Here is a 57102-nt window from a genome sequence, read left to right on the forward strand (position 1 = left end):
AAGATGACGAAGGGGCAGTCCGGAGCGAAGGCTCCGGACCGCAATCGTGGGCGCGCGCCACCCACCCGACCCCGGCGGCGAGCGTCCCACAAAGAGCCTCGCCAACCGCCACCACATCCCCTCACGCAGTTGCCAGAACGACCTACTTAGCCGCCCCAGCCGCCCCAGCCGCCCCAGCCGCCCCAGCCGCCCCAGCAGCCCCAGCAGCCCACCCTTTAGACAAATCCACCGCCTGCCTCCATCTCTCCATTCGCGCCTCCCGCACTGACTCCGGCCACCCCGGCTCGAACGTCCGTTCCGCCTGCCACTTCGAGGCAAACTCCTCCAACCCCGACCAGAATCCCACCGCCAGCCCTGCCAAGCCCGCTGCGCCAAGCGCCGTCGACTCCGGCACTCTGGGCCGCACCACCGGCACGCCCAGCAGGTCGGCCTGCATTTGCATCAGCAGATCGTTGCGGGCCGCGCCGCCGTCGACGCGCAGTTCCGTCAGCGCGATGCCGCTATCGCCGTTCATGCAAGTCAGCAGCTCTGCGCTTTGCAGTGCGATGGATTCCAGCGTCGCGCGGGCGATGTGGGCGCGGGTGGTGCCGCGGGTCAGGCCCACCAGCGTGCCGCGGGCGTAGGGGTCCCAATGCGGCGCGCCCAGGCCGGCGAAGGCCGGCACCATGAAAACATCGTCCGTATCCGCCACGCTGGCCGCCAGCGACTCAACTTCTTCCGAGCGCTGAATAATGCCCAGCCCGTCGCGCAGCCATTGCACCGCCGCGCCCGCCACGAACACGCCGCCTTCCAGCATATAGGTGGGCGTCCAGTTGTCGGCGCCGGACGCGGGCAAGCCCCAGCCCACCGTCGACAGCAGATGGTTTTTTGACTGCACGGGCTTGTCGCCCACGTTCATCAGCATGAAGCAGCCGGTGCCATAGGTATTTTTTGCCATGCCCGGCGTAAAGCAGGCCTGGCCGAAAGTGGCGGCCTGCTGGTCGCCGGCCACGCCCGCGATCGGGATCGAGCCGCCCAGCCATTCCGGCAACGCACTGCCCACCACCGCGCTGCTGGGCGCGATCCGCGGCAGCACGCTGCGCGGGATCTTCAGCAACGCCAGGATCTCATCGTTCCAGTCCTGCGTGTGCAAGTCGAACAGCATCGTGCGCGACGCGTTGCTCGGATCCGTGCTGTGCACCGCCCCGCCCGTCAGTTGCCAGATCAGCCAAGTGTCCACCGTGCCGAAGGCCAGTTCGCCGCGCTCGGCCATCCGGCGCGCGCCGGGCACGTGGTCCAGCAGCCAAGCCAGCTTGGTGCCCGAAAAATAGGCGTCCAGCACCAGACCCGTCCGCGATTGCAGGAAATCGGCATGACCGTCTCGGCGCAGTTGGTCGCACATCGGCGCGGTGCGCCGGTCCTGCCAGACGATGGCGCGGGCAAGCGGACGGCCGGTGGCGCGTTCCCAGATCAGCGTGGTTTCGCGCTGGTTGGTGATGCCGATGGCGGCTACGTCGGCCGCCGTCGCGGCGGCGTTGCGCAGCGCTTCGCGCGCCACGTCCAACTGGGTGTGCCAGATCTCGCTGGCGTCGTGCTCGACCCAGCCCGGGCGCGGGTAGTGTTGGCGGAATTCACGCTGGCCCACGCCGCGCACCACGCCGTCGCGGTCGAATACGATGGCCCGGGAGCTGGTCGTGCCCTGGTCCAGGGCTAGGACAAATTCATTCGTCGTCACTTTGTTTGGCGCCGTTCAGGTGTGCCCCGGCTTGTGGCTCAAGGCGTCTAAAGGAGAAGGTCGAGGCCATGCACATCAGGCCGATGACGATGAAGCCGGCGACGACATCGCTGACTGCAAGCGTCTCGGCGCCGCGCACGGCCATGCTGACGTTCAGCGTGACTGCGGCCACCCCCACGCCCAGACTGATACCCAGTTGCTGCGCCATCGCCGCGAAACTGCTGGCGCGGCTCATTTTGGCCGGGGGAATGTCGGCATAGGTTAGCGTATTTACCCCGGTGAACTGCAAGGATCGGAAGAAGCCGCCGACCAGCAGAATGGCGATCATCAGCCAGACCGGCGTGGTGGGGGTGAAGGCGCCGCACACCATGATGAACACACCGGTCAGCAGCGCGTTCACGGTCAACACGCGGCGGAAACCAAAGTGGCGGACGATGGGCGTGGCCACGAACTTCATCAGCAAGGCGCCCGCCGCGCTGGCGAACGTGATCAGGCCGGCGGAAAACGGCGATAGCCCGAAACCCACCTGCAACAGCATGGCCAGCAGGAATGGCGTGGCGCCCACGGCGAAACGGCACAGGTTGCCGCCCAGGGTGGAAATGGCGAATGTGGGGATCCGCATCAGCGACAGGTCGATGATGGGGTGTTCAATGCGCCGGGCGTGCCAGGCATATAGAAAGCCGCAGGCGGCGCCCACGGCGATCATGCCCAGCAGCATCGGCAGCGGCATCACGTCGCGGCCAATGGCCTCGAAGCCGCTGACCAGCGCGGCCAGGCAGACGGCGCTAAGCAGAAAGCCCAGCCAGTCCAGGCGCGGGGCGGTTTCTTCCTTGATTTCGGTGACATAGCGCAGCACCAGCGCGATCCCCAGGATGCCGATCGGGATGTTGATCAGGAAAATCCAGTGCCAGGACATATAGGTGACCATGAAACCGCCCAGCGGCGGCCCGATCACCGGCCCCAGCAGCGCCGGGATGGACAGAAAAGACATGGCCTTTAGCAAATCCTGCTTGGGCACGGTCCGCAGCAGGATAATCCGGCCCACCGGCACCATCATCGCGCCCGCCATCCCCTGGATGATTCGGGCCACGACCAACTGGGGCAGGTCCTGCGAGAGCGCGCAGGCGACGGAACTGAGCGTGAACAAGCCGATGGCGGCCACGAATACCCGGCGGGCGCCGTAGCGGTCGGCCGCCCAGCCGCTGACCGGCACGAACACGGCAACGGACAGCAGATAGGACGTAATGGCTACGTTCAGCCGAACGGGCGTGGATCCCAGGGCCCGGGCCATGGCCGGCAGGGCGGTGGCCACGACGGTGGCGTCCAGCATCTGCATGAACAGCGCACAGCCCACGATGAAGGGAATCATGCGCGCCGCGCGCAACGCGTCCGGGGTCGAGGGCGGAGCGGGGGGGGCGGCTGCTGCGGATTCTGCTGACATGGCGGGAGGGGGCGTTGGGTGCCTGACGATTGTAACGCCGGGGGTTCGCCCGGCGTGAAGTAAACTCCTGGGATCCGAAACCCACTGAAATTGGTGTCATGGCGACCAACTACGAATCCGAGATCACCCTTTTCCTGAAAGACTTCAAGCAGTCGCACCCTGGCACCGAAGAACGCCAGCGCGAAGGCCGCGCCCGTCTTTGGGATAAACCGCAGGACTCGGAACTGCTGGAAGGCTTCCGCGCGGCCCGCGTGCCGCAAAAACCCTACGTGTATTCGGCAGACTGATCCCGTTGCGGCAGACATGTCCCAAAACCCTTCCGTCCCGGGCGAGGCGCTGGCCAAGCTAGTGGAGCCGCCCGTGGACAGCACGCCCGATACCGTCGATAGTGTGGCGTTCGCGCGCCTGTACGGCGAACCGCTGTTCCAGATGCCGACGGATCTGTACATTCCGCCGGACGCGCTGGAAGTGTTCCTCGAGGCGTTCGAAGGGCCGCTGGACTTGTTGCTGTACCTGATCCGCAAGCAGAACTTCAATGTGCTGGACATCCCGATGGCGGATGTCACGCGGCAATATCTGTCGTATGTGGACCAGATCCGCATCACCAACCTGGAGCTGGCCGCCGAATATCTGCTGATGGCGGCCATGCTGATCGAGATCAAGTCGCGCATGCTGTTGCCGGTCAGGAAGACCGATACCGGCGAAGAACCCGAAGACCCGCGTGCCGAACTCGTCCGCCGTTTGCTCGAATACGAACAGATGAAGCTGGCCGCCCAGAAGCTGGACAAGCTGCCGCAGCTGGGCCGCGACTTCGTCAGCAGCCAGGCCGTGGCCGACCTTAGCGTCGAACGCATGATGCCGGAAGTCAGCGTTGACGACCTGCGCCAAGCCTGGGCCGACATCATGAAGCGGGCCAAGCTGAATCAGCATCACCACATCACGCGCGAACAACTGTCCGTGCGCGATCACATGACGCACATCCTGCGGCGCCTGAACGATGTGCGCTTTATGGAATTCGGCGACCTTTTCATGGAGCGCGTTCGCGAAGGCGCGCCTGCGGCGGTGGTCGTCGTGCATTTCATCGCCATGCTTGAGCTGGCCCGCGAATCCCTGCTGGAAATCACGCAGGCGGAGCCCTATGCTCCCATTTACGTGCGCCTGGCCTACACCAGCGTGGCGGCGGTCGCGGCCTGATCCTGACCGGGCTGCCCCCAACCCCGGAGAGTCCCCTTGAAAGTCGTACATACCATCCAGGAATTGCGCGATCACCTGCGCGGCCAGAATCGCGTGTCGTTCGTGCCCACGATGGGCAACCTGCATGAAGGCCACTTGTCCTTGATGAAGCTGGCGCGCCAGCACGGCGACCCCGTGGTGGCCAGCATCTTCGTGAACCGGCTGCAATTCGGCCCCAATGAAGACTTCGACCAGTATCCGCGCACGCTGGCGGCCGACATCGAAAAGCTGGAGCAGGCGCGCGACGTTTACGTGCTGTTCGCGCCAAATGAACGGGAAATGTACCCCGAACCTCAGAACTACCGCGTGCAGCCGCCCGACGATCTGGGCGACATCCTGGAAGGCGAGTTCCGGCCCGGTTTCTTCGAAGGCGTCAGCACGGTCGTGTTGAAGCTGTTCTCCTGCGTGCAGCCGCGCGTGGCCGTGTTTGGCAAGAAGGACTATCAACAGCTGATGGTGGTGCGCAACATGTGCCGCCAGTTCCAGCTGCCGGTGGAAGTGCTGGCGCACGAAACGGTGCGCGCCGATGACGGCTTGGCGCTGTCGTCGCGCAACCGCTACCTGACCGAAGGCGAGCGCGCCGAGGCGCCGGCGCTGTATGCCGAACTGCAGCGCATCGGCCAGCGGCTGGCCGAAGGCGAGCGCGACGCGCTGGCCCTGGAGCGCGATGCCGCCGACCGCCTTGCCCTGCGTGGCTGGAAGGTGGACTACGTGGCGTTGCGCCGTCAGCAAGACCTGAAGCGCCCCGAGGCCGCTGATTTGCAGGCGGGCGTTCCCGTGGTGGCGCTGGCCGCAGCCAAGCTGGGCGCCACCCGCTTGATCGACAACCTGGAACTGACCTACCAGGCCTGAACGTTCCGTGCAGGCAGGGGCGCGCGAATATTGCGTCGCCCCGACCCCTGACAGATTTGCCAGCTTTCGCCGCCTGCGGTTGCCGGGCAGACTTGATGTAATCCTACATTGCAAAAAGAGTCGCCCATGCAAGCTCCCCGTCCCGATTTCGAAGCGGTGCTTTCCGCACTAACGCCGCGCGAACGGCAAATTGTCGGTTATGTGGCGGCCGGTCGCCCCAACAAGGTCATTGCCATTGACCTGGGCATTTCGCTACGCACCGCCGAAGCCCATCGCGCCCGCATTTTCGAAAAACTCGATGCCCGCAATGCCATGCAGCTTGCCTGCCAGCTATGCGCGCACGGGCGCTCGGGGGCGTCTCCCATCCTTAATGCCGCGGCGGCCTGCGGCAAACCCTCAGCCCACGCCGGCCCGGCATGGACGCCCCGGCATGTGCTGCATGCCCCCGCGCCACCCGCCTACGGTCCCTGCCCGGCCGGCAAGCCGCCTGATTCGGATTCCGGATGAGGTTTCAACGACGTCGCCTCAACGACCTCCCCGCGACGGCGTTCCTCCAACGACGTCGCTTCAACGACGTCGGCCCTGGCGAACATCGTGTTCGCCAGGGCCGACGGGTATTGAATCGGTGTGGGTTTCAAGTTGGCCCGGGCGAACCCGGACGTCTTGAAAGGGCTTGAAGCCGGCCCCGGGGGCCGAGCCCCGCAGGCGGATTTCTAAACCGTCGAGGTCATCGAGGTCATCGACGCCCTCGAGGCCATCACGGGCACTGGGGCGCCGCGGCCTTGGCCAGCTCGTCAATCGGATCCAGGTCCGGCTGGCGGGTCAGGTTGTAGTTCAGGTTGGGCGTTTGGCCAGCGATGGAACGCACGCGCAGCACGTTGTTGGCGGCCACCACGAATTCCGCGCGGGCATTGCCCTTGCCGTCCATCAGGATGACGCGCGGCGGGCGCTCGTCGGTGGCGTCCCAGCAGCCCTGTTCCGTGACGGCGGGGCCCTTGTGAGGGTCGTTTTCCAGGTATGCCGTGCGGCCGCGCCAGCGGCCGTTGGGCGCCAGGGTCAGCGTGACGCGCTGTGCCGTGCATTGCATGGCGGGCGAAAAGCAGGGCAGGGTGCCCATATAGGTTTGCGGCTGCGGCACCAGGCTTTGCGCGGCGGCATTGGGCGCAGCGGGGGCAGCGGAGGCAGGCGCCGGCGCGGCGGACGACGATTGCGCGACGCGGTCGGCGCCTTCCGGCACGCTTTGGCCGTCTTCGGTGGTCTGGCCAGCCGGCGTGGCCTGCGAGGCTTGGTTCTGTGGCTTGCGGGCGTCGGGCTTCAGGGCGATCTGAACCTGCGACGGGGCGCGAATGACGCTACGGTAGCCGGCGCCCGAGCCCTGGTATTGGGCGTCGGTCACGGTGCTTTCGACTGGAGGGTCGTAATAGCCTTCGGTTTTTTGCTGGGCGCAGCCCGCGGCGCCTAGTGCCGTACCGGCCAGCAGCAGCCCCATGACACTGAGTTTGCGGGATCGGGTAACGATGTCGACGCGGGCGGTCATGGCAGCTTATCCGTGAATTGAGTCTGTCTCCGATTTTACGCACTTATGCGAAGATTCGATACGTTCCCTTAGCCACTCTTGGGTGTTGCCTGCACTTTATGCACAATTTACGACACGGCCTCCTTCGGGCCGTCCGCTTTTCGGTCATTCGCGGCGCAAGAGACGCGGACGAACGCACGCGTCGGACCGGCGAATGAGCGGCGTCCATCACGCCTTCGGCATGCCGTTGGGCGCGTTCATCGGACTGGCGGCGCTGGCGGGCCTATTCATCGGCAGTTGGTTGACCGTGCTGACCTATCGCTTGCCGCGCATGATGGAACGTGAATGGCAGGCCCAATGCCTGGACGCCGTGGGCCGTGCGCGTCCGGACGGCAGCGAAGGCTTGCTGCGCCCCGCATCGCATTGCCCCGCGTGCCATGCGCCCGTGGCCGGCTGGCGTCGGCTGCCGGTGCTGGGCTGGCTGTTGCTGCGCGGCCGTTGCGGCGCCTGCCATGCCCCCATCGGTTGGCGCTATCCCGCCATCGAAATCCTGACTGCCGCGTTGTTCGCCGCCTGCGCATGGCGCTACGGCGCAACACCCGTCGCGCTGTTTGCGATGGGTTTGTCCGCCATGTTGGTGGCGCTGGCCTGGATCGACTTCGAATCCACCCTGCTGCCTGATGCGCTGACGCAGCCGCTGGTGTGGGCGGGGTTGTTGGTCAACCTGTCCGGCGCGTTCACCACCTTGCCGCTGGCAGTGGTGGGCGCGGTGGCCGGCTACGTATTCCTGTGGGTTATCTTCCATGTGTTCCGCCTGCTGACCGGGCGCGAAGGCATGGGGTATGGCGATTTCAAGCTATTGGCGGCGTTGGGCGCGTGGTTCGGCGTCGAATCTCTGCCCATGGTGTTGTTGGCGGCCTCGCTGGTGGGCGTGCTGATCGGTGGCCTGCTTACGATGTCGGGCCGCGCCGGCCGCGGGCAGCCGCTGCCGTTCGGCCCTTATCTGGCCCTGGCCGGTATCGTGATGCTGCTGTTGGGCGGCGAGCAGGGCTTATGGCAATTCATGCGCTAGGCAAGAAAGGAAGGGCATCATGTTCAAGATCGGGCTGACAGGCGGCATCGGTTCGGGAAAATCCCGCGTGGCCGACATGCTGGGCGAATGGGGCGCGACGCTGGTCGACACCGACGAGATCGCCCGCGCGCTGACGGCGGCCAACGGTGCGGCCATGCCCGCCATCGAACGCGAATTCGGACCGCAGGCATTGACGCCGGACGGCGCGTTGAACCGCGAATGGATGCGTGAGCGCGCGTTCTCGGATCCGCAAGCGCGACTGCGGCTGGAAGCCGTGCTGCATCCCGCCATTACGGAAGAAACCCAGCGGCAGGCGGCGGCCGCGACCGGGCTGTATCTGGTCTTTGTGGTGCCCCTTCTGGTGGAGTCACTGGCGCGTTGGCGCACGCGCGTGGATCGTATCTGCGTGGTGGACTGCGATCCCGAAACGCAAGTGGCGCGCGTGCAGTCGCGCAGCGGGCTGACGGAGCCCGCCATCAGGCGTATTATGGCGGCACAGGCTGCGCGGGCAAGCCGGTTGGAGGTTGCGGACGACGTCATCGTGAACGACGGCGCGACATCGCCGGAACAATTGCGCGCGCAGGCGAAGACCCTGCATGACCGCTGGCTGACGCTGGCGACCACAACGGGCCGGTAAGCGAATAGCTTGGCCGGCACCCCTGAATCCCTCGGCTTGTCGGCCGACCACTGATGGGCCTGTAAAAAAGCGTGATTGTTTACGAATATCCCTTCAATGAGCGCATCCGCGCCTACCTGCGATTGGAATACCTGTTCGACAGGTTGTTCTTCTTTGCCCGCGAGGGGGATTCACGCCAGCATCAGGTTGCCGTTACTTCCCTTTTCGATCTGCTCGACGCGTGCGAACGCACCGACGTGAAAGGCGCGGTGCTGCAAGACCTGGAACGCCAGCGCATGGCGTTGGTGGGTTTGCGCGACCATCCCGGCGTGGCGCAAGACGCGCTGGAAGCGATGCTGCGCGAACTTGAAAAAGTGGCCAGCGCGCTGGCCGCGCCCGGCAAGACCGGCCAATCGCTGCGCGAAAACGAATGGTTGACCAGCCTGCGCGGCCGGCTGTCCGTGCCGGGCAGCGCCACGCAAGTGGACATGCCTTCCTATTTTGCCTGGCAGAACAAGACCGAAGCCGCCCGCTGCGCCGACCTGCAGGCCTGGGTGTCGCCTTTCCTGCCTTTGTACGATGGGCTGACGCTGGCCCTGCGCCTGCTGCGCGAGTCTGGCCGCAAGACCGATATCGTGGCCGAGCAGGGCGCATACCAGCAGATGCTGGGCGGCAAGCAATTTCAGTTGCTGCGCGTCTGGCTGGATCCGACCCAAGGCGTGTTTCCCGAGATCAGTGCCAATAAGTACATGATCTGGATACGATTTTCCACGCAAGACGGCGAATTCAAACCCCAGCAAGTCGCCCACGACGTCGCCTTCCAAATGACGCTGTGCAGCTCCTAAACCATCGACAGTTCGTAGGATGGGTGGAGCGCGAGAAAATGTGCCATAGAAAACGACCCTAAAGCGCGCGCAACCCATCAAGCAACGGCTGCGTTGTGGCAGGGCCAGCCCGGCAGACGCGGCGGTTGAGGGATTGTGACTGGGCCAGCCGCCCGGCAGACGCGGCGGTTGAGGGATTGTGACTGGGCCAGCCGCCCGGCATGCTCCGGCGTTTGAGGGATTATGACCGGGCCCGCCGCCCGGCATGCTTCGGCGGTTGAGCGTTGTGGCTTGGCCCCCCCCGGGCTCGGGCGCCGCTTGATGGGTTGCGCGCGTTGGAGTTTGTCTTCCTTGCGGCGGTCGTCTCGCGCTTCACCCATCCTACGTGCTTCTGGCTGGTGTTGGGGCAGGCGTTCTTGAGATCGATTCCTGTTGCGGCCAGTTTCAACTCTGACGCGCAATGGTAGAAAAGGCGACCGACTAGTAGACAATACGGCTTTCTCCGTCAGTGCCGGAACCGTTTCCATGTCCGATAGTCGTCCTGTTTCCCCCCCTTCTCGCTGGACCCGCCGCCGCATCGCCGGATTGGCGGTGTTGTTGCTTGTCGTGGCGGGCGTTGCCTGGCTGGCGCTGCGCCCGTCCGCCAAACCAGGCGCTGCTGGCGGCCCCGGCGCAAGGGCGGGCGGCGCACGGCCCCCGATGGCCGCGATGGCGAATCTGGCCGTGCCGGTGCGCATTGCCACCGCCGTCACGCAGGACATCGATATCTACCTGAAGTCCCTGGGCACCGTTACCGCCTACAACACGGTCACCGTGCGCAGCCGCGTCAGCGGCGAACTGGTGGACGTGGCGCTCCAGGAAGGCCAGCGCGTGAAAGCGGGCGACCTGCTGGCCCAGGTGGACCCCCGTGTCTTTCAGGTGGCGCTGGACCAGGCGCGCGGTACCCAGATGCAGAATCTGGCCCAGCTAGAGAATGCGCGGCGCGACCTGCAGCGCTATCAGGCCCTGTTCAAGCAGGATTCCATCGCCAAGCAGCAGGTCGACACCCAGGCCGCGCTGGTGCGCCAGTACGAGGGCACGGTCAAGAGCGACCAGGCCAACGTGGACAACGCCAAACTGCAATTGGACTACGCCCGCATCACGGCCCCCATCAGCGGCCGCTTGGGGTTGCGCCAGGTGGACCGCGGCAACCTGGTGTCCAGCGCCGATACCAACGGGCTGGTAGTGATCACGCAGACCCAGCCGATTTCGGTGGTGTTCACGCTGCCCGAGACCCAGCTGCCCGAAGTGCGCGGCGAAATCGCCGCCGGCAAGACGTTGGCGGTTGATGCCTATGACCGCGCCGATACCCGCCGCATCGCCACCGGCGTGCTGGAAACGCTGGATAACCAGATTGACGTCACCACCGGCACCCTGAAGCTGAAAGCCAAGTTCGACAATGCGGACGATGCGCTGTTTCCGAACCAGTTCGTCAATGTGCGTCTGCATGTGCTGACGCGCAAGGACGTGACCGCCATCCCCACCGCGGCGATCCAGCAAGGGTCGGCCGGCGCGTTCGTGTTTCTGGTGCAGGCGGACAACACGGTCGCCGTCCGTCAGGTGAAGCTGGGCGCCATCAACAACGGCATGGTGGCCGTGAATGAAGGCCTGCAGCCCGGCGACCGCGTCGTCACGGAAGGCACCGACCGCCTGCGCGCCGGCGCCAAGGTCGAAGTGGTGGGCGGCGCCGAGGTGATCCCTTCCACGCGCGACAAGACGCTTGGGGCGGGGGCGCCTGCCGGCACCACGCCCGCGTCGAAATAAGCCGAGGCCATCGTGAGTCCGTCGCGTCTCTTCATCCTGCGCCCCGTCGCCACCACGCTGGCGATGGTGGCGATTTTGATCGCCGGGTTCATCGCCTACCGGCTGCTGCCCGTATCGGCGCTGCCCGAAGTGGACTACCCGACGATCCAGGTGGTGACGCTGTACCCCGGGGCCAGTCCGGACGTGATGACCTCGCTGGTTACGTCTCCGCTGGAACGGCAGTTCGGGCAGATGCCGGGCTTGAATCAGATGTCGTCCACGAGTTCGGGCGGCGCGTCGGTCATCACCATGCAGTTCAACCTGACGCTGCCGTTGGATGTAGCCGAACAGCAGGTGCAGGCGGCCATCAACGCGGCGTCGAACCTGCTGCCCAGCGACCTGCCGGTGCCGCCGACCTACAACAAGGTGAACCCGGCCGACGCGGCCGTGCTGACGCTGGCCATCACGTCGCCCACCATGCCCTTGCCGCAAGTGCGCGATCTGGTGGATACGCGGGTGGCGCAGAAGTTGTCGCAGATTCCGGGCGTGGGCCTGGTCAGCGTCGCGGGCGGCCAGCGGCCGGCGGTGCGGGTGCAGGTCAATCCGCAGGCGTTGGCCGCCAACGGCCTGGCCTTGTCCGACTTGCGCACCGCGATCGTGGGCGCCAACGTCAACCAGCCCAAAGGCAACCTGGACGGGCCGCTGCGTTCCACCACGATCAACGCGAACGACCAGTTGAAGTCGCCCACCGACTACAACGACCTGATCATCGCCTACAAGAACAACGCGCCGTTGCGCCTGTCCGATGTGGCGCGCGCGGTCGAAGGCGCCGAAGATACGCGCCAGGCCGCCTGGGCCGGCGACAAGCCCGCCATCCTGCTGAACATCCAGCGCCAGCCGGGCGCCAACGTGATCGACGTGGTCAACCGCATCCAGACGCTGCTGCCGCAGCTGCGGGCGGCCTTGCCTGCCACGCTGGACGTCAGCGTGGTGTCGGACCGCACGCAGACCATCCGCGACTCGGTGGAAGACGTGAAGTTCGAAATGCTGCTGGCGGTGGGGCTGGTGGTCATGGTGACCTTCGTCTTCCTGCGCAGCCTGACGGCCACGCTGATTCCCAGCGTCGTGGTGCCGCTGTCTCTCGTGGGCACCTTCGGCATCATGTATCTGGCGGGGTTCTCCATCAACAACCTGACGTTGATGGCGCTGACGATCGCCACCGGTTTCGTGGTGGACGACGCCATCGTCATGATCGAGAACATCGCGCGCCACATCGAAGAGGGCGAGACGCCCTTGCAGGCGGCGCTGAAGGGCGCCTCGCAGATCGGGTTCACGCTGATCTCGCTGACGTTTTCGCTGATCGCGGTGCTGATCCCGCTGCTGTTCATGACGGAAGTCGTGGGACGGCTATTCCGCGAATTCGCGATCACGCTGGCCGTGTCCATTCTGATCTCGCTGGTTGTGTCGCTGACGCTGACGCCGATGATGTGCGCGCGTTTGCTGCGCGCCGAATCCGAGCAAAAGCACGGCAGGTTTCACACGGCCACCGGCAACTTCATCGACCGCGTCATCGCCGGCTACGACCGCATGCTGCAGGTGGTGCTGCGCCATCAACCGCTGACGCTGCTGGTGGCGCTGGGCACGTTCGCGCTGACGGTGGTGCTGTACGTGGTGGTGCCCAAGGGCTTCTTTCCGCAGCAGGACACCGGCCTGATTCAGGCGATCACCCAGGCGCCGCAATCCATCTCGTTTCCCGCGATGGCCCAGCGCCAGCAAGCGGCAGCCCGGCTGGTGCTGGAAGATCCCGACGTGCAGGCCGTGTCCTCGTTCATCGGGGTGGACGGCAGCAACGCCACGCTAAGCGCCGGGCGCATGCAGATTGCGCTGAAACCGCAGGCCGAGCGCAACGGCGACCTGCGCACGGTGATGGCGCGCCTTCAAGAGTCGCTGGGCAAACAGGACGGGCTGACCGTCTATATGCAGCCCGTGCAGGACCTGACCATCGAAGACCGCGTCAGCCGCACGCAATACCAGATGACGCTGTCCAACCCCGACCTGAAGGTGCTGAGCGAATGGACGCCCAAGCTGGTGGACCGTCTACGCCAGATTCCGGGACTGAAGGACGTAACGGATGACTTGCAGGACGACGGTTTGCAGACCTGGGTCGAGATCGACCGCGATGCGGCATCGCGGCTGGGCATTACCGCCGCCGTGATCGACGAGGCGCTGTATGACGCGTTCGGGCAGCGTCTGATCTCCACGATCTTTACCCAGTCGAACCAGTACCGCGTGGTGCTGGAAGTGCAGCCGCAGTTTCAGATGAACCCGGCGGCGCTGGGCCAGATTCACGTGCCCACCTCGACGGGCGGGCAGGTGCCGTTGTCGTCGGTGGCGCACATTTCCGAAGGTCGCACCGTGCTGGCCGTGAACCGGCTGGATCAGTTTCCGATGGTGACGGTGTCGTTCAACCTGGCACCGGGCGCGTCGCTGTCCAACGCGGTCGAAGCCATCACCGCGGCCGAGGCCGAGATCGGCATGCCGGCCGGCGTGGAAACGCGCTTCCAGGGCGCGGCGCTGGCGTTCCAGAATTCGCTGACCAGCACGCTGTGGCTGATCCTGGCCGCGGTGGTCACCATGTATATCGTGCTGGGCGTGCTGTATGAAAGCTACATCCACCCCATCACGATCCTGTCCACATTGCCGTCCGCCGGCGTGGGGGCGTTGCTGGCGCTGCTGATCAGCGGGACCGAGCTCGATATGATCGGCATTATCGGGATCATCTTGCTGATCGGCATCGTCAAGAAGAACGCCATCATGATGATCGACTTTGCGCTGGATGCCGAACGCAAGCGGGGCTTGACGCCGCGCGCGGCCATCCACGAGGCCGCGCTGCTGCGTTTTCGTCCCATCCTGATGACGACGTTGGCGGCCTTGTTCGGCGCCTTGCCGCTGATGCTGTCGACCGGCACGGGCGCTGAACTGCGCCAGCCGCTGGGCCTGGTGATGGTAGGCGGCCTGCTGTTGAGCCAGGTGCTGACGCTGTTTACCACGCCGGTCATCTACCTGATGTTCGACCGCATGTCGCGCCGCTGGCGCGGCGTGCGCGAGCCGGCGGCCGGGGACGCGTCATGATCCTGTCGGCGCCTTTCATCGTCAGGCCGGTGGCGACCACGCTGCTAAGCCTGGCGGTAGTGCTGGCGGGTCTGCTGTCGTTCTTCCTGTTGCCGGTGGCGCCCCTGCCGCAGGTGGATATCCCGACGATCTCGGTGTCGGCAAGCTTGCCGGGCGCCAGCCCCGAGACCATGGCCTCCAGCGTGGCGACGCCACTGGAGCGTTCGCTGGGCAGCATCGCGGGCGTGACCGAAATGACGTCCAGCAGCTCGCAGGGTTCTACCCGCGTCACCCTGCAGTTTGATTTGTCGCGCGACATCAACGGCGCCGCCCGCGATGTGCAGGCGGCGATCAACGCCGCGCGGTCGCTGTTACCCAGCGGCCTGCGCAGCAACCCCACGTATCGCAAGTCCAACCCGTCGGATGCGCCGATCATGACGCTGGCGCTGACTTCCGACACGCTCAGCCAGGGCCAGCTGTACGACATCGCCTCGACGATCGTGGCGCAGAAATTGGCGCAGGTGGACGGCGTGGGCGAAGTGACCGTGGGCGGCAGTTCCCTGCCGGCGGTGCGCGTCACGGTGTTGCCCGGCGCGCTGGCCAACCGGGGCGTGTCGCTGGATCAGTTGCGTGCCACGTTGGCCAACGCCAACGCCAACCGCCCCAAGGGCGTGCTGGAAAACGACCGCTACCACTGGCAGATCATGGTCAGCGATCAACTCAGCCGCGCCGAGCAATACCGGCCGCTGATCGTGGCGTGGAAAGACGGCGCGCCGGTGCGCGTGTCGGACGTGGCCCGGGTCGAGGATTCCGTCGAAGACCTTTATCAGACGGGGTTTTTCAACGAGCGCAACGCCATCCTGATGATTGTGCGCCGGCAGGCCGACGCGAACATCATCGAGGCCGTGGACGCGGTGCGCGCGCAACTGCCGGTGCTGGAAGCGTTGATGCCGGCGGACGTGAACATGACGGTGGCGCAAGACCGCACGCCCAGCATCCGGGCGTCGCTGCACGAGGCCGAGCTGACCCTGATCATCGCCGTGGGCCTGGTGGTGCTGGTGGTGTTGCTGTTCCTGCGGCGCTGGCGCGCGGCCATCATTCCCAGCGTGGCCGTGCCCGTATCGCTGATCGGCACCTTCTGCATCATGTACCTGTGCGGCTTCACGTTGAACACGATTTCGCTGATGGCGCTGATCGTGGCCACGGGGTTCGTGGTGGACGACGCCATCGTCGTGCTGGAGAACATCATGCGGCATGTCGAGAACGGCATGTCGCCGATGCGGGCCGCCTTGCGTGGATCACGCGAAGTGGGCTTCACGGTGCTATCGATGAGCCTGTCGCTGGTGGCCGTCTTTATCCCCATCCTGCTGATGGGCGGCGTGGTGGGTCGGCTGTTCCGCGAATTCGCCGTGACCCTGTCGGCCGCCATCATGGTGTCGCTGATTGTGTCGCTGACCCTGACGCCAATGATGTGCGCGCGCCTGCTGCGGCATGAACCGCCCGAGCAGAAGCCGCCGGGACGGCTGGCGCGCTGGTCGGAGCGCGGCTTCGAGTCCATGCTGGACGGCTACCGCCGCAGCCTGCGCTGGGCGCTGGCGCATGGCCGGCTGATGATGCTGGTCCTGGCGGTAGCTGTCGGGCTGAATATCTACCTGTACACCGCGGTGCCCAAGGGTTTTTTCCCGCAGCAGGACACGGGGCAGCTGTTGGGATTTTTCCGCGTGGACCAGGGCACCTCGTTCCAGGCCACGCTGCCTAAGCTGGAAGCGCTGCGCAAGGTGGTGCTGGCGGACCCGGCGGTGCAAAGCATGACGGGCTACGCGGGCGGCCGGGGCGGCAGCAACAGCAGCTTCATGCAGATCCAGTTAAAGCCCCTGGGCGAACGCGACGTGTCGGCCGACGTGGTCATCAACCGGCTGCGCGGCAAGCTGCTGAACATGCCGGGCGCGCGCATGTTCCTGGTGTCGCAGCAGGACATCCGGATTGGCGGGCGGCAAAGCCAGGGCTCTTATGACTACACGCTGATGTCGGGCGACCTGCAATTGCTGCGCACCTGGATGCCCAAGGTGCAGCAGGCAATGGCGAAGATTCCCGAGATCACGGACGTGGACACCGATGTCGAAGACAAAGGCCGCCAGATCAACCTGGTGATCGACCGCGAGGCCGCCACGCGGCTTGGCGTCAGCATGTCCACCATTTCGACGGTGCTGAACAATTCGTTCAGCCAGCGCCAGGTGTCGGTAATGTACGGCCCGCTGAACCAGTACCACGTGGTGCTGGGGCTTGAGCCGAAGTTTGCCGAAGACATTGAATCGCTCAAGCAGGTGGAAGTCATCACGTCGACCGGCGCGCGCGTGCCCTTGCTGGCTTTCGCGCGGCTGGAGAACGCCAACGCGCCGCTCAGCGTGCAGCATCAAGGCTTGTTCGTGGCGGACACCGTGTCGTTCAGCCTGGCGCCCGGCGTGTCGCTGGGGCAGGCCACCGCGGCCATCGATGCGGCGGTGGCGCGCATCGGCTTGCCGTCCGATCAGATCCAGGCGGGCTTCCAGGGCACCGCGGCGGCCTTGCAGCAAACCTTGGCGCAGCAGCCGTGGCTGATCCTGGCGGCGCTGGTCACGATGTATATCGTGCTGGGTATTCTGTATGAAAGCTTCGTGCATCCGCTGACGATCCTGTCGACGTTGCCGTCGGCCGGCCTGGGCGCGCTGCTGGCGTTGCTGCTGTTGCGTTACGACTTCACGTTGATCGCCCTGATCGGTGTGTTTCTCTTGATCGGCATCGTAAAGAAGAACGCCATCATGATGGTGGACTTTGCGCTGGATGCCGAGCGCAACCAGGGCATGGCCCCGCGCGACGCGATCTTCCAGGCGTGCCTGACGCGGTTCCGGCCGATCATGATGACGACGATGGCCGCCATCTTCGGCGCGCTGCCGCTGGTGGTGGCCACCGGCGCCGGCGTCGAGATGCGCCAGCCTCTAGGCATTACCATCGTGGGCGGCCTGGTGCTTAGCCAGATCCTCACGCTGTACACCACTCCCGTGGTCTATCTTTATCTGGACCGCTTCCGTCTATGGGCCGCGCGCGGGCGCGGTCCCCGGAATGAAGCTCCCGCATCCATAGAACAAACATGATCCGCATCAAGCCGCTTTCGAACGCCTTTCTTCCTCGCAGCGCGGTCACGCTGGCGCTTTGCGCGCTGCTGGGCGCCTGCGCGGTCGGCCCCGATTACCAACGCCCCGAACTGGATGTGGGCGCGTCTTATAAGGAAGGCCAAGGCCAGGATCAGGTCGAAGGCTGGAAGCCCGCCCAGCCGCGCGACGACGCGGACCGCGGCGAATGGTGGCGGGTGTATGACGACGCGACGTTGAACGGGCTGGTCGATCGCCTGAATACCTCGAACCAGACGATTGCGCAGGCCGAGGCGAATTACCGCCAGGCGCTGGGGCTGGTGCGCGCCGCGCGCGCCGGCTTCTACCCCACCGTGGGCGCCGGCGCCGGCATGTCGCGCGCGGGCAGCGGCAATGGCACGAACGGTTCGTCGTCTTCGTCGGGCAGCAACGTGTCGAACCAGTATTCGGTGACCGGCAGCATCAGCTGGGAATTGGACGTGTGGGGCCGCGTGCGGCGCAGCACGGAATCGTCCGAGGCCAGCGCGGCGGCCAGCCTGGCTGACCTGGCCGCCACGCGATTGAGCGCCCAGGCGGCGCTGGTGCAGACGTATCTGCAACTGCGCGTGCTGGACGAACAGAAGCGTTTGCTGGACGCCACCGTGGCGGCTTACGAGAAGTCGCTGCAATTGACGCAGAACCGCTATGAAGTCGGCGTTGCGGGCCAGGCCGACGTGGCCGTGGCGCGCACGCAGGTGGAAAGCACGCGCGCCCAATCGATCGATCTGGACTGGCAGCGTGGCCAATACGAGCACGCGATTGCGGTGCTGATGGGGCAGGCCCCGTCCAAATTCGGGCTGGCGCCCGCGGTGTTCACGCTGAAGTTGCCGCAGATCCCCGTGGGCTTGCCGTCCGAACTGCTGGAACGCCGCCCCGACATCGCCGCCGCCGAACGCCGCGCGGCGGCCGCCAATGCGCAGATCGGCGTGGCGCAAGCCGCATGGTTCCCGTCGTTGACGCTGTCGGCCGACGGGGGCTTTCGCAACGGGCAGTTCGCCGACCTGCTGACCGCGCCCGCGCGCTTCTGGTCCCTGGGGCCGGCGCTGGCGTTGACGATCTTCGACGGCGGCGCGCGCGCGGCGCAGGTCGAACAGGCCCGCGCGGCCTACGACTCGCAAGCGGCGGCGTACCGCCAGGCCGCGCTGGTGGGGCTGCGGGAAGTCGAGGACTACCTGATCCAGCTGCGCGTGATGGAAAACGAACAGGTCGTGCAGCGCCGCGCGCTGGAGTCGGCGCGCGAATCGCTGCGCCTGATCCAGAACCAGTACAAGGCGGGCCTGGTGGATTACCTGAGCGTGGCGGTCGTGGACGCCACGGCGCTTAACAGCGAACGCAATGCGCTTAGCCTGCTGGGCACGCGCTTGGTGGCCAGCGTGAACCTGATCGTGGCCTTGGGCGGCGGTTGGGATGGTTCCTAGGGATAACGCCTAATCCGCTTCCCTTTCGTTGACAAGTTTTCGGCGCCGGTTCTTAATGCGAAAAAAGTGACCATGCGGTCACGTTCGTCGCGCGAAGGGGAAAGAGATGGGCTGGTCAACTCAGTGGCGGACGGCCGCCAGGGCAGGGCGCTGGACAGGCATGGCGGCGGCGGCCACGCTGGCGTTGAGCGCAGCGGCCTTCGCGCAGCCATGGCCCGCGCGGCCGATCACCCTGATCGTGCCGTTCCCGCCGGGCGGCACCACCGATATCTTCGCGCGCACCATCGCCCAGCACATGCGGCCGGCGTTGGGCGAATCCATCGTGGTCGAGAACAAGCCGGGCGCGGCGGGCAACCTGGGCGTGGCCGCGGCCGCGCGTGCGCAGCCTGACGGCTACACCATCGTGCTGGGCTCCGTCGGCACGCAGACCGTCAACCCGTTCCTGTACGCCAATATCGGATTCGACCCCGCCACCGATCTGGTGCCGTTGGGCATGATTGCGTCCACGCCCAACGTCATGGCGGTGGCGGCCGGATCGCCGTGGCGCAATCTGGACGACGTGATGCGCGCGGTGAAGAAGGATCCGGGCAAGTATTCCTATGCCTCGCCGGGCATCGGCTCGTCGGTGCACCTGACGGGCGCGTATTTTGAATCGCTGGCCGGACTGCAGATGCTGCACGTGCCGTTCAAAGGGTCGTCGGCCGCGATACCCGCCGTGATCGGCGGCCAGGTCGACATCCTGATGGACAACCTGCCTAGCGCCATGGCGGCGTTGAAGCCGGGCGGCCGCCTGCGCGGCATCGCGGTGACGTCGGCCCAACGCAGCCCGGCCGCGCCTGACCTGCCGACGATGGCCGAGGCCGGCCTGCCGGGCTTCGAGGTCACGGCATGGTCCGGTCTGTACGCGCCGCACGGCACGCCCGCACCGGTGATCGACAAACTGATCGCGGCCATGAAGCAGGCGTTGAAATCGCCCGAGCTGCAGCAGGCGTTGGCACAAGGCGGAGCGACGCCGGGCAACGTCTTCGGCCCCGATCTGGCCGCCTTCGAAGTGAAGGAACGCGCCAAATGGGGCGCGTTGATCAAGAGCCGGGGCATCAAAGCGGACTAAGCGCCTGGACGCCATCCGTCCGTGCGCGACTCCAGCGCGAAGGCGGCCGCGTCGACGGCGGGATTGCGCCCCTGCATCAAGTCCGTCAGTATCCGCGCGCTGCCGGCGGCCAGCGTGAAGCCCAGGCCGCCGTGGCCGGTGTTCAACCATAGGTTGCGGTAGGGCGTGGCGCCGATCAGCGGCTTGCCGTCCGGCCGCGCGGGCCGCAGGCCGGCCCAAGGCTGCGGCGGGCCCGCCGGGTTCAGGTCCGGAAAGAACTGCGCCACATCACGTTCCAGGCTGCGCACGCGCTGTGGGTCGACGCCGCTACCGCGCGCACCGATATCGACCATGCCCGCCACGCGTAGCCGGCTGCCCAACCGCGCATAGACGACCTTGCGCCCGATGTCGCTGATGCTGGCGGTCGGCGCAACGCTGTCCGGCGTCAACGCATACGTCAGGCTGTACCCTTTCAGCGGATAGATCCCCAGATTCAGCCCCAACCGCCGCGCCAACGGTTGCGCGCCCATGCCGCTGGCCAGCACGTAATGGTCGGCTTCCAGCGCGCCCGCGGCGGTGGACACGCCGACAACGCGGCCACGTTCCGCGTGCAACGCGTCCACTCGCGTATTGAAATGGAAACGCACGGGGTCCGGCGCGGCGCGCAGGATGCGTTCAAGTTCGGTGCACAGGCGCTGGCAGTCGCCGGCGTCTTCGGTGGGGGTGTAGAGGGCGCCCTTGATGCTGGCGCCAATGCCGGCCAGCGCGGGTTCCATGTCCAGGCAGGCGCGCGTATCCATCACGCGCTGTTCGCAGCCCAGGCCTGCTTGGAAATCGCGCTGCGCGAGTGCGCGCGCATAGGCGGAAGCGTCCTGGTAGACCAGCAGTTTCCCCGACGACGTGAAATCGAAATCCGGCTTTTCCTGACGCACCAGCTCGTGCACGCACAGGCGGCTGTACAGGCCCAGCGACAGCAGCTCGCGGGTGGTCGAGCGGCTTTTGGCACGCGTGCAGGCGCGCAGGAATGAGAGGCTCCAGCGCCACTGATCGGGGTCCAGGCGTGGCCGGAAGCGCAGCGGCGCGTCCTGGGCCAGCAGCCACGAGGGCAGCCTGGGCAAGACGGCGGGATCGGCCAGCGGCGCGACGAAGCTATAGCTCAGTTGCGCGCCATTGGCCATGCTGGTGGCTTGGGCGGGCTGCGAGCCTGCGTCGATGACGGTGACGCGATGGCCCGCGCGGTGCAGGAAATAGGCGGTGGTCATGCCGACCACGCCCGCGCCGATGACGACGATGTGCATGATGTTCCAACGAGGCGACCGCGGTCAGGGATCGCGGCATTCAGTGTTCAGGGCCGGCGCGGGCGGGCGTCCGGCGGCAGAGGGTTCGGCGGCAGAAGGTCAGGCGGCAGAAGGTCAGGCGGCAGAAGATCAGGCGGCAGAAGATCAGGCGGCAGAAGTCAGGCGGCCCAGGCGGGCGTTTCGAAACCAGGCGCCGCGCGGTCGTCGCCACGCAGCAGACGGCCGGGCCGGTCGCCGGTCGGGACACCGTCCGCTTCGACCAGCCTGCCGTTGACCAGCACCGCCTGGATGCCGGTGGACGGCAGCGTGGGCTCGGCGAAGCTGGCCAGATCGGCGATGGTGGCCGGGTCGAAGACCACCACGTCGGCATAGCAGCCCGCGCGCAGCACGCCGCGGTCTTTCAAGCCGAACTGCGCGGCCGTCAGGCTGGTCATGCGGCGAATGGCCTCTTCCAGGCCCAGCACCCGCATTTCCCGCACATAGCGGGCCAGCACGCGTGAAAACGCGCCCCACAGGCGGGGGTGGGGACGCTGGTCGTGCGGCAATCCGTCCGATCCGATCATGACGCTGCCGTGGCCAATGACGCGTTTCACGTCGGCTTCGTCCATCGAAAAATAGATCGCGCCGGCGGGTGAGAGCGCTTCGGCCAGGCGGGTGGGATCGATGCCTTCACGCGCAGCCAGTTCGCGCAGGTCCACCCCCTGGATCTCGGGGCGGGTTTGCGACCAGGTGACGATGATCTTTTCACCGGCGGCGACGCGGCGCGGCTCCAGGATGGTGGAGGACGCCGCATAAGGGTAGACGTCCATGCCCAGCGGCTGCTCGGCGCGCATGCGGTCGTATAGCGCCAGCGTTTCAGCGGTGCGGCCGTGGTTGTGCTTGCCGGTCACCTTGTGGTGCGACAGGATGGCCGGCACGTCGGCGGCCCGGCCGATCAGGAACGCTTCTTCCATTGCGTCGCAGACGTGGTCGGCCTCGTCGCGCAGGTGCGTGGTGTACAGGCCGCGCCAGGCGGACAGCGGCTCGGCCACGCCCATCACTTCTTCCGTGCTGGCGTGCATGGCCGTCGGGTAGTAAAGGCCCGTGGACAGCCCGGCCGCGCCGGCGGCCATGGCCTGGTCCAGCGCATGCCGCATGGCCGCGATTTCTTTCTTGTCGGCCGGACGGTCAAGCCGGTCCATGGCCGATACGCGCAGGCTGGAATGGCCGACCAGCGCCAGGCTGTTGACGGCGGCGGGCGCGGCCTCCAGCGCGTCGGCGTAATCCTGCATGCGGGCGTAGAGTTCGCCCGTGTGCTTGGCCAGCAGGTTCAGGGGGGGCGGGACGACGTCGCCCGGCGCGCGCACGGGCGCCAGGCTGATGCCGCAGTTGCCGGTGACGACGGTGGTGATGCCCTGGCTGACCTTGGGGCGCATCAGCGGCGTGCCCAGCAGCGCGCGGTCGTCGTGAGTGTGGCAATCGATGAAGCCTGGCGCGACCACCTTGCCGGTTGCGTCGATGTGGCGCGATGCCCGCCACGTCGCGCCGTCGCCGATGGCGGCGATGCGTTCGCCGCGGATCGCGATATCGGCGGGGCGGGCGGGGCCGCCCAGGCCATCGGCGACATGGCCGCCGGTGATGATGACGTCGTAGTGCTGCGGGTCGGGGTGCGCGGACATGAGGGGGACGGGGCTCAGGTTTCCGGATCGGCCGCGGGCGGTTTGCCGCGGCGCGCCTCCAGGTGGGCAAGGGACTCGGTATTCAGGGCGTCCGGGAGGCCATGGGCCACCAGGTGTTCAAGCGCGTGGCTGATGCGCTGCCAGCCCTCTGGCGTGCGCAGCGGCACGCCAAGAAAGTGCGATTCGGTTTTGGCGCGCAGCATCAGGTACAGCACGCCGGCCAGCATCACGCTGATCAGCGCGGGCGTGTCGGCGTCGGGGGCCAGGCCGTCGATGCGGTCGATGAAACCGCGCGCCGCGCGTTCGCGCCGTTCGGCCAGCGGCGCCGACACCTCGTTTCGTTCGATCAGTTCCCAGCGGCGGACTTCACGCAGTGTTTCGTTGCCGGCCAGCGCGTCGATCTGCGCGCGCAGCATGGACAGGACAAGCTCGCCCGGCGTGCGCTGGCTGGATTCGTCAGCCGCCAGCAGGCCCGGGTTACGGGTCCAGAAATCCTGCTCTTGCATCCAGGCCAGCATCAGGCCCGGCATGCCGTCGAAATAGCGGTAGATGAGTTCTTTGCTGACGCCGGCGCGCTTGGCGATGGCGTTGATACCGACGCCGCCCATTCCGGTTTCCAGGATTTGGGCTTCCAGCGCTTGCAGGATCTGCCTTTCGGTATTCTCGCGCCGCGACATAGGCTATTCCTTCATGAGGACGAATGTGACCATATGGTCACATTCGACGTTCAAGATAGGGCTTCGAGGCGATCGGGAGCAAGGGGGGACTTTCCCTAGCGGGCGGGAAGGGGCGTGCGCGAAGGGACGCCGGCGGCGCCGGCATCCCTTCAACAGAGGGGGCTACAGTCCGACGGCCTTCAGGTCGGGACGGCGGCGATGCCAGTCGGTCGCGGCCTGGAAGGCCATGCCGATCTTGCCCAGCGTGCCTTCGGCGTTGGGCTTGCCCAGCAATTGCACGCCCAGGGGCAGGCCGTCGGCGGTGAAGCCAGCGGGCAGGGCCAGGCCCGACGCGTTGACGTAGTTGCCGGCGCGGGTGAAGGCGGCCAGCGGCGTGGCCGCTTCGTCCACCTCGGCCAGCAGGCGTGCGCCGAAGGGCGCGCAGGGCGTGAGTACGGCATCGATATCGCGCATCCAGTCCAGCCAGGCCAGGCACGCGTGCGCGTGGGCTTGCAACGCGGCGATGTAGTCGGCGGCGGACACGCCCTTGCCGGACAGCACGCGGGCGCGCACATATTGGCCGATGGGTTGGGCGGGGTCTTCGATGTAGCCGCGATGCATGGCGTAGGCTTCGGCGGCGATGATCTGCCCGTTCCGCAGCATCATTTCGCGGAAGTCGAAGGGGAAGGGCGCTTCGGCCACTTCCGCGCCCAGATCGGCCAGCACGCGACGCGCATCGTCTAGGGCGGACAGCGCGTCCGCGTCCACGGCGATGGGGTGCTGCGATGCCGGCATCAGCGCAATGCGGACGCCGCGCAAGGGCTGTGCGCCGGCAGCGGGCTCGCGGTATTGGAAAGGCGGCAGGCCCTGCGTCAGCGGGTCTTGTGCATCGGGCCCGGCCATCAGCGCGGTCAGCAGCATCGCGTCGCGCGTGTCGCGGGTCAGCGGGCCGATGGAGTCCAGCGTCGTCGACAGCGCCACCGCGCCATGCAGACTGATCAGCCCGCGCGTGGTCTTCAGGCCCGTGACGCCATTCAAGGCGGCGGGAATCCGCACCGAGCCGCCCGTGTCCGACCCCAGCGCCGCAGGCGCCAGGCCAGCGGCGACGGCCACGCCGGAGCCGCTGGACGAACCGCCAGGAATGCGCGCTTGCTGCAGGTCCCAGGGATTGCGCGGCGTGCCCATGACGGGGTTCGTGCCCCAGCCGCCAAAGGCGAATTCGACCATGTGGGTCTTGCCCAGCATCACCATGCCGGCGTCCAGCAGGCGTGTGACGGCGGTTGCCGTGACGCTGCTGCGGCGGTCGCGCCAGGCCTCGGAGCCCGCGGTGGTGACCTGGCCCTGGATGTCGCACAGGTCCTTGGCGGCCACCGGCACGCCGTCCAGCGCGCTGAGCAGGCCGTAGCCGGCGCGGCGGCGGGCGTCGGCGGCTTCGGCCAGACGCAACGCGCCAGCGCCGTCCACGCTGACATAGGCGCCCAGTGCCGGGTTGGCCCGGGCGATGCGGTCCAGGAAGTGCTGCGTCAATTCCACCGAGCTGTAGAGGCCTTCGGCCAGGCCGTCCGCCAGTTCGCCAAGCGTGGCAAATGCAATTTCAGACATGTTTTCCTCAGGTTGGGTTGCCGGCCCCGCGCAGCGTCGCGCGCGGCCGGCCGTGCTGCCCGCGGCTAGCGTTTGGTCCAGTCAGGGGCGGGGTAGATAGGCTTTGCCGTCGCCACGTCCGCCGGCCACACGGGCACCATGCCCTTGCCCGGCTGCAACTGCACCACCGGGAAGGGCATCAGCAACTGCTTGCCCGTAGTGTCGATGGTGTAAGGGCCGGCCATGACCGTCAGCTTGCCGGACAGGTCCAACGACGCCTGCTTGAGGGCCGCGGCATCCGTCGTGCCAGCCTTCTTCACGACCTCTTCCGTGATCGCGCCAGCGCCATAGGCCAGCGCCGTCTGGAAATCGGGCGGGAACTCGGCCTTGGGAAAGCGCTTGTCGTAGGCCGCCGCGAATTGTTCGCGGCTCATGCCTGCGTTGACGTTCCAGTTGATCGCGGGGTGGTAGTTGGTGTGGCTGTAGATGTAGTTGGCGTCCGCGCCGATGGCCTGGAACTGCGGCGTCGATGCGTACACCATGAAGACGTAAGGGAAGTTGATGTCCAGCTGCTTCATCTGGCGCGTCATGCTGATCAGGTCGCCCTCATACGAGGTCGGCACCAACGCTTCGGCGCCTGCGGCGCGCGCCTTCTGGAGGATCGTGCTGAAGTCCTTTTGCCCCTTCGGGTATTTCTCGAACATCACGACCTGCATGCCGTTCTTGGTCGCCTGTTCGCGGCCGCCTTCGGCCAGCCCCGCGGGGAACGGTTCGTCGGAATACAGCAGCGCCACCTTTTTCACGCCCTGGTTGGCGGCCAGCTCCATGTTGGCGCGCAGCATGGCGGACACGGGCATCTGCGTGCCCGACACCATGTTCTTGAAACCCTGCTTGTACAGATCGTCGCTGGCGGCCGACCAGACCATCATGTACTTGCCCAGCCGCTCGGTGACGGTGGCGGCCGCGGCCGTCAGCGTGGAGCCGAACGGCGCAAACACCAGATCCACTTTTTCATCGACAATCAGGCGTTCGTAGACGCGCGTGACCATCTGCTTGTCGCTGCGGTCGTCCAGCTTGACCAGTTCGACGGGGTACTTCTTGCCTTTGATGTCGATGCCCCCCCGGCGGTTGACGTCTTCCACCCACAGTTCCACGCCCCGCACGCCGGATTGCGAAGCAAGGGCGAAGCTGCCCGTGGAAGAAACCGTCATGCCCACCCGGATCTTGTCCGAGGTTTGGGCGGCGCTGGTGGCGGGGGTCAAGGCGGCAATGGCCATGGCCAACGCCGGTAAGCGGAACAACCAGGATTTAGCGAACATGGGATGTCTCCAATCGTTATAGATTTGGGGGCCTCGCCCCGCCGCGAAGCAGGGACCCAGAACCCGGTATTGGGCAATAATTGCCCAATACGCGATAAAGCGTATAACAAATAGGCATGGAGCGCACGCCTTGAATAAATTGAATTACCGTCAGACCGAAATGCTGTGGGCCATCGTCATGGCCGGGTCGATCAGCGGCGCGGCCCGGTTGTTGAATATTTCGCAGCCGGCGGTCAGTCGGATGCTGGCCCAAACCGAAAAAAGCATGGGCGTGACGCTGTTCGAGCGCGTGCGCGGGCGGCTGCGGCCCACGTCGCAGGTGCACAGCCTTTTCGAGGAAATCGAGAAAACCCAGCGCATGATGCAGCGGGTCAACGACCTGGCCGATGCGCTGTCCGAGCACGGCACGGGCGTGTTGCGGCTGGCCTCCATTCCCAGTCTGGCGCAGTTCCTGGTGCCGCGTGCCGTGGCCCGTTTCCAGCAGCGGCATCCAGAGCTGTTGCTGCGGTTGAATACCTCGGTGCTGCCCAGCCTGATATCCGATGTGCTGCAGGGCGAAGCCGAGCTGGGCCTGGTGGTCATGCAGGCGGATCACCCCTTCCTGACCTCGCAGCCCCTGCATGTGGGGCGCATGGTGGCCGCCATTCCCAAGGGGCATCCGCTGGCGGGTCGAGCGGTGGTCAGCCTGGCCGATCTTTCCCCGCATCCGCACATCGTGGTGGGCACGCGGATGCCTTTCGGCATGCTGGTGCTGGGGGCGTTCGAGCAGGCGGGGCTGCCCTGCCGCATGTGCGCCGACGTGCCCTGGGGCCAGCTTGCGTGCGCGCTGGTCAATGCGGGAGTCGGGATCGCCATCGTGGATGAATTCACGGTCATGCAGAACACCATGCCGGACGTCGTGATCGTGCCGCTGCAAGAGCGAATTCCGCTGAATATCTCGGCCGTCTATGCCAGCAACCGCGAGCCGTCGCAGATCGCCTTGCGGTTCATCGATGAGCTGCGCGAGGTGCTGGCGGAGGCGTTTCCCGACTCGGATAAGGGTTAATCCTTAACTTGCAGTTATGGTTTGAACTGTTCATAATCGCCTCCAAATAGAGCGGCTGTCCCATCCGAGGCGGCCCGGAGGAAGACATCATGAGCAGCAGTCCCGCCCTGGCGGCGGGCGCGGCTTCGCATCGCGCGCAGGATCTGCGCGCCGTGCGGTTGCGCACCCGCATCGCAGTGACCCTCTTCGCCGCGCTGGCCGCCGGCCTGGCCGTGATTCCGATGGCCACCTCGAACATCTCGTTCGCGTTCTACCTGATGCTGTGGATCACCATGGCCAGCGCCATGAACATCTGCGTCGGCTTCACGGGCTATCTGCCGTTCGGCTACGTGGTGTTCTATGGCGTGGGGTCCTACGCCACCGGCATTTGCTACAAGATCATGGGTTGGCCCATCCTGCCGTCCCTGCTGGCCGCGGGCGGCGTGGGGGTGGCGATTGCGCTGCTGCTGGCGCCCACGCTGCGCCTGCGTGGCGTGTACTTCGGCATCGTGAGCCTTGCGCTGGCCACCATCGTCAAGCTGGTCATTTCGGATCTGCCCCAGTCATTCACCGGGGGCAGCATGGGCATCATCCTGTCCAGCGCCAACAATCCCACGCATAGCTACTACGCCATGCTGCTGGTGATGGGGGCCACGCTGGCCACCGTGACGTGGCTGTCGGTATCGCGGCTGGGCCGTGCGCTCAAGGCCATCCGCGACGATGATGGCGCGGCCGCCTGCGTGGGGATCCACGTTCCCAATACCCGTCTGAAGGCCTGGCTGCTGGCCGCCTTGTTTCCCGCGTTGGCCGGCGGCATCGAGGCCTGGTACACGAACGTCGTCGACCCCGAATACGCCTTCAACGTGCTGATCACGGCGAAAAGCATCATTTATGCCATGGCGGGCGGCTTCGGCACCATCCTGGGCCCGGTGGTCGGGACGCTGGCGCTGCTGGGCATCGACCACATGATCTGGCAGAAATTCCCGGTGGTGAACCTGCTGTTGCTGGGCCTCATCATCGTCCTGCTGATGCTGTTCCTGCCGCGGGGCATCATCGGCAGCCTGCTCAAACGCAAGCCGCAACTGCGCCGCTACATCGCCTGAGGACCCGCCATGACCGGACTGCTTATCCAAGGCCTGATCAACGGCCTGATCCTCGGCGCCATCTATGGGCTGATCGGCGTCGGCCTGAACGTCGTCTTTGGCGTGCTGCGCGTGGTGAACTTCGCGCACGGCGAATTCCTGGTGCTGGGCGCGTATTTCGCGTTCTATCTCATGGAATACGCAGGCATCAACCCGCTGGTGGCGCTGCCGCTGGCGTTCGCGGCGTTCTTCCTGGCCGGCTACCTGCTGTACTTCGTCCTGATCCCGCGGCTGTCCAAGGCGGACGATCCCGAAATCAGTTCGCTGCTGCTGATGTTCGGCGTCTCGATCATGCTGGGCGCGCTGATGCTGCTGGCGTTCGACGCCGACGCCCGCTCGCTGCCCTACGAGATCGAACCGGTGTTCCTGAAGTTCGGTCCGGTGCTGATTCCCACCGTGCGGTTGCTGGCGCTGGCCATCGCGCTGGCGATCATTGCCGCGCTGACGGTGTTCCTGTACCGCACGCAGTTGGGCCGCGCGCTGCGCGCCATCATCATGAACCGGGACGCGGTCCGCATCGTGGGCATCAACGTGGAACGATTGTCGGCCGTGGCGTTCGGCCTGGGCGTGGGCCTGGCTGCCGCCAGCGGCGTGTTGGTCGCCATGGTGTTTCCGGCGTTCTCGCCGTTCATGGGCAACGACTACACGCTGATCGGCTTCATCGTCATCGTGCTGGGCGGCCTGGGCCATCCGGTGGGGGCGTTGGTCGGGGCGCTGCTGTTCGGGGTGACGGAACAGGTTTCGGTGGTGTTCTTCAGCCCGTCCATCGCCACCATCTGCGGTTTTGCGCTGATGGTCGCCACGATCTTCATCCGGCCCAGCGGCTTGTTCGGCCGCCAGGCCCTGCGCTGATCCCGGGAGACGGACGCATGTTGAAAGTCACGAATCTGAAGAAGCGCTTCGGCGGCCTGGTGGCGCTGCAGGGCGTGGACCTGGAGGTGCCCAAGGGCGGCATCCTGGGCATTATCGGCATGAACGGGTCGGGCAAGACCACGCTGCTGAACTGCATCAACGGCATCTACACCCCGGACGAAGGCCGCATCGAGCTGGACGGCCGAGAGATCGGCGGGCGCCAGGTCCACGACGTGGCGCGGCTGGGCGTGGGGCGCACCTTCCAGGTGCCGCGCGTCTTCCGCCACCTTAGCCTGCTGGACAACCTGGACGTGGCGCAGCAGCAGGCGGGCCGCAGCGCGGACGAACGCTATGCGCAGTCCGAATACTGGCTGCACAAGGTAGAGCTGCACCGCCTGCGCCACAACTACGCCGAGGAACTGTCGGGGGGGCAGCAGAAGCTGGTGGAACTGGCGCGCATCATGGTCGCGCGGCCCAAGGTCGTGCTGCTGGACGAGCCGTTCGCGGGGGTGAATCCCGCGCTGGCGCAGCTGCTGATCTCGGTGATCCGCGAACTGCCTACCGAACACGATTGCTCGGTCGTGCTGGTGTCGCACGATCTGACCTCCATCTATCAGCTGTCGCACCACATCATCGTCATGAATGAAGGCGCCATCCTGAGCCAGGGCGACGCCAAGCACGTGCGTGCCGACCCGCGTGTGGTCGAAGCCTATCTGGGAGCCTGACATGAGCACCGCGATCCTCGCGCTGGAAGACGTGACCGTGGCCTATCACGGCGACATCACGATCTTGAACCGCATCAACGTCCAGGCGCGCGCCGGCAAGGTCACCGGCGTGATCGGCCCCAACGGCGCGGGAAAGTCCACCGTGCTCAAGACCCTGTTCGGCTTCCTGCCGCCGCGTACCGGCCGCATCACGTTGCGGGGCCAGGACATCAGCGCGCAACCTTCGCATGAACGCGCCAACCATGGCGTGGCGTTCGTGCCGCAGCATCGCAGCCTGTTCGGCGACCTGACGGTGCACGACAACCTGCTCCTGGGCTGCTGGCCTTTTCGCCGCGACAAGGCCCGGGTACGCCAGCGCATCGACTCGGTCTACGACCGTTTCCCGATCCTGGCGCAGAAACGCGACGACCCGGTGTCCAGCATGAGCGGCGGCCAGCAACGCTTTGTGGAATTCGGCCGCGCCCTGCTCATCGAGCCGTCGGTGATTCTGCTGGACGAGCCGACGGCGATGTTGGCGCCCAAGATCTCCAAGGAGATCTACGCGCTGATCCGCGGCTTTGCCGACGAGGGCATGACGGTCGTGCTGGTGGACCAGAACGTGCGGCGCTGCGCCGAGGTGTCGGACTACATGTACATCCTGGAACTGGGGCGCAACAAAGCGGAGGGCTCGCGCGAAGCCTTCGAGGAAGAGGGCGGCCTGCGCGAGATGGTCGCATCATGGATGGACTACAAGATCGACTGAGGGATCGGGCAGGGTCCGCCGGGGTGGGCCCCGGCGGGGTTGGCGTCAGAGGACGCCGCGTATCCCGGCAATGCCATGCGCGCCATGGCGCAGAGCCTGCGCGACGGTCTGGGTGGATTGCCCGCCGAGCGCGAAGACCGGGATGCCGGCGTCGCGGTTGCCTTCCACGAAACCTTCCCAGCCCAGCGTTTGCGCGCCGGGGTGGCTGGGCGTGTCCAGCACCGGACCCAGCACCGCGAAGTCGGCGCCGATGTCTCGGGCATGCACGACCTGGGCGTTGTCGTGGGCCGACACGCCCACCAGCGCCGGTGTAGGCAGTTCCGGGCGGGCCGACAGCCGCGCCGCGTCCGCCGCGCGCAGATGCACGCCGTCGGCTTCCTTCCACCATGCGGCCGGGTGCGCGCTGTTGACCAGCACGCGGGCGCCCGCTGCGCGGCAACGCTTGATCACCTGTTGCAGCACTTCATGCAGCGAACTGGCGCCCGCGCCGTCGGGCCATTGCGGCTCGCGCAGCTGCACAAGCTTCACGCCGCGCGCAAGCGCCGCGTCAAGGCGGCCCAGGAACGCGGCCACGCCGGCGCGCGAACCGATCGAGCTGATGCCGTAGGCCGTGGGCAGTTGCAGCCAGCGCAAGGGGGGCAAGGTGGCAGGCAGCAGGTCGCCCACCGAGGCCGCGTTGGCCGGGTCGACCCATTCCAGGCGCTGGTTTTCCAGGCCTTGCGGTTCGCCTTCCCAGCCCGTGACGTGGCAGAACGCCAGCCGGACCGTGGTGTGCGGATACACATGCACGTAGGTGACCCACGGGCGCGACTGCGTGACGTGGATGCCGATCTCTTCCTGCAATTCGCGGGCCAGCGCCTGCAGCACGGTTTCGCCGGGTTCCAGCTTGCCGCCCGGCAGTTCCCACCAGCCCGACCAGGGCTTGCCTTCGGGCCGCTGGCCCAGCAGCAGCTTGCCGTCGGGGCGAAGAATCAGGCCGGCGGCGACGTCGACGATCTTCTCAGACATGGCGGGCCGCCCAATCGCGCGCGAACTGGTAGGCCACCCGGCCTGAACGCGAACCGCGTTCGATCGTCCATTGCAGCGCTTCGGTGCGGGAAGGCTCGATGTGCGCCTCGGGGCAGCCTAGCTCGCGCAGCCAGTGGTAGACGATGTCCAGGTAGTCATCCTGCTTGAAGGGGTAGAACGACAGCCACAGGCCGAAGCGCTCGGACAGGGAGATCTTCTCTTCAACCGTTTCACCCGGATGGATCTCACCGTCGGGCTGATGCTTGGCCTGCAGGTTCTCGCTCATGTATTCCGGCATCAGGTGGCGCCGGTTGGACGTGGCGTAGATCAGCACGTTGTCGCCCGACGCCGAGACCGAACCGTCCAGCACGGATTTCAGCGCCTTGTAGCCGGGCTCGCCTTCTTCGAACGACAAGTCGTCGCAGAACACGATGAAGCGTTCGGGGCGCGCGGCGACCAGCTCGACGATGTCGGCCAGGTCGCCCAGGTCGGACTTGTCTACTTCGATCAGCCGCAATCCGCGGTCGCCGTAGGCCGCCAGCATGGCTTTGACCAGCGAGCTTTTGCCGGTGCCGCGGGCGCCGGTCATCAGCACGTTGTTGGCCGGCTTGTTTTCCAGGAACTGAACGGTGTTGCGGTCGATGGTGGCCTTCTGGCGCTCGATGTGCTGAAGGTCTTGCATGTCGATGCGCGCGACGTGGCGCACGGCGTCCAGCCAGCCGCGCGACCCGCGTTTGCGCCAGCGGAACGCGTGGGCGCTCCAGTCGATGTCGGGCGGGGCCGGAGGCAGAAAGGCCTCAAGCTGCGCCAGCACGCGCTCGGCGCGCTGGATAAGGGTGGTGAATTCGCTTGCGCTCATGGCGGATCACGAACGGTAGTCGGCGTTGATGGTCACGTATTCGTGCGAGAAGTCGCAGGTGTAGACCGTGTCAGCGACCTGGCCGCGGCCCAACGCGATGCGCACCGAGATCTCGGCCTGCTTCATCACGCGCTGGCCGTCGGCCTCTTGGTAGTCGGGGTTGCGGCCGCCGTCCTTGGCTACCAGCACGTCGTCCAGCCACAGGCGAATATTGGACACGTCCAGGTCGTCGATACCGGCGTAGCCGATCGCGGCCAGGATGCGGCCCAGGTTGGGGTCCGACGCGAAGAAAGCGGTCTTGACCAGCGGCGAATGCGCCACCGCGTAGGCCACCTTCAGCGCTTCTTCCGTGGTGCCGGCTTCTTCGACGCGGATCGTCATGAACTTGGTGGCGCCTTCGGCGTCGCGCACGATCTTCGTGGCCAGTTCCAGCGCGGCGGCGGTCAGGGCCGCGCGCACGGCAGCGTAAGCGGCGTCGGATTCGCTATTGATGTTCACGCCCGACTTGCCCGTGGCGGCGATGATGAAGGAGTCGTTGGTGGACGTGTCGCCGTCGACCGTGATGCGGTTGAACGACGCGTCCGCGATTTCCACGGCCAGGCGGCGCAGCAGCGGCTGCGCGATGCCGGCGTCGGTGGCCAGGAAGCTGAGCATCGTGGCCATGTTGGGGCGGATCATGCCCGCGCCCTTGCTGATGCCGGTGAACGTGACGGTCTTGCCGTCGATCTGCACCTTGGCCGACGAGATCTTCGGCAGCGTGTCGGTCGTCATGATGCCGTGGGCAGCGCTGGACCAGTGGTCGGCGGCCAGGTCGGCGATGGCGCCCGGCAGGCCCGCGACCAGGCGGTCCAGCGGCAACGGTTCCAGGATGACGCCGGTGGAAAACGGCAGGATCTGCGCGGCCGGCACGCCCAGCAGCTTGCCCAGCGCGGCGCAGGTGTCTTGAGCTTTCTTCAGGCCTTCTTCGCCGGTGCCGGCGTTGGCGTTGCCGGTGTTGATGACCAGCGCGCTGATGGGGCCGCCGGCGGCCAGGTGGGCCTGGCAGACCTGCACGGGGGCGGCGCAAAAGCGGTTGCGCGTGAACACGCCAGCGACGCTGGTGCCTTCGGCCAGGCGGAAGACGGTCAGATCGCGCCGGTTGGCTTTGCGGATGCCGGCCTCGGTGACGCCGATTTCAATGCCGGCAACAGGAAAAATTTCGGACTCGGAGGGGATCTGCAAATTAACGGCCATGACTTCGTCTCTTGAATGGGCAGGACGGAATCGCCGCCAGGCAAGGCGGCGCGCGGGGGAAAGCTTCGTATTATCCCACCGGTTTGCGGCAGGTGTTTGTCAGGCGCTGGTCAGGGGGCCATCCGCATGGCGGCCACGTCCAGCACCCCGGCGTCGCGGTTGCTGAGTACGCTGCGCACGGCGCCATCCGGCGCCTGCAACACCGATTGGCCGGCGGCGACGTCCTCGCCGCCCTCGCGGCGGGCCGAGCGCCCGCGCGACGGTGAAAACAGCAGGTCGCCCGGCTGGGCGCCGGGCAGGCGCGGGTTCGCGGCCAGCACGCGGGTGCCGGGCGGGTAAGTCATGACGCCCAGCACGGTCTCGCGCGCCAGCAGGCCTTCGAAATCCAGCAGCCGGCGCTGCCCGTCCAGACGCATGTCCAGCTTCAATAGCGGCATCTGGCGCAGGGTCATGGCCTCGCTGCCTTCGGTGCGCAGCAACCAGCGCGCCGAGGGCCCGGCCGCGTCCGCCGCGGTGCCGCGCGCCGCCTCGTCGACCTTCAGCCAGGCGCCTGGCGGCACCGGCTGCTGATCCAGCGTGTTGCCCACGGCCAGATGGCAGCTTGCAAAGTGGGGCTGGCCCCCTTGCATCGCGAATTCGATCCGGTGGCCGTGCGCGCACAGCCAGCCTTCCTGCGCCTGGTCGCGCGCGATCTCCGCGGACAGGGTTTCGGGTTGTTTGGGCGTGGCGGCATAGCGGAACAGCCGCGTCGCGGCTATCCCTTGGACGGTCGCGGGCTGGGTCTCGGGGAAGACAGCGCGGTCGAACGAGGCCAGTTCGCCGGGGCGGGTCAGGCTGAGCACGGTGCCTGCCGGCATGTCCACGCCCACCAGCCGGGTGGCCTGGGCCAGCGTTGTTTTGCGGCCGGCGTCGGCCTGGGCGTCGCGCTGGGCCGAAAACCACAAGCCGAACTGCTGGTACGGGAAGATGGCGCCGACCAGCGCCAGGAAGGTCATCAGCAGGGTGCCGGCGCGCCGATGGTCGCCCAGCCACAGCCGGGCGCTGCGCGTGGTGGCCAGGACGGCCAGCCAAGTCAGCAATGTGGCCAGGCAGGCCAGCGAGGCCGCCATCAGCACATAGAAATTACCGCCAGGAAGAGATACCGGAATCATGGCGGCAATTATGCGCCAAACCGGACGCGGATTTCAGCGCCCGGGGCCGGATGGCGCCACTAGCCTTTGGCGGATTCGGATCGGGTGGCCACCACCTGCAGCTTGAGTTCGCCCAAGGCCTGGAACAGCGCATTGCGGGTGGACTCGGGCAGGTCGCCAAACATGGACTTGACCCACGACTCATGGGCGCGCGCCATCCGGGCGAAGGTTTTCTTGCCCTGCGGCGTCAGCTTGATCAGCGAACTGCGGCGGTCGGATTCCACCTTGGTTCGAATGACCAGGCCTTCTTTTTCCAGTTGATCGGTGATGCCGGTGATGTTGCCGTTGGTGACCATCATGTGGCGCGACAGGTCGCCCATCTTCATGCCCTTGGGCGCGCGCTGCAATTGCGCCATCAGGTCGAAGCGGGGCAGCGTCGTGTCGAACTCATTGCGCAGGCGGCTGCGGATTTCGCCTTCGATGAGATTGGCGCAGGTCAGCATGCGCAGCCACAGCCGAAGCGCGTGGTGGTCGTCGGGCGCGGCGCGGGATTCCAGGTCGGGAGCGTCAGTCATGGCTAGGGAGGATACCGGGAATGCGTGAGGAAGCGGGCGCCAGACCCATCTGTTCAAAGATGGCGCGGGTCAGCGGGCTGGAGGGATCGTTGAGGGTCAACACGATGTCGTAATGGTTGGTGCCGGGCATCGGCACATAGCGGCCAGGAAAGCCGCGTTCATGCCAGGCGGCCAGATAGTCGTCGCTTTGACGCTTGAACTCGTCGGTTTCGGATTCGCCGTAGCTGACCACCAGCGGGCAACCGGCGGGCGGCAGGTGCAGGGCAGGGCTGTTGCGGATGGCGTCGGCCTCGCTCATGCGCATCCATTCATTGATGTGCGTATGCACCAGCGGGCGCAGGTCGAACAGCCCGGATAGCGGCGCGGCGCCGCGGATCACGTCGTGCGGCACTTCGTAGCTGGCGTGCCAGCCGCCCGCCAACAACGCGCCCACCAGGTGCCCGCCGGCGGAACTGCCGCAGAGGTGGATGCGCCGGGGGTCGCCGCCATGGTCGGCGATGTGGCGGTGGACCCAGGCCAGCGCGCGCCGGTTCTGGTCCACGATGCGGTCCAGCGTCACGGCGGGGGCCAGCGAATAATTCACCGATACGACGATCGCGCCCGCTTGCGTGAAGGCGGGCGCCATGCCGCTGGATTCGTTCTTGGACAACAGGCGCCAGTAGCCGCCGTGGATGAATACGAAGACGGGCGCGCCCGCCGCGTTGGACGCATCCGGCGCGGGGCGGAAGATGTCCAGAAGCTCGTCGGGATGGTCGCCGAACGGCACGTCCAGGCGGCAGTCCAGCGACTGGCGCGCCGCAGCGCTGTCTTCGGCGTATTTCTTGAGTATCGGCAGGATGTCGGGTACTGTCGCGCGAGCGTTGTACTGGACATCCAGGCCTGCGCGGTCATAGTGGCGGTAGAGGGTGACCATGGCGGTAGATGATTGGAAAACCCGTTAGCGAAAACCCCTTGGTAATCGTCCTGGATAGTCGTCTATGTTGTCGTCCTTATCGTCGTCCCTGGTAATAACCCTTTGGTAAAAACCCTAGTCTTGTTTTGCACAATACTTTAAACCTAAACTATGAACCACGCCAGTTTTCCCTATGCTCTCACAACGGGATCCTGACGTAGCAAGCAATATCTCTTTGCAAGCGCCAGTTTGACGGCGGCGCAACGGCGCCGGCAGGCCGGGCATAGAAGTCATTCGAATCGCACCTTCAATAAGAACACCCTCTGCGCGGGCTCGCGCACGGAGCACACCACCATGCGTTTGATCACTTCCCTTTTCGCCGTCGCCGCGCTGGTGCCGGCCGTGGCCATGGCGGATGCCGTCAAGGTCGGCATCGCCAACGATATCTCCGGCCCGTTCTCGGCGTTGGGCGCCGAAGCCCGCGACGGCTTCAACCTGGCCATCAAGCAATTGGGCAGCAAGTTGGGCGGACAGCCCGCCGAATTCGTGCAGACCGACATGGGCGGCAACCCCGACCAGGCCCGCCAGCTGGTCACGCGCTACATCCAGCGCGACAAGATCGATTTCTTCACGGGCCCCATCGGTTCGAACGTGGCGCTGGCCGTTGGCCCCGCGCTGTTCGCGGCCAAGGTGCCCTACTTGTCGAATAACCCCGGCCCCAGCCAGTTTGCCGGCGCCCAGTGCAACAACTACTGGTTCGGCACGTCTTATCAGAACGACGCCTTCCACGAAGCGGCCGGCAAGGTCGCGGCGGATCGCGGCTTCAAGAAGATGTTCATCATGGCCCCGGACTACCCGGCGGGCAAGGATGCGCTGACCGGCTTCAAGCGCGGCTACAAGACCGCTCCGGGCGACGAGGTCTACACCAAACTCGGCCAGATCGACTACGCCGCCGAAATCGCGCAGATCCGCGCCGCCAAGCCGGACGCCGTCTACATCTTCCTGCCGGGCGGCATGGGCATCAATTTCGTCAAGCAGTTCGTGTCGGCCGGCCTGTCGCAAAGCGTCAAGCTGATCGGTCCGGGCTTCTCGGCCGACGAAGACGTGATCCAGGCCGTGGGCGAGCCCATGCTGGGCATGTACAACACGGCGCAGTGGGCGCATGACCTGGACGTGCCGCAGAACAAGGTCTTCGTGGACGCCTTCCGCAAGGAATACAACGGCCGTTACCCGTCGGTCTACGCCGCCCAGGCCTATGACGTCATCATGGCCATGGATGCCGCCGTCAAGCAGGCCGGCGGCAAGGCCTCGGACCGCGCGGCCATCATCGCCGCGCTGGAAAAGGCCGATTACCCGTCGGTACGCGGCAGCTTCACTTACGGCAAGAACCACTACCCCATCCAGTCCTACTACCTGCGCGTCGTCGACAAGGACGGCAGCGGCCGCATCACCAACAAGCTGGTGGGCAAGGTGTTCGACAAGTACCAGGACGTCTACGTCGGCGAGTGCAAGCTATAGCGGGTAGGGCCCACCCCCGACGCGCTGCGCGCTTCCCCCTCAAGGGGGCGTCGCTGCGGACCGGCGAAGCCGGCTCCGCGCGACCCCGCTCGGGCGGGCACGTTTCATGGGCTGCGCAGGGTGGGCCGCGTGAGGCATAACCAGGTGGTTTGGTGATTTGGCCGCGAGAGACGCCATCGGCGATTTGCGGCAGGGGGAAGTTTTCATGACGTTTACGCTGATCGTCGAGCAATTGCTGAACGGTCTCCAGTTTGGGTTGATGTTGTTTTTGATCGCGGCCGGGCTGACCCTGGTGTTCGGCATCATGGACATCATGAATCTGGCTCACGGCTCGCTCTACATGGCCGGCGCCTACGTCGCCGCCGAGACCATGCAGCGCACCGGTTCCTTCACCGCCGCCGTGCTGGTGGCGGCCGTCGCGACCGGCCTGGTCGGCGTGGCGCTGGAACTGACGCTGATCCGCCGCCTGGCGCTGCGCGACCACCTGGCCCAGGTGCTGGGCACCTACGCCGTCATCCTGATCGCCAATGACCTGGTCAAAATGATCTGGGGACCCGCGCCCATCATGCTGAACATGCCGGCCGTGCTGTCCGGCCCGGTGCGGCTGCTGCCCGACCTGCTGTATCCCGCCTACCGCCTGATGATCATCGTGTTCGGCGTGGCCGCCGCCGCGGGCCTGTACTGGTTCGTGACGCGCACCCGCGCCGGCGTGCTGGTGCGGGCCGGCGCTTCCAATCGCCAGATGGCCACGCTGATGGGCGTGCGCGTGCCGCTGCTGTTCCTGGGCGTCTTCGTGCTGGGCGCCATGCTGGCCGCGGTGGCCGGCGCCTTGCTGGGGCCGATCACGTCGGTGCAGGTGGGCATGGGCGAAGAAATCCTGATCCTGGTGCTGGTTTGCATTGTGATCGGCGGGATCGGGTCGATCCGGGGCGCCTTCGTGGGCGCCTTGCTGGTGGGCATGGTCGACACGGCGGGGCGGGCGTTCCTGCCGATGCTGCTGCGCCAGGTCTTTTCTCCGGCGGTGGCCTCCAGCGTCGGGCCGACGCTGGCCGCCATCGCCATTTACGTATTGATGGCGGCTGTGCTGGTGTTCCGGCCCTCCGGCCTGTTTCCGGCGCGGGGTTGACGATGAGAACCACACTCTGGACCGTGGTCCTTTTGGCTGCGCTGGCGGTGTTCCCGCTGGTCGCCCCGGCGCTTGGCCTGGACTTCTATATTTCATTCGTTCGGCGCGTGCTGATCTACGCCTTGGCGGCGACCAGCCTGAACCTGATCCTGGGTTACGGCGGCATGGTGGCGCTGGGGCATGCGGCGTTCTTCGGCGCGGGCGCCTACGCGGTGGGCATCCTGGCGATGTCGGGCATCACTTCGGCGCTGATCGTCTGGCCGGTGGCCATGCTGCTGGCGGGCGTGCTGGCGTGCGTCACGGGGGCGATCTCGCTGCGCACCCGCGGCGTGTACTTCATCATGATCACGCTGGCGTTCGCGCAGATGCTGTTCTACATCTTCATCTCGCTGCGCCAGTATGGCGGCGAAGACGGCTTGAACCTGCCCGGCTATTCCACCTTGCCGGGCATCGACCTGTCCCATGACGTCAGCTTCTATTACCTGGTGTTGGCCCTATTCGCGCTGATCATGTGGGGCTTTAGCCGCGTGGTGTCCTCGCGCTTCGGCACGGCCTTGCAGGGCATCCGCGAGAACGAGTCGCGCATGGAATCCATGGGCTATCCCGTCTACCGCATCAAGCTGGCGGCTTTTACGCTAAGCGGCGCGGCGGCAGGCCTGGCCGGCGCGCTGCTGGCCAACCATAACCTGTTCATTTCGCCCAGCCTGATGCACTGGACGCAGTCCGCCAACCTGCTGATCATGGTGCTGGTGGGCGGCATCGGCCTGCGCTGGGGCGGCGTGGCCGGCGCGGTGGTGATGCTGACGCTGGAAGAAGTGCTGCGCCTGTGGACCGAATACTGGCATCTGCCATTGGGCGTGCTGCTGCTGTGCGTGGTGTTCGGCGCGCCGCGTGGCCTGGTGGGCCTGTTCGGCCCGTTGTTCGGCGGACGCGCCACGCCTCAATCCGGCAAGGTGGGCTCATGAATCCGTCTAGCAACGCCACCACGCCTGTGTTGCAGGCCTCTGGGCTGGTCCGCCGCTTCGGCGCGCTGGTCGCCACCGATAATGTGTCGCTAACCCTGAACCCGGGCGAGATCCACGCCCTGATCGGCCCCAACGGCGCGGGTAAGTCCACACTGATCCACCTGTTGTCCGGCACGTTGGCCGCGGATTCCGGCACGTTGACGGTGGGCGGACGCGACGTCACGGGCATGAACGCGCACCAGCGCGTGTCGGCCGGGCTGTCGCGGTCGTACCAGATCACCAATATCTTCAAGCAGTCCAGCGTGCTGGATAACCTGGTGCTGGCGGTGCAGGCCCACGCGGGCAGCAGCTTCCGGTTCTGGAAGCCGCGCGCCGCCGAATCGGCGCTTTATGAACAAGCGCGCGAGCTGGCTCGGGAATGCGCCATCGACGCCGCCTTGCTGGACCGGCCGGCGGGCACCTTGCCGCACGGCGAGCAGCGCAAGGTGGAGTTTGCGCTGGCGCTGGCCGCGCGTCCCAGCGTGTTGCTGCTGGACGAACCCATGGCCGGCATGGGGCCGGACGAGACCGTCCGCTTGACCGAATTGATCGAAACCCTGCGGGGACGAGCCGCCATGCTGCTGGTCGAACACGATATGCAGGCGGTGTTCCGCCTGGCCGACCGCTTGTCGGTGCTGGTGTATGGCCGCGTCATCGCGACCGGCACCCCCGACGAGATCCGCGCCAACCCGGAAGTGCGGCAAGCCTATCTGGGCGACGAGGAGACCGCATGATGCTCACCATTGAATCAGCCCAGAGCGGCTACGGCGCCAGCCAGGTGCTGTTCGGCGTCGACCTTCAGATTGGCGCCGGCCAGGTCGTGACCTTGCTGGGCCGCAACGGCATGGGCAAGACCACCCTGCTGCGCACCCTGTTCGGCCAGTTGCCGCTGCGGGGCGGCAAGATCCATTTCGCGGGCCAGGACATCAGCGGCTGGAGCCCCGACCGCATTGCCCGGGTGGGCGTGGCCATCGTCCCGGAAGGGCGGCAGTGCTTCCCCAATCTGACGGTGCGCGAACACCTGACCGCCTTCGTCGCCGCGCGCAACCCGGATATCGGCGAACCCTGGACGCCCGAACGCGTGTTCGAACTGTTCCCCAGGCTGGCCGAACGCGCGCGCAACATGGGCAACCAGCTTTCGGGCGGCGAACAGCAGATGCTGGCCATTGGCCGGGCGCTGGTCACCAATCCCCGGCTGCTGATCCTGGACGAGGCCACCGAGGGTCTGGCGCCCAAGATCCGCGAAGAAATCTGGAATTGCCTGTCGCGCCTGCGCCAAGCGGGGCAGACCATCCTCGTCATCGACAAATATGTCGAAAGGTTGCTTAGCCTGGCGGACCAGCACGTGATCCTGGAGCGCGGCAAAGTCGTCTGGACGGGCGATTCCCGGGCGCTGGATGCCGACCGGGGCCTATGGGAACGCTATCTGGGCGTGTAGTAATAAAGCCGCAATGGCGTGGGGCCGCCTGGTAAAAAATACGATATAAAACGCAATAAATCAGCATATACATTGCTGGGCTGAAACTTAAGGTGTCTAGAGCGCATCCAGACGTTTGCAGCTGTTTCAATTGCCCCTCCGGTTCTCTACACTTAGCGCGCTTGGCCCCTCTCGAGCCTGCAGGGCGGGCAGGCCCGTCACGTCTTATCAAGCTGTCAGGAAGTCTTCGCATGGCGAAATGGGGTTTGCGCAAAAAATCATTGATGGCGCTGCTGTTGGCATGCGTGATCGCTTTGGCGTCCGCCGCCGTGATTGGCTGGCTTGTGCTGGATGGGGTCAGGGACCACTTCGGGCGGGCATTCGCCGATAACTTCACCCAACTTAACCGGCAACGCATCCTGGCCCCGGTATCGCGCGAACTGGCGTTGTCGCAGCGACTGGCCGATAGCGAAGTCACCCGCCGCTGGTTGCGCAATGAAAGCGATCCGGCCGCCCGCGAGCTCTTCTTCCGCGAAGCCGACGGCTACCGCCGCGATCTGTTGGGCCGCGCCTACTTCATTGCCAGCGCGGCAAGCGGCCACTATTACTTCAATGATGACAAACCGCTGTCCGAGACGCCGCGCTACACGCTAAGCCGCGGCGCGGCGGACGACGGCTGGTTCTACGCCACGCTGAAGTCGCCGGCCAAATACAACATCAACGTCAATCCCGACCTGAAGCTCCAGACCACGAAGGTGTGGATCAACGTGCAGGTGCGCGATGGCGACAAGGTGGTGGCGCTGACTGGCGCCGGTCTGGACGTGGGCGGTTTCCTGCGCGATTTCGTCAACAGCGGCCAGCCTGGCGTTACCCCCATCATCGTCGATGGGGAAGGCGCCATCCAGGCGCACATGGACGCCACGCTGATTGCGTACAACTCGGGCGCGGGCGGCGGCGCCGACGGCCGGGGCAGGGTGTTCAACCTGTTGGACGACGGGCCGGGCCGGGACGAACTGCGGTCGGCCATGCAGGCTGCCGTGGCCCATCCGCAATCGGTGCAATCCGCCTGGGTGAAGGTGGATGGCGCGCGCCAGCTGGTGTCCGTGGCCTATATGCCCGAACTGCATTGGCATGTGCTGACCTTCGTGGACCTGGGCGCCGCGCGCGTGCTGGATACCGGCTGGCTGTGGCCAGCGGCGATCGGTCTGGCGGTGCTGTTCGCCGCCATGCTGCTGGGCTTCGGCTACGCCGTCGAACGGCTGATGCTGCGTCCGCTGCGCCGCCTGCAGCAATCGGCGCGCGCGATCGCGGACGGCAGCTACGACGTGCGCCTGCCCCCGGGCGGGCAGGACGAGATCGGCGACCTGAGCCGCGCGTTCGGCGTCATGGCCGACAAGGTCCGCCAGCACACGGCCGAACTGGAATCCAAGGTGCGCGAACGCACCTCGGCGCTGGAAGACGCCAACCGCGCCATGGCCGCCGCCCACAAGAAGATCGGCGACTCCATCGACTACGCCAGCCTGATCCAGCGCGCCATCCTGCCCGACCGTCAACTGACGCAATCCCTGGGCGCTCACCATTTTGTGCTGTGGAAGCCGCGTGACGTGGTGGGCGGCGACTTCTATGTCTTCCGTTCCGATGGCGCCAACTGCCTGCTGGGCATCATGGACTGCGCGGGCCACGGCGTGCCGGGCGCTTTGATGACGATGCTGGCGCGCGCCGCCATCGATCTGGCGATCACCGAGGCCGGTCCTGGCGATCCTGCCGGCATCCTGACGCGCACCGATGCGGCCATCCGCGCCATGCTTGCGGATGCGCAATTGCCTCGTGCGCTGGCCACCAATACCGATGCCGGCCTGGTATATATTGACCGCCAGACGGGACGGCTACGGTATGCCGGCGCGAAGATCAGCCTGTACGCCAGCGATGGCGAGACCTTGCGCGAAATTCCCGGCGGCAGGCGCGCGTTGGGCGATAAGCGTACCGGGGTCTACCAGAATATCGACCTGCAGATGGAGCCCGGCTGGACCTATTATTTGGCAACCGACGGCTTCCTGGACCAAGCGGGCGGCGAGCATGGATTCGGCTTCGGCAACACGCGTTTCGCGGACATGCTCAAGAGACACGCGCGGCAGCCGTTAACTGAACAGGCCGCCGCGTTTACGCAAGCGCTGGCCGAATACCAAGGTGCCCGTCCCCAGCGTGACGACATCACCTTGCTGTCTTTCCGTTTCGAATAATCGTTATCAGGGCGGTAACCGCTATGAATGCCTCCGATCTCTATGCGCTGGGCGAACGGTTCAATCAGAACCGCACCCTGCTTTGCTTCAACGGGCCGATCTCCCGCAGCCTGATCGAGGAAATCGGCAACGCGCTCAAGAACTACCTGAACGCGGAACATGTGCGGCCGGCCGAAGCGATGGATGTGTTCTCGGTCTACATCGAGATGATCCAGAACATCCGCCAATATGCGGCCGCCAACGGCGACGCCGAGGCTTCGGCCACCGTGGTGATCGGCCGCCGCGACGAAAGCCGCTATGTGGTGTCGGCGGGCAACCTGGTCAAGTCCGACGACGGCCACGCGCTGGTCGCCCGCATCCAGGAACTGGCCGCGTTGGACAAGGCGGCCCTGAAGGCCGAATACAAGACGCAGCTGCACAAGCCGCGCGCTCAAGGCGTGGCCTCGGGCGCGGGTCTGGGCTTGATCGATATCGCACGCCGCGCCGGCGCCCCGCTGGAAGCCAGCCTGACGCCCGCCGCGGACGAAGGGCAGGCGTTTTTCAGCCTGAGCGTCGTGATCTGAAGGCTCCGCGCGTATCCCAGTATTATTTTCGGAGTATTTGATGAAAGAGCTGAACATTCCCGGGACGCAGTCCACGCCCGCCATCACTGCCGATGCCACTGCCGGCGTGCTGGCGATGCGCGGCGACTCCTATCCCGAGAATTCCTTTGAACTGTTCGGTCCGGTGATCGAATGGGTCGAGGCTTACCTGCTGGGCACGGCCGCCCCGTTGCGGCTGGAACTGGAATTGCTGTATCTGAACACCAGCAGCATCAAGTCCGTCATGGATATCTTCGACGTGCTCGAAGCCGCCCACGGCAAAGGCCGGCAGGTCAGCGTGACCTGGTTCTACGACAAGCGCAACGAACGCGTCGGCGAACTGGCCGAGGAATTCAAGGAAGACTGCACCTTTCCGTTCTCGGTGGTCGGCCGCGAATGAAACCGGGCGCCGCCGAACTGGATCGACGCATTACCGGGCTGCTGGCGGACCCGGCCTATGAAGGCCATCCCCTGCGCGACGCGCTTGACGCGCTTTGGCAGCATACGGCCGAGCAGATGGCCCGCATCGAGCGCGTGACCCAATTGTCGGACGCCTACCAGTCCATGGCGCACGAGCGCGAACTGGGTTTGTGCGACCAGTTCGACCGCCAGTTGCGCCGGTTGACGCGCATTGCGCGAATTTCCGACCACTATCAAAACATGATGCGCGATCTGAACGCCGCGCTGCAAGAAACCTCCAGCCGCGATCCGTTGACCAGCCTGCTGAACCGGCGGGCCTTGATGGAAATGATCAAGCAGGAAGTCGAGCGCGCGTCGCGCAGTGGCGAGAGCTTCGTCGTCGCCATGCTGGACGTGGACCATTTCAAGGCGGTCAACGACCGCTACGGGCATGAAACCGGCGACCGCGCGTTGGTCGAGCTTGCCGGCGTGATGGGCGAAAGCCTGCGCGAATACGATTTGTGCGGGCGCTGGGGCGGCGAGGAATTCCTGGTGCTCTTGCCCAACACGCAGCCCGACGCCGCCCAGGGCGTCATGGACCGATTGGTCGGCGCGGTACGCGGACTGGCGGTGGCGGCCGGCGACGACGTATTGAGGCTGACGGTCAGTATCGGCATGGCGCATCACCAATTGGGAGAGACCTTCTCGGAAACGCTCAGCCGCGCGGACCAGGCGCTGTACCTGGCCAAGCAGGACGGACGAGACCGCGTCGCGCTTGGCTTTCCAAAGCGCTGAATGAAGCCGGAACAGCTGTATTCCGGTATGGAGCCCCTTATGCTTGATACTCATGTAAGCGTTTCGAGCGCGGGCCCCGAGGGCGCCGCGTGGCATGCGGGCAATTATCTGACGTCGATGGACCGGGCGCTGTTGCTGTTCGACTTCGATGCAAGCGGCTCGCTGTTGAACGCCAACGCCAATCTCCTGGCCGCCGTGGGGTATACCTTGGAAGAGGCCCTGGCGCTGCGCCACGACATGCTGTGCGACAGCATGGACGAAGGCAAAGGCATCGCCAGCGGAGAACAGATCTGGACCCGGCTGCGCCGCGGTGAACATTTTTCGGGTACCTGTCGCTACCGCAAGAAGGACGGCGGATCGCTGTGGATTGAAGCCACCTATCTGCCGTTAAGGGACGATGACGGCGACGTTGCGCGCATTTCGGTCATTTCGCGCAAGTCCATCGCCGACGCCGAACGCCAGGAAGAGATTCGCCTGTTGCTGCTGGGCATCAATGAAACCGGTAATGCCGTTGCGGTGTCCGGTAGCGACGGCCGCATCGTCTATGTGAACGACGGTTTTCAGCGCATGCTGGGCTTCGGGCGCGGCGACGCGCTGCACCAGGAATTGGGCGAATTGCTGGCCGGCGGCCGGCCCGACGGCGGTACCCGCGAAGAACTGGACCGCCGCATCGCGTGCCGCGAGGGTTACCACAAAGACGTGCTTGTCTACGACCGCTGCGGCAAGCCGCTGTGGGTGTCGGTCATGGCCAACTCGGTCTTTGACGACCGCGGAACGCTCGTCAACATCGTTGACGTGCTGACCGACATCACCCCCACCAAGGTGCACGAAGTGCTGCAGCGCCGCGTGCTGCAAGCGATGGTGAACGAGGCCTCGGTGGTCGAGGTCATGAACATGGTGTGCCGCGAAGTCGAGCGCCTGGCCCCCGAAGTGGTTGCCACCGTGCTGCGGGTGGACGATGCCGGACAGCTCAGGCAGTTGGCGGCGCCAAGCATGCCGGCCGCCTACGCCGACGCGCTGGACGGCCTGAAGGTCGGCCCGCAGTCGGGCGCCTGCGGCACCTCGGCGTTCCTGGGCCGTCCCGTTATCGTGCCGGACATCGCCACCGATCCGCTCTGGGACGATTACCGCCATCTGCCGCTGCCGGAAGATGTGAAGGCGTGCTGGTCGTCGCCCATCAAGTCCAGCGACGGGCGCGTGATCGGCACCTTCTGCTTCTATTTCCGCGAACGCCGCCTGCCTGATGATTTCCACCATCGGCTGGTGGATGTATGCGTCTACCTGTGCGCGTTGGCGCTGGAGCGAGAAGAAGCACGCGCCCGCATCCGCCAATTGGCGTTCTACGACGAGCTGACCGGCCTGCCGAACCGCAACCTGCTGCTGGCGCAAGCCGAGCAGGCCATCGCGCGGGCCGAGACGGAACGCAAGCGCGTGGCCGTGCTGTTCCTGGACCTGGACCGTTTCAAGCAGGTCAACGACACGCTGGGCCACCCCATCGGCGACGCCTTGCTGCGCGACGTGGCTCAGCGGTTGCGCCGCTTGGCGCGGGCCTCCGACATCGTCGGCCGGCTATCCGGCGACGAGTTCGTGATGATGATGCCGGACTTCGAGCATGGGCGCCTGACTGCTGCCGCCGAACACATTCTGGTGGCGCTGGCCCAGCCGTTTTCGGTGGGCGGCGTTACGCTGAACCCGTCGGTCAGCATCGGCATCAGCGTGTTCCCGGAAAACGGGCGCGACATGGACACCCTGCTGCGCCACGCCGACATGGCGATGTACCAGGCCAAGACGGCGGGCCGCAACCGCATTTCGTTCTTCAGCGCCGAAATGAACCGCCAGGCACAAGAACGCCTGGCCCTGGAAGCCGCCCTGCGCGACGCGCTGGAAGCCAAGGCGTTACGCCTGCACTACCAGCCGCAGGTCGGCCTGAAGAACGGCAGCCTGTATGGGGTCGAGGCGCTGGCCCGCTGGCGTCACCCGACGCTGGGCGATATTTCGCCCGCGCGCTTTGTGCCGTTGGCCGAAGAATGCGGCCTGATCGGCGACCTGGGCGACTGGGCGCTACGCGAGGCCTGCTCGCAACTGGCGATCTGGCGCAACAACGGCCTGCGCGTGCCGTCGGTGTCGGTGAACCTGTCAGCCACGAATTTCCACAACCTGAACCTGCCCCGCATGATCGCGGCCACGCTTGCCGAATTCGGCCTGGCGCCTGCCGACTTGATGCTTGAAATCACCGAAGGCGTGGTGCTGGACGCCACCGCCGGCACGCTGCGGACCATCGCGGAACTGCATCGCCTGGGCGTGCGCTTGTCGATGGACGACTTCGGCACCGGGTATTCCAGCCTGGGCCACCTGCGGCGCCTGATCGTGGACGAACTAAAGCTGGATCGCAGCTTTGTGCAGGGATTGGAGAGCGATGACGCGGCGCGGGCGCTGACCAGCGCGGTCATCCGGATCGGCGAGAGCCTGAGCCTGCCGGTGGTGGCCGAAGGAGTCGAGAACGAGGAGCAGCGGCGCTTCCTGATCGAGCAGGGGTGTGCGGCGGGACAAGGATTCCTGTTTTCGCCGCCGTTGCCGGCTAAGGATCTGGAGGAGTGGCTTCGGGGGAGAATTTGACTGTGGGGGTTTGTTTGGCTAGGCGTTGAGTTCTTGAGACGCCCGTCACGTCGGCGGCCTGGGGTACGCGGGTCAACGATTGCGGTCCGGAGCCTTCGCTCCGGACTGCCCTCTCGTCATCCTCGTCACTGCCTACGGCAGTTCCTTCGGATTCCCTCGGGCTTATCGACGCCCCGCGCCCCACCGGCCGCCGACGCGCCAGGCTCTGTCAGGTGCAATTTGACGTCAGCTGGGGCGGGCGGTTTGCGTAGGGTTCTTCTCCACGCGGTGGGGGTGGAGGAGGATCTTGCGGTGCCCGCTCCCGGCCGGCCGCGCGGGCGGCCTTTGGGAGCTTACGCGGTGTCTTGCGTCGTGATGATGCTGACGGTGCGCCGTAGGATGGGTGGAGTGCGTTCGGGTAGGCCGCGAGCACGCGGACGCATGCCGCACGTAACCCATCACGCATGACGCCGATCCATGCACATAAGGCGGCAGCATCGGTGCATGCCCACATGATGGGTTGCGCGCGATTGTACGGACCGGGGACATAGGTGACACATGTTCGGAGACATGGGTAACACATGTGTTTTTATCCTAACGGGGTTCTCTAAGGTCGATTTTCTGCACGATTTTGTACAGAAAGACGACATCGAGAACGCCGTCGCATGATGACGGCCTGACGGCTACGGGCAGGCCGGCCATCCCCTCACTGACGAAGACCACGCGTCCGTCCACGCGATTGGCGTTACCGTTCTTATGCAGGGTTCCCCGCGCTCCACCCATCCTACGATTGAAGGTCAATGCGCCATCGGAGACGGATTCGCGGTTGATGATCAATGCGTCGCCGGAAATCAATTCACCGTTGACGATAATTCGTCAGAAGCACGACATCGCCGGATCCCATCGCTGGCCTCCCTTTTAGACGGGTGGCGCGCGTACAGGTCTAGCGAAGCAAGCGGATACTGGCCGCGCGCCACCCGTCGCTCCACCTCCCCCACCCGACAGCGGGGCCAACAGAAAACCACCCCCCAAAAACGCGCAAGCGACCACCGCACCGACGTAACGACAACGCGTATGCCTCAAGCGTCCGCCCGCGCGGACGCATGAGGCGGGCCCCGCAAACCTCGTCAGTAAACCGCACCCTAGCAGCGCGCAAACCAAGACGGCGCAGCTCGTCGTCGGGGTCGGGTGGGTGGCGCGCAACCTTGATGCGCCCGAGGGAATCTGAAGGCAGCGGCCGCAGGCCGCAACGAAGATGACGAGAGGGCAGTCCGGAGCGAAGGCTCCGGACCGCAATCGTGGGCGCGCGCCACCCACCCGACCCCGGCGGCGAGCGCCCCACAAAGATCCCAACGCAAGCCCCACAGCCCCCAACCTCAAGAACTCCCGCAGTCCTCCCCAACTCCGTCCCCATTTCCCCAAAGATCTACTAGCTTTCCCCCATTTGCGATCCCCCCGCTTCAGGTATATATTTCAAGCCTAAACTATCCAGACCTAAATATCCGCGGCGCCCCGCTCCAGATAAACGAGCGACTGTCGCGTACCTCGGAGCGTATACGGCAATGAAAATAGTCTGCATCGGCGGCGGTCCCGCCGGCCTGTATTTTGGTCTGCTGATGAAATTGCAGAACCCCGCGAACGAGATCACCGTCATCGAACGCAACCGGCCCTACGACACATTTGGCTGGGGCGTCGTGTTCTCCGACGCCACCATGCAGAACCTGCGCGAAGCAGACCCCGTTTCGGCCCAGACCATCGGTGACGCGTTCAACCACTGGGACGACATCGACATCCACTTCAAAGGCCGCAGCATCCGCAGCAGCGGCCACGGCTTCATCGGCATCGGACGCAAAAAACTGCTGAACATCCTGCAGGCGCGGTGCGAAGACGTCGGCGTCAAGCTGGTGTTCGAGAACTTCGTCCAGGACGACCAGGCCATCGCCCGCGAATACGATGCCGACCTCGTCATCGCCTCCGACGGCATCAACAGCCAGATCCGTACCCGTTACGCCGACACCTTCCACCCCGACATCGACCAGCGCCGTTGCCGCTTCGTCTGGCTCGGCACCAAGAAAGTGTTCGACGCCTTCACCTTTGCCTTCGTGCAGACCGAACACGGCTGGTTCCAGGCCCACGCCTACCGCTACGAAGACGGCATGTCCACCTTCATCGTGGAAACGCCCGAAGAGACCTGGCAGGCCGCCGGCATCGAACAGATGAGCCAGGAAGAGGGCATCGCCTATTGCGAAAAACTGTTCGCGCCCTGGCTGGATGGCAATGCGTTGATCAGCAACGCCTCGCACCTGCGCGGTTCGGCCATCTGGATCCGGTTCCCGCGCGTCATCTGCAACACCTGGGTCCACTGGAACACGCTGGAAACCGCCCGCGGCCAGCGCCGCGTGCCCGTCGTGCTGATGGGCGACGCCGCCCATACCGCCCACTTCTCTATCGGCTCCGGCACCAAATTGGCGCTGGAGGACTCCATCGAGCTGGCGCGCTGCCTGAGCGGCGCCGAGGGCAGCGTGGAACACGGCTTGCAGCACTACGAAGAAGTGCGCAGCGTGGAAGTGTTGAAGATCCAGAACGCGGCCCGCAACTCCACCGAATGGTTCGAGAACGTCGAACGCTACGCGGAACTGGAACCCGAGCAATTCGCTTATTCGCTGCTGACCCGTTCACAGCGTATCTCGCACGAGAACCTGCGCCTGCGCGATCCCGCCTGGCTGGAAGGCTTTGAACGCTGGATCGCGGAACGCGCCGGCGCTCAGGCGGCGCCCGGCAAGCGTCCGGCCATCCCGATGCTGACGCCCTACCAGGTGCGCGGCGTGCGCCTGAAGAACCGCATCCTGGTGTCGCCGATGGCCATGTATTCCTGCCAGGACGGCGTGCCGGGCGATTTCCATCTGGTCCACTTGGGCGCGCGCGCCATGGGCGGGGCAGGGTTGGTCATGGTTGAAATGACCTGCGTGTCGCCCGACGGCCGCATCACCCCGGGCTGCCCGGGACTGTGGAACGACGAGCAGACGCAGGCCTTTGCCCGCATCGTGAATTTCGTGCACGGCAACAGCGATGCCCGCATCGGCGTGCAGCTGGGCCATGCCGGCCGCAAGGGTTCCACCCAGCTTGGCTGGCAGAAGATCGACCACCCGCTGGCCGAAGGCAACTGGCCGCTGCTGTCGGCGTCGGCCTTGCCCTACATCGACGGCGTGTCGCAGACGCCGCGCGCCATGACGCGCGCCGACATGGACCAGGTGCGCGACAACTTCGCAGCCGCCGCCCGCCGTGCCACGGAAGCCGGTTTCGACTGGCTGGAACTGCACTGCGCGCACGGCTACCTGCTGTCCAGCTTCATTTCGCCGCTGACCAACCACCGTGAAGACGAATACGGCGGCAGCCTGGAAAACCGCCTGCGCTTTCCGCTTGAGGTCTTCCATGCCGTGCGCGCCGTCTGGCCGCAAGACAAGCCCATGTCGGTGCGGATTTCCGCCAGCGACTGGGTTGAAGGCGGCATTACCGCCGACGACGCGGTCGAGATCGCACGCCACTTCAAGGCCGCCGGCGCCGACATGATCGATTGTTCGTCGGGCCAGGTCAGCAAGGAAGAAAAGCCCGTCTACGGCCGCATGTTCCAAACTCCGTTCGCCGACCGCGTGCGCAACGAAGCCGGCATTCCCACCATCGCGGTGGGCGCCATCTTCGAGGCCGATCACGCCAACGGCATCATTGCATCCGGCCGTGCCGACCTGTGCGCCCTGGCGCGTCCCCATCTGGCCGACGCCTCCTGGACGTTGCGCGAAGCGGCGCGGGTGGGCTACACCGACGTGGCATGGCCCAGCCAGTACTTTGCCGGAAAACGCCAGTTGGAAACCAACTTCGAACGCGCCGCCGCGATGGCGCAACTGGATATCAAATGACGACGACCCCGCAACCCCTCGCCGGACGCCACGCGCTGGTGACGGGCGGCGCCCGCGGCATCGGCCTGGCCAGCGCGCGTGCGCTGCTGGCGCGCGGCGCTCGCGTCACGCTGCTGGGCCGCGACGGCGCCTCGCTGGACGCCGCCGCCGACAGCCTGGCCAGCCTGGGTCAGGTGCAGACGGTCAGCGCGGACATTGCCGACGAAGCGTCGGTGCGCGCGGCGTTCGCGCAAGCCGAGGTGACGTTCGGCCCGGTGCTGGTGCTGGTGAACAACGCCGGGCAGGCGGTCAGCCAGCGTTTTGACCGCACCGATGCCGCGCTGTGGCAGCAGATGCTTGCCGTCAACCTGACCGGCACGTTCCACTGCATCCAGGCCGCGCTGCCGGGCATGCTGCAGGAAAAATGGGGGCGGGTGATCAACGTGGCCAGCACGGCCGGCTTGATCGGCTACGGCTACGTCAGCGCCTATTGCGCCGCCAAGCACGGTGTGATCGGCCTGACCCGGTCGCTGGCGCTGGAAACCGCGCAAAAGGGGGTGACCGTGAATGCGGTGTGCCCCGGCTATACCGAAACCGACATCGTGCGCGGCGCGGTGACCAACATCGTGGACAAGACCGGCATGACGCCGGAAGCCGCCCGGGCCAAGCTGGCCGAGCGCAATCCGCAGGGCCGCCTGGTGCAGCCCGAGGAAGTGGCCGAGACGGTGGCCTGGCTGGCGTTGCCGGCTTCCGCGTCCATCAATGGCCAGGCCATCGCCGTGGATGGCGGCGAAGTGATGACCGGCTAAGGCCGGCAGGTCCCATCAACCCAGGATAACGAACGGAGACACCATGAGCACCCAGTCCGAAGAGCACACCATGAAGCACCACAAGCGTCCGCTGGCCGGCTACCAGGCCAAGACCTTCCTGTGGCAGGTGTCGGCCGACGGCAAGATCGGAACGGTCACCTTGAACCGTCCGGAACGCAAGAATCCGTTGACGTTCGATTCCTACGCCGAATTGCGCGACCTGTTCCGTTCGCTGGTGTACGCCACCGACGTCAAGGTCGTGGTGGTGACGGGCGCGGGCGGCAATTTCTGCTCGGGCGGGGACGTGCACGAGATCATCGGCCCGCTGACCAAGATGACCATGCCCGAACTGCTGGACTTCACTCGCATGACGGGCGACCTGGTCAAGGCGATGCGGGCCTGCCCGCAGCCCATCGTGGCCGCGGTCGACGGCGTCTGCGCGGGCGCGGGCGCCATGGTGGCGCTGGCGTCCGATATGCGGCTGGGCACCCCGGCCGCGCGCACGGCATTCCTGTTCACGCGGGTGGGCCTGGCAGGCGCCGACATGGGCGCCTGCACGCTGCTGCCGCGCATGATCGGACAGGGCCGCGCATCCGAACTGCTGTACACCGGCCGCGCCATGACGGCGGAAGAGGGCGCCAGCTGGGGCTTTTTCAATGCCCTGCACCAATCCGACAAGCTGGGCGAGGCCGCCCAGACACTGGCCGCGCAATTGGCCGCTGGCCCCACGTTCGCGCATGGCGTCACCAAGAAACTACTGCATCAGGAATGGAACATGGGCGTGGACGAGGCCATCGAGGCCGAAGCCGAGGCCCAGGCCATCTGCATGCAGACCCGCGATTTCCATCGCGCCTACGAGGCCTTCGTGGCCAAGCAAAAGCCGGTCTTCGAGGGGAACTGATGATGCGTGACGCAAGCTGGCTGGACTGGCCCTTTTTCGACGATGCGCACCGCAAGCTGGCGCATGAGGTGGATGCCTGGTGCGAAAAGTCGCTGGGCGATGTTGACCATCACGACGCCGACGCGGCCTGCAAGAAGCTGGTCAAGGCCATGGGCCAGGCCGGTTGGCTGCGCTATGCGGTCGCGGGCGGCCCGGGCGGCGCGTGGGGCGGCGCATTACCGGAAGTGGATTCCCGCGCCGTCTGCATCCTGCGCGAAACGTTTGCCCGCCATGAGGGCCTGGCCGATTTCGCGTTCGCGATGCAGGGCCTGGGCAGCGGCGCTATTTCGCTGATGGGCTCCGATGAACTGCGCCAGCGCTACCTGCCGCGCGTGGCAAGCGGCGACGCGATCGCCGCTTTCGCGCTGTCCGAACCGGACGCCGGCTCGGACGTGGCGGCGTTGTCGTGCGAGGCCAGGCTGGACGGCGACCACTATGTGCTGAACGGGGCGAAGACCTGGATCTCGAACGGTGGCATCGCCGATTTCTACGTTGTTTTCGCCCGCACCGGCGAAGCCCCGGGGGCGCGCGGTATCAGCGCCTTCGTGGTGGATGCGGATGCCGCAGGCTTCGCGGTCAGCGAGCGCATCGAATTGATCGCGCCGCATCCGCTGGCCACGATTACGTTCGACAACTGCCGCGTGCCGGTGTCGCATCGCCTGGGCGATGCGGGCCAAGGGTTCAAGCTGGCCATGATGACGCTGGACATCTTCCGCGCGTCGGTGGCGGCGGCCGCGCTGGGCTTTGCCCGCCGCGCGTTGGATGAAGGCCTGGCGCGCGCCAAGTCGCGCCGCATGTTCGGCCAGACGCTGGCCGACCTGCAACTGACGCAAGCCGCGCTGGGCGACATGGCGACCGCCATCGACGCCTCGGCGCTGCTGACGTATCGCGCCGCGTGGATGCGCGACGTGCAAAAGCTGCGTACCACGCGTGAAGCGGCGATGGCAAAGATGACGGCCACGGAATCGGCGCAGACCGTGATCGACCGTGCGCTCCAGATGTTCGGGGGCGCGGGGGTGGTGTCGGGGATGCCGGTGGAGAAGCTTTACAGGGAAATCAGAGCGCTGCGTATTTACGAAGGCGCCACCGAAGTGCAGAAGTTGATCATCGCCCGTGAATTGCTGAAGGCGTAAAGGGCCACCGAGCCCTGTCCATCCGCAACGCCAACCACACCGCACCGCATAGCAAGGGGAATTTTATGGAAAGCTCCGCCCACATCGACACTTTCGCCCGGGACAATCTGCCCCCGGGCGACCAATGGCCCGAGTTCCTGCTGGATGGCCCCGACGTGGCCTATCCGAAGCGGTTTAATTGCGCCGTCGAGCTGGTCGACGCCATGGTCGGCCGCGGCTTCGGCGAGCGGGTCGCGTTGCGCTGGCGCCAGGATGGCAAGCCGGCCACGATGACGTACCGGGAGCTGGCCGCGCTGACCAACCGCATCGCCCGCGTGCTGACCGAAGACATGAAGCTGGTTGCCGGCAACCGCCTGCTGCTGCGCGGGCCGAACAACCCGATGATGGCCGCCGCCTGGCTGGCGGCGATCAAGGCGGGCCTGGTGACGGTGCCCACGATGCCGCTGCTGCGCGCCAAAGAGCTTAAGCAGATCATCGAGAAGGCGCAGATCCAGGCGGTGCTGTGCGACGCCCGCCTGAAGGACGAAGCCCAGTTTTGCGCGCAGCCCGGCCACGAGCACCATTGCGCCGGCCTGTCGCAGATTGTGTATTTCAATGACGCCGCGCCGGACGCGCTGGACGCGCTGGCCGCGGCCAAGCCGGACGATTACGCGGCCTGCGACACGGCCGCCGACGACGTGTGCCTGATCGCGTTCACCAGCGGCACCACGGGGTCGCCCAAGGGCTGCATGCACTTTCACCGCGACGTGCTGGCGATGTGCGACCTGTTCCCCAAGCACGTCATCAAGCCGGGGCCGGACGACATCTTCTGCGGCACGCCGCCGTTGGCATTCACGTTCGGCCTGGGGGGATTGTTGTGCTTCCCGCTGCGCGTGGGCGCCAGCACGGTGCTGGCCGAAAAGCTGACGCCCGAAAGCCTGCTGGAACTGATCCAGGATTTTCGCGCGACCATCGTTTTCACCGCGCCTACGTTCTACCGCCAGATGGCGGCGTTGGTCGGCAAGTTTGACCTGTCGTCCCTGAAAAAGAGCGTGTCGGCCGGCGAGGCTTTGCCGGACGCCACCCGTCAACTGTGGAAGCAGGCCAGCGGCATCGAGATGATCGATGGCATCGGCGGCACGGAAATGATCCACGTGTTCGTGTCCAGCCCGCCGGAGTCGGTCAAGCGCGGCGCCATCGGCAAGGTGGTTCCGGGTTATGTGGCGCAGGTGGTGGACGACGACATGAACCCCGTGCCCAACGGCACGGTGGGCCGGCTGGCCGTCAAGGGGCCGACCGGCTGCCGCTATCTGGCCGACGAACGCCAGCGACGATTCGTGCAGCAGGGCTGGAACCTGCCGGGCGACACCTTCATGCAGGACGATGAGGGCTATCTGTTCTACCAGGCGCGCAACGACGACATGATCGTGTCCGCCGGCTACAACATCGCCGGCCCGGAAGTCGAAGACGCGCTGCTGCGCCACGAAGCCGTGGCCGAATGCGGCGTGGTCGGCGCGCCGTGCGACGAACGCGGCCAATTGGTCAAGGCGTTTGTCGTGCTTAAGCCGGGTTATACGCCCAGCGATGAACTCGTGGCGGCGATGCAGACTTTCGTGAAGGCCAGCATCGCGCCCTACAAATACCCGCGCGCGATCGAATTCGTGGCGGCGTTGCCTCGTACCGAGACGGGCAAGCTGCAACGTTTCGCGCTGCGCAAGATGGCTTGAACAGGCAACCGGGAAATCATCATGGCCGCTCCTTTCACCAGCCAGGTAGAAGTCCGCTTTCGTCATTGCGACCCGGCGGGCATTGTCTTCTACCCGCGCTATTTCGAAATGATCAACGACTTTGTCGAGGAGTGGTTCGACAAGGGGATGGGGCTGCCGTTTCACGCGCTGCACGTCGAGCGCCACATCGGTACGCCGATGGCCTCGGTGACGTGCGATTTCAGCGCGCCCAGCCGCTGGCACGAGCGCTTGCGCCAGACGTTGGAAGTGCAGCGGATCGGCGGGGCCTCGTTCAAGGCGCTGGTGCGTTTCGAAGGGCCTGACGGCCAGTTGCGGTTGTCGGCGACGCTGACGATCGTGACCGTGGATTTGCGGACGATGAAGTCGATGCCGATGCCTGCGGACCTGCGGGAACG

At 66.0% G+C, this 57102-nt stretch carries 48 protein-coding genes (1 of these 48 only partly in view); 33 read left to right on the plus strand and 15 right to left on the minus strand.

Annotated elements, in window-relative coordinates; all coding sequences use genetic code 11:
- Positions 1–142: 142 nt before the first annotated feature.
- Positions 143–1714 (minus strand): glycerol kinase GlpK, encoded by a 1572-nt coding sequence (glpK, locus tag ACI0FO_RS28845; RefSeq protein ID WP_416031999.1) that lies wholly within the window; start codon positions 1712–1714, stop codon positions 143–145.
- A complete protein-coding gene (locus ACI0FO_RS28850; RefSeq protein ID WP_416032000.1) occupies positions 1701–3155 on the minus strand; it encodes a DHA2 family efflux MFS transporter permease subunit in 1455 nt (484 codons plus the stop codon). Before ACI0FO_RS28850 ends, glpK begins: the two co-directional genes overlap by 14 nt.
- Positions 3156–3253: 98 nt before the next feature.
- On the opposite strand from ACI0FO_RS28850, the gene ACI0FO_RS28855 reads away from it, so the two are divergent.
- The 4 genes from ACI0FO_RS28855 to ACI0FO_RS28870 all read left to right on the plus strand — a co-directional run bounded on the left by ACI0FO_RS28855 (position 3254) and on the right by ACI0FO_RS28870 (position 5747).
- Positions 3254–3442 (plus strand): DUF3460 family protein, encoded by a 189-nt coding sequence (locus tag ACI0FO_RS28855; RefSeq protein WP_050447026.1) that lies wholly within the window; start codon positions 3254–3256, stop codon positions 3440–3442.
- Between the two features lie 16 nt (positions 3443–3458).
- Positions 3459–4349, plus strand: a complete 891-nt coding sequence (locus ACI0FO_RS28860; protein ID WP_416032001.1) for a segregation and condensation protein A — start codon at positions 3459–3461, stop codon at positions 4347–4349.
- A gap of 36 nt (positions 4350–4385) precedes the next feature.
- Positions 4386–5240, plus strand: coding sequence for a pantoate--beta-alanine ligase (gene panC / locus ACI0FO_RS28865; protein ID WP_416032002.1), 855 nt, complete (start codon positions 4386–4388; stop codon positions 5238–5240).
- 126 nt (positions 5241–5366) lie between these two features.
- Complete coding sequence (locus ACI0FO_RS28870; protein WP_416032003.1) at positions 5367–5747, plus strand: response regulator transcription factor; 381 nt, start codon at positions 5367–5369, stop codon at positions 5745–5747.
- A 250-nt stretch (positions 5748–5997) separates the two neighbouring features.
- Here the strand turns inward: ACI0FO_RS28870 and ACI0FO_RS28875 are convergent, their stop codons facing one another.
- Positions 5998–6777, minus strand: coding sequence for a copper resistance protein NlpE N-terminal domain-containing protein (locus tag ACI0FO_RS28875; protein ID WP_416032004.1), 780 nt, complete (start codon positions 6775–6777; stop codon positions 5998–6000).
- A gap of 193 nt (positions 6778–6970) precedes the next feature.
- On the opposite strand from ACI0FO_RS28875, the gene ACI0FO_RS28880 reads away from it, so the two are divergent.
- The 8 genes from ACI0FO_RS28880 to ACI0FO_RS28915 all read left to right on the plus strand — a co-directional run bounded on the left by ACI0FO_RS28880 (position 6971) and on the right by ACI0FO_RS28915 (position 19857).
- Positions 6971–7828, plus strand: coding sequence for a prepilin peptidase (locus ACI0FO_RS28880; RefSeq protein WP_416032005.1), 858 nt, complete (start codon positions 6971–6973; stop codon positions 7826–7828).
- Positions 7829–7847: 19 nt separating this feature from the next.
- Positions 7848–8465, plus strand: coding sequence for a dephospho-CoA kinase (gene coaE / locus ACI0FO_RS28885; RefSeq protein WP_416032006.1), 618 nt, complete (start codon positions 7848–7850; stop codon positions 8463–8465).
- A 71-nt stretch (positions 8466–8536) separates the two neighbouring features.
- Complete coding sequence (zapD, locus tag ACI0FO_RS28890; RefSeq protein WP_416032007.1) at positions 8537–9289, plus strand: cell division protein ZapD; 753 nt, start codon at positions 8537–8539, stop codon at positions 9287–9289.
- 504 nt (positions 9290–9793) lie between these two features.
- The gene (locus ACI0FO_RS28895; RefSeq protein WP_416032008.1) at positions 9794–11071 is read left to right on the plus strand and encodes an MdtA/MuxA family multidrug efflux RND transporter periplasmic adaptor subunit; all 1278 of its coding nucleotides are present in this window, start codon (positions 9794–9796) and stop codon (positions 11069–11071) included.
- A gap of 12 nt (positions 11072–11083) precedes the next feature.
- Positions 11084–14182 carry an MdtB/MuxB family multidrug efflux RND transporter permease subunit gene (locus tag ACI0FO_RS28900; protein WP_416032009.1) on the plus strand — a complete coding sequence of 1033 codons (3099 nt, stop codon included), beginning with the start codon at positions 11084–11086 and terminating at the stop codon, positions 14180–14182.
- Positions 14179–17292, plus strand: a complete 3114-nt coding sequence (locus ACI0FO_RS28905) for a multidrug efflux RND transporter permease subunit (protein ID WP_416032010.1) — start codon at positions 14179–14181, stop codon at positions 17290–17292. Before ACI0FO_RS28900 ends, ACI0FO_RS28905 begins: the two co-directional genes overlap by 4 nt.
- A complete protein-coding gene (locus ACI0FO_RS28910; protein ID WP_416032011.1) occupies positions 17289–18746 on the plus strand; it encodes an efflux transporter outer membrane subunit in 1458 nt (485 codons plus the stop codon). The genes ACI0FO_RS28905 and ACI0FO_RS28910 overlap by 4 nt, the downstream gene beginning before the upstream one ends.
- A gap of 160 nt (positions 18747–18906) precedes the next feature.
- A complete protein-coding gene (locus tag ACI0FO_RS28915; protein WP_416032054.1) occupies positions 18907–19857 on the plus strand; it encodes a Bug family tripartite tricarboxylate transporter substrate binding protein in 951 nt (316 codons plus the stop codon).
- On the opposite strand, the gene ACI0FO_RS28920 is transcribed toward ACI0FO_RS28915, so the two are convergent.
- The 5 genes from ACI0FO_RS28920 to ACI0FO_RS28940 form a co-directional block, all read right to left on the minus strand.
- Positions 19854–21134, minus strand: a complete 1281-nt coding sequence (locus ACI0FO_RS28920) for a D-amino acid dehydrogenase (protein WP_416032012.1) — start codon at positions 21132–21134, stop codon at positions 19854–19856. The genes ACI0FO_RS28915 and ACI0FO_RS28920 overlap by 4 nt on opposite strands.
- 158 nt (positions 21135–21292) lie before the next feature.
- Positions 21293–22792, minus strand: coding sequence for an N-acyl-D-amino-acid deacylase family protein (locus ACI0FO_RS28925; RefSeq protein WP_416032013.1), 1500 nt, complete (start codon positions 22790–22792; stop codon positions 21293–21295).
- 14 nt (positions 22793–22806) lie between these two features.
- Entirely contained in the window at positions 22807–23469 is a 663-nt protein-coding gene (locus ACI0FO_RS28930; RefSeq protein ID WP_416032014.1) for a TetR/AcrR family transcriptional regulator, read from the minus strand.
- A 162-nt stretch (positions 23470–23631) separates the two neighbouring features.
- Entirely contained in the window at positions 23632–25050 is a 1419-nt protein-coding gene (locus ACI0FO_RS28935) for an amidase (protein WP_416032015.1), read from the minus strand.
- A gap of 65 nt (positions 25051–25115) precedes the next feature.
- Complete coding sequence (locus ACI0FO_RS28940; RefSeq protein ID WP_416032016.1) at positions 25116–26348, minus strand: amino acid ABC transporter substrate-binding protein; 1233 nt, start codon at positions 26346–26348, stop codon at positions 25116–25118.
- 160 nt (positions 26349–26508) lie between these two features.
- Here ACI0FO_RS28940 and ACI0FO_RS28945 point away from each other — a divergent pair, with 160 nt between their 5' ends.
- The 5 genes from ACI0FO_RS28945 (at position 26509) to ACI0FO_RS28965 (ending at position 30833) form a co-directional block, all read left to right on the plus strand.
- Positions 26509–27393, plus strand: coding sequence for a LysR family transcriptional regulator (locus ACI0FO_RS28945; protein ID WP_416032055.1), 885 nt, complete (start codon positions 26509–26511; stop codon positions 27391–27393).
- A gap of 89 nt (positions 27394–27482) precedes the next feature.
- Positions 27483–28475, plus strand: a complete 993-nt coding sequence (locus ACI0FO_RS28950) for a branched-chain amino acid ABC transporter permease (protein ID WP_332007816.1) — start codon at positions 27483–27485, stop codon at positions 28473–28475.
- Positions 28476–28484: 9 nt separating this feature from the next.
- Positions 28485–29366, plus strand: a complete 882-nt coding sequence (locus tag ACI0FO_RS28955) for a branched-chain amino acid ABC transporter permease (protein WP_105560326.1) — start codon at positions 28485–28487, stop codon at positions 29364–29366.
- Between the two features lie 17 nt (positions 29367–29383).
- Complete coding sequence (locus ACI0FO_RS28960; protein WP_416032017.1) at positions 29384–30091, plus strand: ABC transporter ATP-binding protein; 708 nt, start codon at positions 29384–29386, stop codon at positions 30089–30091.
- A 1-nt stretch (position 30092) separates the two neighbouring features.
- Entirely contained in the window at positions 30093–30833 is a 741-nt protein-coding gene (locus ACI0FO_RS28965; RefSeq protein WP_416032018.1) for an ABC transporter ATP-binding protein, read from the plus strand.
- A gap of 45 nt (positions 30834–30878) precedes the next feature.
- Here ACI0FO_RS28965 and ACI0FO_RS28970 read toward each other — a convergent pair whose 3' ends face one another.
- The 6 genes from ACI0FO_RS28970 to ACI0FO_RS28995 form a co-directional block, all read right to left on the minus strand.
- A complete protein-coding gene (locus ACI0FO_RS28970; protein WP_416032019.1) occupies positions 30879–31841 on the minus strand; it encodes a Nudix family hydrolase in 963 nt (320 codons plus the stop codon).
- The gene (locus tag ACI0FO_RS28975) at positions 31834–32700 is read right to left on the minus strand and encodes an ATP-binding protein (protein WP_416032020.1); all 867 of its coding nucleotides are present in this window, start codon (positions 32698–32700) and stop codon (positions 31834–31836) included. The genes ACI0FO_RS28970 and ACI0FO_RS28975 overlap by 8 nt, the downstream gene beginning before the upstream one ends.
- A 6-nt stretch (positions 32701–32706) precedes the next feature.
- Positions 32707–33933 (minus strand): bifunctional glutamate N-acetyltransferase/amino-acid acetyltransferase ArgJ, encoded by a 1227-nt coding sequence (gene argJ / locus ACI0FO_RS28980; RefSeq protein WP_416032021.1) that lies wholly within the window; start codon positions 33931–33933, stop codon positions 32707–32709.
- Positions 33934–34043: 110 nt separating this feature from the next.
- Entirely contained in the window at positions 34044–35084 is a 1041-nt protein-coding gene (locus ACI0FO_RS28985; protein ID WP_416032022.1) for a hypothetical protein, read from the minus strand.
- A gap of 59 nt (positions 35085–35143) precedes the next feature.
- Positions 35144–35638, minus strand: a complete 495-nt coding sequence (locus tag ACI0FO_RS28990; protein WP_416032023.1) for a MarR family winged helix-turn-helix transcriptional regulator — start codon at positions 35636–35638, stop codon at positions 35144–35146.
- Positions 35631–36551 carry an alpha/beta hydrolase gene (locus tag ACI0FO_RS28995; protein ID WP_416032024.1) on the minus strand — a complete coding sequence of 307 codons (921 nt, stop codon included), beginning with the start codon at positions 36549–36551 and terminating at the stop codon, positions 35631–35633. Before ACI0FO_RS28995 ends, ACI0FO_RS28990 begins: the two co-directional genes overlap by 8 nt.
- Before the next feature lie 333 nt (positions 36552–36884).
- Between ACI0FO_RS28995 and ACI0FO_RS29000 the strand changes: the two genes are divergently transcribed.
- The 10 genes from ACI0FO_RS29000 (at position 36885) to ACI0FO_RS29045 (ending at position 48226) form a co-directional block, all read left to right on the plus strand.
- On the plus strand, positions 36885–38048 hold the full coding sequence (locus ACI0FO_RS29000) for an ABC transporter substrate-binding protein (RefSeq protein ID WP_105560335.1): 1164 nt from the start codon (positions 36885–36887) through the stop codon (positions 38046–38048).
- Between the two features lie 205 nt (positions 38049–38253).
- Positions 38254–39174 (plus strand): branched-chain amino acid ABC transporter permease, encoded by a 921-nt coding sequence (locus ACI0FO_RS29005; RefSeq protein WP_416032025.1) that lies wholly within the window; start codon positions 38254–38256, stop codon positions 39172–39174.
- Positions 39175–39176: 2 nt separating this feature from the next.
- Positions 39177–40139: a branched-chain amino acid ABC transporter permease gene (locus ACI0FO_RS29010; protein WP_416032026.1), complete on the plus strand. Its 963-nt coding sequence runs from the start codon at positions 39177–39179 to the stop codon at positions 40137–40139.
- A complete protein-coding gene (locus ACI0FO_RS29015; protein WP_416032027.1) occupies positions 40136–40912 on the plus strand; it encodes an ABC transporter ATP-binding protein in 777 nt (258 codons plus the stop codon). Before ACI0FO_RS29010 ends, ACI0FO_RS29015 begins: the two co-directional genes overlap by 4 nt.
- Positions 40912–41616 (plus strand): ABC transporter ATP-binding protein, encoded by a 705-nt coding sequence (locus tag ACI0FO_RS29020; protein ID WP_105560345.1) that lies wholly within the window; start codon positions 40912–40914, stop codon positions 41614–41616. Before ACI0FO_RS29015 ends, ACI0FO_RS29020 begins: the two co-directional genes overlap by 1 nt.
- A 230-nt stretch (positions 41617–41846) precedes the next feature.
- Positions 41847–43835, plus strand: a complete 1989-nt coding sequence (gene siaA / locus ACI0FO_RS29025; protein WP_416032028.1) for a biofilm regulation protein phosphatase SiaA — start codon at positions 41847–41849, stop codon at positions 43833–43835.
- Between the two features lie 23 nt (positions 43836–43858).
- Positions 43859–44398: a biofilm regulation protein kinase SiaB gene (siaB, locus tag ACI0FO_RS29030; RefSeq protein ID WP_416032029.1), complete on the plus strand. Its 540-nt coding sequence runs from the start codon at positions 43859–43861 to the stop codon at positions 44396–44398.
- A 40-nt stretch (positions 44399–44438) separates the two neighbouring features.
- On the plus strand, positions 44439–44816 hold the full coding sequence (gene siaC / locus ACI0FO_RS29035) for a biofilm regulation phosphoprotein SiaC (protein WP_416032030.1): 378 nt from the start codon (positions 44439–44441) through the stop codon (positions 44814–44816).
- Entirely contained in the window at positions 44813–45610 is a 798-nt protein-coding gene (gene siaD, locus ACI0FO_RS29040) for a biofilm regulation diguanylate cyclase SiaD (RefSeq protein ID WP_416032031.1), read from the plus strand. Before siaC ends, siaD begins: the two co-directional genes overlap by 4 nt.
- Positions 45611–45649: 39 nt before the next feature.
- The gene (locus ACI0FO_RS29045; RefSeq protein ID WP_416032032.1) at positions 45650–48226 is read left to right on the plus strand and encodes a sensor domain-containing protein; all 2577 of its coding nucleotides are present in this window, start codon (positions 45650–45652) and stop codon (positions 48224–48226) included.
- Between the two features lie 573 nt (positions 48227–48799).
- Here ACI0FO_RS29045 and ACI0FO_RS29050 read toward each other — a convergent pair.
- Positions 48800–49042 (minus strand): hypothetical protein, encoded by a 243-nt coding sequence (locus tag ACI0FO_RS29050; protein WP_416032033.1) that lies wholly within the window; start codon positions 49040–49042, stop codon positions 48800–48802.
- Positions 49043–49767: 725 nt separating this feature from the next.
- Between ACI0FO_RS29050 and ACI0FO_RS29055 the strand changes: the two genes are divergently transcribed.
- From ACI0FO_RS29055 to ACI0FO_RS29080, 6 genes are all read left to right on the plus strand, one after another.
- Complete coding sequence (locus ACI0FO_RS29055; RefSeq protein ID WP_416032034.1) at positions 49768–52119, plus strand: bifunctional salicylyl-CoA 5-hydroxylase/oxidoreductase; 2352 nt, start codon at positions 49768–49770, stop codon at positions 52117–52119.
- On the plus strand, positions 52116–52907 hold the full coding sequence (locus ACI0FO_RS29060) for an SDR family NAD(P)-dependent oxidoreductase (protein ID WP_416032035.1): 792 nt from the start codon (positions 52116–52118) through the stop codon (positions 52905–52907). Before ACI0FO_RS29055 ends, ACI0FO_RS29060 begins: the two co-directional genes overlap by 4 nt.
- Positions 52908–52950: 43 nt before the next feature.
- The gene (locus ACI0FO_RS29065) at positions 52951–53808 is read left to right on the plus strand and encodes an enoyl-CoA hydratase family protein (RefSeq protein ID WP_416032036.1); all 858 of its coding nucleotides are present in this window, start codon (positions 52951–52953) and stop codon (positions 53806–53808) included.
- Positions 53809–53810: 2 nt separating this feature from the next.
- Entirely contained in the window at positions 53811–54980 is a 1170-nt protein-coding gene (locus ACI0FO_RS29070; protein WP_416032056.1) for an acyl-CoA dehydrogenase family protein, read from the plus strand.
- Positions 54981–55045: 65 nt separating this feature from the next.
- Positions 55046–56686 carry an AMP-binding protein gene (locus ACI0FO_RS29075; RefSeq protein WP_416032037.1) on the plus strand — a complete coding sequence of 547 codons (1641 nt, stop codon included), beginning with the start codon at positions 55046–55048 and terminating at the stop codon, positions 56684–56686.
- A gap of 21 nt (positions 56687–56707) precedes the next feature.
- On the plus strand, positions 56708–57102 hold the 5' portion of the coding sequence (locus ACI0FO_RS29080) for an acyl-CoA thioesterase (RefSeq protein ID WP_105560449.1). Its footprint extends 31 nt past the window's final position; the window shows 395 of its 426 coding nt (coding positions 1–395); the start codon lies at positions 56708–56710; its stop codon lies beyond the right edge, outside the window.

Source organism: Achromobacter marplatensis, from assembly GCF_049060505.1.
GTDB classification, from domain to species: Bacteria; Pseudomonadota; Gammaproteobacteria; order Burkholderiales; family Burkholderiaceae_B; genus Achromobacter; species Achromobacter marplatensis_A.

Bases quoted from the DNA above. Each gene is read 5' to 3' on its own strand.
- ACI0FO_RS28850 (WP_416032000.1), bottom strand. From the start codon at position 3,155: ATGTCAGCAGAATCCGCAGCAGCCGCCCCCCCCGCTCCGCCCTCGACC.
- ACI0FO_RS28855 (WP_050447026.1), top strand. From the start codon at position 3,254: ATGGCGACCAACTACGAATCCGAGATCACCCTTTTCCTGAAAGACTTC.
- ACI0FO_RS28860 (WP_416032001.1), top strand. From the start codon at position 3,459: ATGTCCCAAAACCCTTCCGTCCCGGGCGAGGCGCTGGCCAAGCTAGTG.
- ACI0FO_RS28870 (WP_416032003.1), top strand. From the start codon at position 5,367: ATGCAAGCTCCCCGTCCCGATTTCGAAGCGGTGCTTTCCGCACTAACG.
- ACI0FO_RS28875 (WP_416032004.1), bottom strand. From the start codon at position 6,777: ATGACCGCCCGCGTCGACATCGTTACCCGATCCCGCAAACTCAGTGTC.
- ACI0FO_RS28880 (WP_416032005.1), top strand. From the start codon at position 6,971: ATGAGCGGCGTCCATCACGCCTTCGGCATGCCGTTGGGCGCGTTCATC.
- coaE (WP_416032006.1), top strand. From the start codon at position 7,848: ATGTTCAAGATCGGGCTGACAGGCGGCATCGGTTCGGGAAAATCCCGC.
- ACI0FO_RS28895 (WP_416032008.1), top strand. From the start codon at position 9,794: ATGTCCGATAGTCGTCCTGTTTCCCCCCCTTCTCGCTGGACCCGCCGC.
- ACI0FO_RS28905 (WP_416032010.1), top strand. From the start codon at position 14,179: ATGATCCTGTCGGCGCCTTTCATCGTCAGGCCGGTGGCGACCACGCTG.
- ACI0FO_RS28910 (WP_416032011.1), top strand. From the start codon at position 17,289: ATGATCCGCATCAAGCCGCTTTCGAACGCCTTTCTTCCTCGCAGCGCG.
- ACI0FO_RS28915 (WP_416032054.1), top strand. From the start codon at position 18,907: ATGGCGGCGGCGGCCACGCTGGCGTTGAGCGCAGCGGCCTTCGCGCAG.
- ACI0FO_RS28920 (WP_416032012.1), bottom strand. From the start codon at position 21,134: ATGCACATCGTCGTCATCGGCGCGGGCGTGGTCGGCATGACCACCGCC.
- ACI0FO_RS28925 (WP_416032013.1), bottom strand. From the start codon at position 22,792: ATGTCCGCGCACCCCGACCCGCAGCACTACGACGTCATCATCACCGGC.
- ACI0FO_RS28930 (WP_416032014.1), bottom strand. From the start codon at position 23,469: ATGTCGCGGCGCGAGAATACCGAAAGGCAGATCCTGCAAGCGCTGGAA.
- ACI0FO_RS28935 (WP_416032015.1), bottom strand. From the start codon at position 25,050: ATGTCTGAAATTGCATTTGCCACGCTTGGCGAACTGGCGGACGGCCTG.
- ACI0FO_RS28940 (WP_416032016.1), bottom strand. From the start codon at position 26,348: ATGTTCGCTAAATCCTGGTTGTTCCGCTTACCGGCGTTGGCCATGGCC.
- ACI0FO_RS28945 (WP_416032055.1), top strand. From the start codon at position 26,509: ATGCTGTGGGCCATCGTCATGGCCGGGTCGATCAGCGGCGCGGCCCGG.
- ACI0FO_RS28950 (WP_332007816.1), top strand. From the start codon at position 27,483: ATGAGCAGCAGTCCCGCCCTGGCGGCGGGCGCGGCTTCGCATCGCGCG.
- ACI0FO_RS28955 (WP_105560326.1), top strand. From the start codon at position 28,485: ATGACCGGACTGCTTATCCAAGGCCTGATCAACGGCCTGATCCTCGGC.
- ACI0FO_RS28960 (WP_416032017.1), top strand. From the start codon at position 29,384: ATGTTGAAAGTCACGAATCTGAAGAAGCGCTTCGGCGGCCTGGTGGCG.
- ACI0FO_RS28965 (WP_416032018.1), top strand. From the start codon at position 30,093: ATGAGCACCGCGATCCTCGCGCTGGAAGACGTGACCGTGGCCTATCAC.
- ACI0FO_RS28970 (WP_416032019.1), bottom strand. From the start codon at position 31,841: ATGTCTGAGAAGATCGTCGACGTCGCCGCCGGCCTGATTCTTCGCCCC.
- ACI0FO_RS28975 (WP_416032020.1), bottom strand. From the start codon at position 32,700: ATGAGCGCAAGCGAATTCACCACCCTTATCCAGCGCGCCGAGCGCGTG.
- argJ (WP_416032021.1), bottom strand. From the start codon at position 33,933: ATGGCCGTTAATTTGCAGATCCCCTCCGAGTCCGAAATTTTTCCTGTT.
- ACI0FO_RS28985 (WP_416032022.1), bottom strand. From the start codon at position 35,084: ATGATTCCGGTATCTCTTCCTGGCGGTAATTTCTATGTGCTGATGGCG.
- ACI0FO_RS28990 (WP_416032023.1), bottom strand. From the start codon at position 35,638: ATGACTGACGCTCCCGACCTGGAATCCCGCGCCGCGCCCGACGACCAC.
- ACI0FO_RS28995 (WP_416032024.1), bottom strand. From the start codon at position 36,551: ATGGTCACCCTCTACCGCCACTATGACCGCGCAGGCCTGGATGTCCAG.
- ACI0FO_RS29000 (WP_105560335.1), top strand. From the start codon at position 36,885: ATGCGTTTGATCACTTCCCTTTTCGCCGTCGCCGCGCTGGTGCCGGCC.
- ACI0FO_RS29005 (WP_416032025.1), top strand. From the start codon at position 38,254: ATGACGTTTACGCTGATCGTCGAGCAATTGCTGAACGGTCTCCAGTTT.
- ACI0FO_RS29010 (WP_416032026.1), top strand. From the start codon at position 39,177: ATGAGAACCACACTCTGGACCGTGGTCCTTTTGGCTGCGCTGGCGGTG.
- ACI0FO_RS29015 (WP_416032027.1), top strand. From the start codon at position 40,136: ATGAATCCGTCTAGCAACGCCACCACGCCTGTGTTGCAGGCCTCTGGG.
- ACI0FO_RS29020 (WP_105560345.1), top strand. From the start codon at position 40,912: ATGCTCACCATTGAATCAGCCCAGAGCGGCTACGGCGCCAGCCAGGTG.
- siaA (WP_416032028.1), top strand. From the start codon at position 41,847: ATGGCGAAATGGGGTTTGCGCAAAAAATCATTGATGGCGCTGCTGTTG.
- siaB (WP_416032029.1), top strand. From the start codon at position 43,859: ATGAATGCCTCCGATCTCTATGCGCTGGGCGAACGGTTCAATCAGAAC.
- siaC (WP_416032030.1), top strand. From the start codon at position 44,439: ATGAAAGAGCTGAACATTCCCGGGACGCAGTCCACGCCCGCCATCACT.
- siaD (WP_416032031.1), top strand. From the start codon at position 44,813: ATGAAACCGGGCGCCGCCGAACTGGATCGACGCATTACCGGGCTGCTG.
- ACI0FO_RS29045 (WP_416032032.1), top strand. From the start codon at position 45,650: ATGCTTGATACTCATGTAAGCGTTTCGAGCGCGGGCCCCGAGGGCGCC.
- ACI0FO_RS29055 (WP_416032034.1), top strand. From the start codon at position 49,768: ATGAAAATAGTCTGCATCGGCGGCGGTCCCGCCGGCCTGTATTTTGGT.
- ACI0FO_RS29060 (WP_416032035.1), top strand. From the start codon at position 52,116: ATGACGACGACCCCGCAACCCCTCGCCGGACGCCACGCGCTGGTGACG.
- ACI0FO_RS29065 (WP_416032036.1), top strand. From the start codon at position 52,951: ATGAGCACCCAGTCCGAAGAGCACACCATGAAGCACCACAAGCGTCCG.
- ACI0FO_RS29070 (WP_416032056.1), top strand. From the start codon at position 53,811: ATGCGTGACGCAAGCTGGCTGGACTGGCCCTTTTTCGACGATGCGCAC.
- ACI0FO_RS29075 (WP_416032037.1), top strand. From the start codon at position 55,046: ATGGAAAGCTCCGCCCACATCGACACTTTCGCCCGGGACAATCTGCCC.